We start from the raw sequence: 57,671 nt of genomic DNA, 5'->3' as shown, positions 1-57,671 counted from the left end.
CCTTTCAATGATAACGGCCCTGCTGCTGCTGTTTGTGGTGGTATGGTCCGATCCGTTCGTGCGCATCTTCCCGCCTGCCATTGAAGGGCGCGACCTTAACCCGATGCTGCAACATCTCGGGTTAATCCTCCATCCACCTCTGCTGTATCTGGGTTACGGTGGTTTGATGGTGGCGGCAGGTGTGGCGCTGGCCTCGCTGCTACGTGGTGACTTTAATGCGCAGAGCGCCTGGGTGTGCTGGCGCTGGGCGCTGCCCGGCTGGTGCGCGCTGACGCTGGGGATTATCCTCGGCTCCTGGTGGGCCTATTGTGAGCTGGGCTGGGGCGGCTGGTGGTTCTGGGACCCGGTTGAAAATGCCTCCTTATTGCCCTGGCTTTCCGCCAGCGCGCTGCAGCATAGCCTGTATATCACGCGCCAGCGCGGAATCTTCCGCCACTGGTCGCTGCTACTGGCGATCGTCACGCTGATTTTATCGCTGCTTGGGACGCTGATTGTACGTTCCGGCATTCTCGTTTCGGTACATGCTTTCGCGTTGGATAACGTCCGCGCCGCGCCCCTGTTTGTGCTGTTTACCGTGTTGAGTCTGGCGTCGCTCGGGCTGTACGCCTGGCGGGGCCAGCAAGTCCGGCAGAATGCGCGTTTTGGCGGTTGGTCACGCGAGATGCTGATTCTGGTTGCGCTGCTGCTCTTTAGTGCGGTGCTGCTGATTGTGTTGATTGGCACGCTCTACCCGATGATTTACGGGCTGTTCGGCTGGGGACGGCTCTCCGTAGGCGCACCATACTTTAACCGTGCTACGCTGCCCTTTGGCCTGCTGATGCTGCTGGTTATCGTGCTGGCAACGGTCAGAAGCCGCAACGTGTCTTTCCGCATCCAGCTTCCGGCACTGCTGGCGCATGCCGGGGTGCTGGTGTTTGCGGCGGGGATCGTCTTTTCCAGCGGTAGCCGTCAGGAGATAAGCCTGAACCTGAGCCCTGGGCAGCAGGTTGAACTGGCGGGTTACATTTTCCGTTTTGAGCGTCTCGACCTGGAAGCCAAAGGTAACTACACCAGTGAAAAAGCGCAGATCACGCTGTGGCACAATGAGAAACGTATTGGCAGCCTGCAACCTGAAAGGCGCTTCTATGCCGCGCGCCGTCAACAGATGATGGAGCCGGGGATCCGCTGGAATCTGATGCATGACTGGTACGCGGTAATGGGTGAAAAAACCGGACCTGACCGCTATGCCATGCGTTTGTACGTGCAGACCGGCGTGCGCTGGATTTGGGGTGGGGGACTATTAATGGTCTTTGGCGCGCTGCTGAGCGCATGGCGAGGAAGGAAGCATCCAGAGTTATTGCCTGATGGTGCTGCGCTTATCAGGCCTACGAGTGAAAAGCATGGTAGGCCGGATAAGGCGTTCACGCCGCCATCCGGCAAAACGATGTTACTTGTGGCTTTACTGATTTTTCTACCTTTTACCACCCATGCCCAGGTTGTGGATACCTGGCGCTTTGAAAATCCGCAACAGCAGGAACAAGCGCTGTCCATTGCCAGCCAGCTTCGCTGCCCGCAGTGTCAGAACCAAAACCTACTGGAATCCAATGCGCCGGTAGCGGTCAGTATGCGCCATCAGGTTTATAGCATGGTGGCGGAAGGGAAAAGCGAAGCCGAGATCACGACATGGATGACCGAGCGTTACGGTGACTTCGTTCGTTATAATCCGCCGCTGAATGAGCAAACGCTGCTGCTGTGGGCGTTACCGTGCCTGTTGTTATTGCTGGTTGGTGTGGTGGTCTGGCGAGTGAGAAGACGTCAGCATACGGAGGAAGGTGAACAATGAACCAGTCCGAACCGCTGTTACGCCCAATGCCTGTGAAGCGGCTGACCGCTGCGGCGGTGCTGATGGTTGTGGCCTGCATTGGAGGCTACTTGTTGACGCAAAAATGGCAGGCGGTTCGTCAGGAGCAGACGAGACTGGCGGACCCTTTACATGCTTTCTCCGATGAGAATGTTCAGGAAAAACAGTTGCTTTTGCTGCAATCGCAGATTCGCGCTAATCCCCAGGACGGCGTGAAATGGGCGCAACTCGGGGAGTACTATCTTTGGCAAAACGCGTATCATAATGCGCTGCTGGCCTACGAACAGGCGCTGCGTGTCGGCGGTGAAAATGCTGAGATCTATTCAGCGATGGCAACGGTATTGTATTACCAGGCCGGACAACATATGACGCCGCCCACTCGCGAGATGATTGATAAGGCTCTGGCGCTGGACCCGGCAGAGGTCACCGCGCTGATGCTGTTAGCCTCAGATGCGTTTATGCAGGCAGACTACGCCCAGGCTATTTCAGTGTGGCAAAAGGTTATGGATTTAAACTCGCCTAGGGTGAACCGGGCACAGCTCGTTGACTCTATTAATATGGCGAAGTTATTGCAGAATCGGCAAAAATAAATTTATTTTTTTTGTGATTTGTATCATTTGGCCTGTTTAAAAAACAGGCAAACGAACAAATGGGCGAAAAAAACTCACACCATGACTTCTTCATTTTTGAACATATTAAAATTCTTTTATAACAAAAAGTTATTCATCAATACCGCGATAAAATTGCATTTTTATGCATAAAATCAGCCAAAAGCCCTGTTCTTAGAGGGTTGCGCGGAATGCCATGCAGATGATAATGATAATAAGCGTTAAAAAACTCCATAAACGAACGCAACACAATTCATACCCTTTCAGTATGTACTATTCCCACACACCGCATGTGGAATAGCGCTCCATCGAGGAAGTCCGTTGTTATGAAAAATTTGAAAGTCAGCCTGGCATGGCAGATTCTAATCGCCATGGTGCTGGGCATTCTGCTAGGGAGTTACCTGCATTACCATAGTGACAGCCGTGAATGGCTGGTTGTAAACCTGCTGTCACCGGCGGGCGATATCTTTATCCATCTGATCAAAATGATCGTTGTGCCCATTGTCATCTCTACGCTGGTTGTCGGTATTGCCGGAGTCGGTGATGCAAAACAGCTGGGCCGCATTGGCGCCAAAACTATTCTCTATTTCGAAGTGATCACCACCGTGGCGATTATCCTTGGGATCACGCTGGCTAATGTGTTCCAGCCGGGTTCCGGGATTGATATGTCGCAACTGGCGACCGTGGATATTTCGAAATATCAAAGCACGACTGCAGAAGTACAGAGCCACGCGCATGGTTTGATGGGGACAATTTTGTCACTGGTGCCGACCAATATCGTCGCCTCGATGGCAAAGGGCGATATGCTGCCGATTATCTTCTTCTCGGTGCTGTTCGGTTTAGGTTTGTCTTCCCTGCCGGCCACTCACCGCGAACCGCTGGTTACCGTGTTCCGCTCTATTTCCGAAACCATGTTTAAAGTGACCCACATGGTTATGCGCTATGCGCCAGTCGGCGTTTTCGCGCTGATTGCCGTTACCGTCGCAAACTTCGGTTTTGCCTCCCTGTGGCCGCTGGCGAAGCTGGTGCTGTTGGTGCACTTTGCCATCCTGTTCTTCGCGCTGGTGGTGCTGGGGATTGTCGCGCGTATCTGCGGTTTGAGCATCTGGATCCTGATCCGCATTCTGAAAGACGAGTTGATTCTGGCTTACTCTACCGCCAGCTCCGAGAGCGTACTGCCGCGTATTATCGAGAAGATGGAAGCCTATGGCGCACCGGCTTCAATCACCAGCTTTGTGGTGCCGACCGGCTACTCATTCAACCTTGATGGTTCAACGCTGTACCAGAGTATTGCCGCGATCTTTATTGCGCAGCTGTATGGTATCGACCTGTCGCTGTGGCAGGAAATCGTGCTGGTGTTGACGTTGATGGTGACCTCGAAAGGGATTGCGGGCGTGCCGGGCGTATCATTCGTGGTGCTGCTGGCAACGCTGGGCAGCGTGGGGATCCCGCTGGAAGGCCTGGCGTTTATTGCCGGTGTTGACCGTATCCTCGACATGGCGCGTACCGCGCTGAACGTGGTGGGTAACGCACTGGCGGTGCTGGTTATCTCCAAGTGGGAACACAAATTTGACCGCAAAAAAGCGCTGGCCTATGAGCGCGAAGTATTAGGTAAGTTTGATAAGACCGCCTTGTAGGCCAGATAAGGCAACGCCGCCATCCGGCAACCTGCTCCGGGTTGCCTGATGGCGCTACGCTTATCAGGCCTACAACGACTACCCGTTGGTTAACTTATCAAACTCTTCGCAGCCGGTATCGAATCCTTCCGTACAGCTCAGATTCAGCCAGTGCAGTGCCTTCTGTTTATTCTTCACGATAAAACCCTGCTCACCGTTTAAGAACATCATCCCGGCCCAGTATTCGGAATAGCCGGTGCGGGAAATGGCAGAGCTACGTTTGAAATACCACGTCGCTTTCTCATCGTCTGCGGGAATACCCACGCCGTTGGCGTAAATCAGCCCAAGCAGCATTTGCGCGTCGACGGCGGAGTCGTTTTCCAGGTCCTCGGAGGCGTTTTGCAGCAAGGTAATGGCTTTGGGGTAATCGGTGTGTCCAGCCTGAGTATTGACCAGAATACGCGCCAGCGTAATTTCCCCGGTTTTACTGCCTGCCTGGGTCGCTTTTTCCGCCAGCGTTTTGGCCTGAGGGTAATCCAGACTGACCGGATTGGTAATCTTAATCTGTGCCAGCAATGCGTAAGCATCGGCATCACCATTGTCGGCGGCTTTTTGCGCCCAATATTCCGCTTTACCCAAATCGCCTGAGCTAAACCAGGTATCAGCGAGGAAATATTGTGCACGTCGGTCTCCGGACTCGGCGGCTTTCAAAAACTGACTACCGGGCTCTTCGGCATGGACAAAGCATGTCATTAACACCATCAAGGCGAAAAGTCGTTTCATCTTATATTTAGATTTAGTGTAGGGAATGAACAGTATAGAGAGATTATATGCATAAAAAAACGGCCTCCGAATGGAGGCCGTCAGGGGAAGCTTAACCCATCGCGCTTTCGCGCAGGCTGGCTTTCAGCTTGGTGTACTCATCAATGACATACTGCTCGGCAGCGCGCTGATCGGCAATGCGTTCAACGTTTACAGCACAGTACTTGTACTCCGGCGTTTTGGTAATCGGACTTAAGTTCTCGGTTACCAGTTCATTACATGCGCCAATCCACCACTGGTAGGTCATGTAAATCGCGCCTTTGTTTGGACGATCGCTGACTGCCGCACGGGTAATGACCCGGCCTTTACGCGAGTTCACCCACACCAGCTCTTCATCCTGGATGCCCAGGCGTTCTGCGTCGGCGGTGTTGATCTGGGCATAGCCCGGTTCATCCGCCAGCGCGGCCAACGCCGCACAGTTACCGGTCATCGAACGGCAAGAGTAGTGGCCGACTTCACGCACTGTAGACAGTACCATCGGGTACTCCTCAGTGAGTTTGTCGATTGGCGCTACCCAGTCGCAGGTGAAGAACTGCGCCAGGCCGTTCGGGGTGTCGAACTTCTCTTTGAAGAGATAAGACGTACCCTGGTCGGCTTCTGAGGTGTCGCGGCAAGGCCACTGGATATAACCCAGTTCGCCCATTTTCTCGTAAGTGGCACCGTAGAAATCCGGGCACAGATGACGCAACTCGTCCCAGATTTCCTGGGTGTTGTTGTAGTGCATCGGATAGCCCATACGGGTGGCGATTTCACTGATAATCTGCCAGTCCGTTTTCAGATCCCACTTCGGCTCAACGGCTTTAAAGAAGCGCTGGAAGCCACGGTCAGCTGCGGAGAATACGCCTTCATGCTCACCCCATGACGTAGACGGTAAAATAACGTCTGCGGCAGCGGCAGTTTTGGTCATGAAGATATCCTGCACGATGACCAGTTCCAGATCCTCAAAGCCTTTGCGCACTGCGGAGAGTTCAGCATCGGTTTGTAATGGATCTTCACCCATGATGTACGCCGCGCGTACTTCGCCATGCGCTGCACGGTGCGGCAGTTCGCTGATGCGATAGCCGGTATGAGCAGGCAGACTTTCCACGCCCCAGGCTTTAGCGAACTTCTCGCGGTTAGCCGGATCTTTCACATACTGATAGCCCGGATAAGTATCCGGCAGCGCGCCCATGTCACATGCGCCCTGAACGTTGTTCTGCCCACGAACCGGGTTAACGCCCACGCTCGGCTTACCGAGGTTGCCGGTCAGCATTGCGAGGCTGGTCAGTGAACGCACGGTTTCCACGCCCTGATAGAACTGGGTAACACCCATGCCCCACAGGATTGCCGCGCTTTTCGCCGTGGCATACATACGTGCAGCCTGACGAATATCCTGCGCGCTAACGCCAGTGATATCTTCGACGGACTCCGGCGTGTAGCCTTCGACGATCTTGCTGTACTCTTCGAATCCTTCCGTACGGGAGGCGACGAACGCCTGGTCGTACAGTTTTTCTTCGATGATGACATGACCCATAGCATTGAGCAGCGCGATGTTCGAGCCGTTTTTCAACGCGATGTGCATGTCGGCAATACGCGCGGTTTCAATTTTGCGCGGATCGCAGACGATGATTTTCGCCCCGTTACGTTTAGCATTAATCACGTGATTCGCCACGATCGGGTGGGAATCCGCCGGGTTGTACCCGAAGATGAATACTAAATCTGTGTTATCAATTTCATTGATAGCATTACTCATTGCGCCGTTACCGACCGATTGGTGCAGACCTGCAACCGATGGGCCGTGTCAGACGCGAGCGCAGCAGTCAACGTTATTGGTACCAATAACGGCGCGCGCGAATTTTTGCATTACATAGTTGGTTTCGTTACCTGTACCGCGAGATGAACCGGTCGTCTGAATAGCGTCCGGGCCGTACTTCGCTTTGATGGCGCTCAGACGACTGGCGACGTAATTCAGCGCTTCATCCCAGGAAACAGATTCCAGTTTGCCGCCACGCTGGCGACGGATCATAGGGGTTTTCAGACGAGGGGTCAGGATCTGGGTATCATTGATAAAATCCCAGCCATAGTAGCCCTTCAGACACAGGGTACCCTGGTTGGTTTTCCCCTGCGCCGCTTCAGCCCGGACGATTTTGCCGTTATCGACCACCAGGTTGATTTTGCAACCTGATGCGCAATATGGGCAAACCGTGACGACTTTTTTCATCGGTCTCGCTCCAGTTAATCAAATCGCGCATACGCGCTTGTCGTTTTTGTTATGCATCTTTTATGCCATGTTTTTATCAGGGGCATTAGTCGATATTACGGGCGAATTTTGCGCAAAACCCTGACGAAAAACAGGCTGTCGTCATATTTGACGTGACGAATCTCCAATACGTGACGCCCCGGCAGTGTGACCGAGGTTATGTTTCCCGCACATCCTTGTACCTTATCGCTGTCACTCTGTGCAGAATCAATCACACTCATTTAAGTTGGCCAGAAATGGGGAAAAACAATGAAGCCAGCCATACTGGTTGTGGATGATGACATCGCTGTCTGCACGCTTTTACAGGATGTGCTGAGCGAACACGTCTTTACGGTGACCGCCTGTCACACCGGGCAGGAGGCGCTGCGCTGCATTGAGACTCAGCCGGATATCGCTCTGGTATTGCTGGACATGATGTTGCCCGATATCAACGGTCTGATGGTGTTGCAGCAGGTGCAAAAGATGAGACCCGGATTACCGGTAGTCATGCTGACGGGCTTAGGCAGCGAGTCGGATGTGGTGGTCGGACTGGAAATGGGGGCTGACGACTATATCGGTAAGCCGTTCAATGCGCGGGTGCTGGTGGCGCGGGTAAAGGCGGTGCTCAGACGCGTTGGCGTGTTAACGGCAGAAAGCGGCGGCCCACAGACCACGGGGCTTTCTTTTAATGGCTGGCATCTCGATACCGCCGGTTGCCAGCTGCATAATCCCCAGCAGTTGAAGGTGGAGTTGACGCAAGGGGAATACAGCCTGCTGTTGGCGCTGGCCCAAAATGCCCGGCGGGTGCTGAGCCGAGAACAACTGCTGGAGCTGACGCGCAGCGACAGCGTTGAGGTGTTTGACCGCACTATTGACGTGTTAATCATGCGGCTGCGGCGAAAAATAGAGAACAACCCGCACCAGCCAATGTTGATCAAAACCCTGCGCGGGCTGGGTTATGTGTTTGCCGCCGACGTGCAACATCACGATAAGGCGGCGTGAACGTGTGCAGTTGCCGGATGCGGCGTAAACGCCTTATCCGGCCTACAAAAGCGATAACAACTCCGTAGGCCTGATAAGCGTAGCGCATCAGGCGTCAGCCATTTCTGCTTTCAACTCTGCCAGCGTCTTCGCGCCATCTATCGCATTCGCGCACAGCAAGCTTGCCCGCGCACAGGCGTGTGCCAACCTGACGCTGTCCGTCAGCGACCAGCGCTCATGACAGCCATACAAAAATCCAGCGCAAAACGCATCTCCCGCCCCGACGCTGCCAACAATCTCCTCCTGCGCCAGGTACTGCGACGGGATCCAGACGCCCGGCAGATCCGGCGCTTCACCCCAGGCACCTTCCGGACAGTGGATCACCACCCGCTGGCGTACACCTGCATCCAATAATTCGCGTGCGGCGGTGGCGATGTGCGCAATATGCAGTTCGCCGTTGGGCTGGCGGATCTCCAGCCCGCTGAACTCCCCGGCTTCCAGCTCGTTAATCACCAGATAGTCGAGATGGCGCAGGGCTGGCATCACCAGCGGTTGATAGCGCGGGTCGCCCTTGCGTGAGACCAGATCCAGCGACGTTTCAAAGCCGGTGTCGCGCATTTGCGCCAGCAGCCGTGCGCTACGCGTCCCGTACTCCTCATCCGGCATGTCCAGACTGTCGAGCAGCAGCAGATATCCCAGATGGAAGATTTTCATCGAGGTATCCAGTTGCTCAAACGCAGGCAGATCGAGTAGCCGATTGGCACCGGGCGAGTGGAAAAAGGTGCGCTGACCGCTGGGATCGGTCATCACCTGCGACATCGACGTGGGGGCGAATGTGGTGCGCTGCACGTGTTGGCGATTAACGTGATACTGCTCCAGCATCGCCATGATGTAGTCGCCGTCGCTGTCCTGACCGATTAACCCCACCGCCTGCAACGGCAGCCCAGTGTGCATTTTTGCCAGCGTCAGCAGCACATTAAGCGGCGCACCGCCCGTGGCGCGTTCGCTACGGGTGATTTCCGCCAGCCAGCCACGTTCCGGCCACTGCACAATTTGATGCACGTGATCGACCAGCATGTTGCCTGCGGCGATAACGCCTTTGCGTTCCATCAGACCCGTCCCGCGCTGCCAAAAATGCGCATCTGTTCCGAAACGGTATCGGTAATGGCCTCTTCAATGCCGAGCAGCAGTTCGGCGAATTCGTCGTACAGCGGCTGGCGATTCGCCATCCGTGTTTCTACCGCCGACAGCGCCGCCTGCGACATGCCGGTATAGAAGTTGATTTTGTGAATGCCGAGTTCAATCGCGCGCTTGAAATCGTCGTCGCTGATACCGGAGCCGCCATGCAGTACCAGCGGGATTGCCGCCTGCTGGCGAATGGCGTCCAGACGCGGGAAGTCGAGCAGCGGTTCGCCTTTGTATTTGCCGTGGGCATTGCCAATGGCGACCGCCAGCGCGTCAATCCCGGTTCTGTCGACGAAATCACGCGCCATCATTGGGTCGGTAAACAGCGACTCGTCGGCATGACCGTACAGCGCGCCGCCCTCATCGCCGCCGACTGCACCCAGTTCGGCTTCCACCGACACGCCGACGGCATGGCACATTTTCACCACTTCGCGGGTCTGGCGGATATTTTCTTCATACTCCAGCGTGGAGCCATCGAACATCACTGAACTGAACCCTAAGCGTAGTGCCCGCACTACCGACTCAAAGTGCAGGCCGTGGTCAAGGTTTAGCACCACCGGAATGTCATGCCGCGCGGCTTCGAACTTGACCGCTTCGACCAGAGAATCCAGCGAGATATATTTAAAATGTACTTCGGCGATATTGATGATAAACGGCGAACGTTCCTGCTTTGCCGCGGCAAACAGCGCGCGCAGGAAGTGTGAATCCAGAACATTAAATGCCCCTAAGGCATAGTGATGCTCACGGGCATGTGCAAGACCATCAGCGAGAGATATCAACGGCATAATGCGCTCCTTGGTTAGCGGAACAGGCGATATTCGTTACACAGCACCAGCTGCGCCGGCTCGTCTTCTTCAATGTCGTTATAGCGGGCGATCGGTTGCAAAAAGTGGTTATCGTGGTCGTCGTCATTAACAGAAGAAACCTCGCCGACCAGCACGTCGCCAAAACCTTCTTCCGCCCAGAAGCTGTGATACAGGCCCAGCGGCAGGCAGATGCTTTCACCCGGCGTCAGGCGTAACTGACTGCCCGCTGCATGGGTTTGCCGACAGCCGTCAATCACTACGCTCACGTCGGTCTCCTCCGTTTGTTCCCGGATCCCCGCATTCCACAGTTCCACAATTAAATTGCCGCCGCCGCGATTGATAATGTCTTCGCGTTTGCGCCAGTGAAAATGCATCGGCGTGACCTGCGCATCGCGAACATGCATTATTTTCTCGGCGTAGCATTTCTCGTAAGGCATGCCTTTCGGCGAGCCATTACGCAGAGTGAACAGCGTTAACCCTTGCGCGGCGAAATTGTTGCCGCCAAATGCGGTGACATCCCAACCGAGCTTAAGGTCGAACACTTCGCTCCAGGCTGCAGCATCAAGCTTGCGCCATTGGGTCGGGGGGAAGCTGGCAAAAGGGGGGAGATGCACGTCGTGCTGAGAGAAAAACTGGCGCGTGTGGCCAAGGATCTCGTTTATTGCGGAGCGTTTCATCGGCTGAATCCTCCTTAATATAATGCCGGATGGCACCGCGCTTATCCGGCCTACAAATTCATAGCGATCTTGTAGGCCGGATAGGGCATTTTTGCCGCCATCCGGCGTTGTTGTGGCGGGCTATTTTACCGTCCAACCCTTATAACTGCCGACGTTGTTTTTATCGATCATCGTCACCGGGATCAGCACGGGTTCTTTCGGGGCGGGTTTCCCCTGCAATATGTCATAGCCGATTTCGACCGCTTTGGCAGCCATCACCTGCGGATCTTGTGCCGGAGTCGCCACAAATAGTGAGTTTTCGCGCTTCAGCGCTTCTTCACCGTCCGGGGATCCATCTACGCCGACAATAAAGAATTCGCTACGCTGCGCCTGTTTTGCCGCCAGATCGGCACCGATCGCCGTCGGATCGTTAATGGCGAATACGCCGTCGATCTTCGGATTCGCCGCCAGCAGCGCGGTCATGATCTCCAGCCCGCCTTCACGACTGCCTTTGGCGTTTTGGTTATGCGACAGCACCTTGATGTCAGGGTGGCGTTTAAACTCAGTCTGGCAGCCTTCCACGCGGTTCTGGACGGCGGAAACCGGCGGCCCGTTGATGATGACGACGTTGCCTTTGCCTTTCAGGCGGTCGGTAATGTATTTACAGGCCATTTCACCTGCCTGGGTGTTATCGGAGGTAATGGTCGCGTCTGCGCCTTCCGCTGCCACGTCAACGGCAACCACCACGATCCCGGCGTCTTTCGCGCGTTTTACCGCCGGGCCGATGCCTTTGGAGTCGGCAGCGTTAAGGATAATCATGTCGACTTTGGCGGCAATAAAGTTGTCGATCTGCGACACCTGTTGACCCAGATCGTAGCCGCTGGAAACCAGCGTTACTTTAACGCTATCACCTGCCAGCTTGCGTGCTTCCAGCTCCGCGCCTTTGGTGATCTGCACGAAGAACGGGTTGGCCAGATCGCCCACCGTAACGCCGATCGATTTCAGTTCTTTTGCCTGCACAAACGGAGCTGCAGCAAGCAGGGCGCCAGCACAGAGCGCGGTTACTAATGGCTTCAAACGCATACTCGTTTCCTCACGTAGGGTATTGTTGTTATACGCCTGATGGCGCTGCGCTTATCAGGCCTACGAATGAGTAGGCCAGTAAGCTTGTCTATGCACTTTGATGGTGTCGGGTACGGTATTTGTCGATCAGCACCGCTATGATGATCACCGCCCCTTTGATCACCAGTTGCCAGAAATAGGAGACGCCCATCAGCGTCATGCCGTTATTGAGCGTGGCGATTATCAACGCCCCCACCAGCGTGCCGGTGATGGTGCCGATCCCGCCAACAAAGCTGGTGCCGCCGAGGATCACCGCCGCGATGGCGTCCAGCTCGTAACCCATGCCTAAGTTGCCGTTGGCGCTATACAGCCGCGAGGCGCTCATCACCCCGCCAAGACCTGAGAGCAAACCGCTCATGCCGTAGACGAACAGCAGCACCAGCCACACTTTGATGCCGGTTAAACGTGCGGCCTGCATATTGCCGCCGACCGCGTAGATATGAACGCCGAGCGTGGTGCGGCGCAGAATGAACCAGCACACCACCACCACCGCCAGCGCAATGACCACCAGCCACGGAACCGGGCCGAGATAGTTGTTACCGATCCACTCAAAGCTGATATTGGAGTTAATCACCGTTGTACCGTCGGCCAGCAGATAGGCCGCACCGCGCAGCGCCGTATAGGTTCCAAGCGTGACGATAAACGGCGGTAGTCCGGCAAAAGCGACCAGCGCGCCGTTAAACAATCCCAGCACCAGACCGAGCATCAGCGCCGCCGGAATCGACAGCATGGCAAGCTCAGGAATAAGAGAAACGACCATGGCTGCGACAGCGGTGGTACCGAGAATCGAGCCAACCGAGAGGTCGATCCCGCCGGTCAAAATAATGAAGGTCATGCCAGCCGCCAGCACGATGTTGATCGAGGCCTGACGGGTAATATTCAGCAGGTTACTTTCGGTAAAAAAGTTAGGCGCGATAAAGCCAAATACCGCCACAATCAGGATGAGAATCGGTAAGATGCCGACCGTTTGCATCAGATCGCTCATCAGCATTTTTTTTGCGGAGGCGGATTTTGCCACCTGCTGGGGAGTGGTTGGATTATTCATGGGGTACCGCCTGATGGTGGGAGTCGTTCACGCCGGTTGCCAGCGTCATAATATTTTCCTGGGTAATACTTTGTCCGTTCAGCTCGCCGGCAATACTGCCTTCCCGCATGACGTACACGCGATCGCTCATACCGACGACTTCCGGCAGCTCGCTGGAGATCATCAGGATCGCCACGCCTTTGCGCGCCATATCGTTCATGATCCGGTAGATCTCGCTTTTGGCACCGACGTCCACGCCGCGCGTGGGTTCATCGAGGATCAAAATACGTGGGCCGATCGCGACCCAGCGTGAAATCAGCAGTTTTTGCTGATTTCCGCCGGACAGCCCGCCCGCGCGTACCTGTGCGTGCGGCACGCGGATGTTGAGCAGCTTGATGGCGTCATCGGAAATAGCCTGCGCCTTTTTGCGATCGAGCATGCCCCAGTTGGCGTCACGCTCCAGCGTTGCCATGGTGATGTTTTCTGCCGCTGCCAGCTCTAAAAATAATCCCTGTTCTTTGCGGTTTTCCGTCAGAAAGCCAATGCCGTGGTCAATCGCTTCGCGCGGGGAGTGGATCACTACCGGTTCACCGTCTACTTCAATCATGCCGCCGATGGCTTTACGCACGCCAAAAATAAGCTGAGCCAGTTCAGAACGCCCGGCACCGACTAGCCCGGCTAGGCCGACGATCTCCCCGGAGCGTACCAGCAAGCTGCATGGCTGGACTTTATGGCCATCGGTCAGGTGATGAACATTGAGGCGTACTTTACCTAAGGGAATGTCGCGCTCTTTGTTGAACAGATCGCTTAACGGACGGCCCACCATCATGCGTACCAGCTCCGAGGCGTTGAGCTTGTCGCGGGTCAGGCTGCCAACATATTGCCCATCGCGCAGGACGCTGACGCGGTCCGAGAGTTCGTACACTTCCGCCATGCGGTGGCTGATGTAGATAATCGCCATCCCCTCATCGCGCAGGCGCATGATCAGTTCAAACAGGCGGTGAGTTTCACGTGAGGAGAGGGCGGCGGTGGGTTCATCCATTACCAGAATGCGGCTGTTACGGTGCAGGGCGCGGGCAATTTCCACCTGCTGCTGTTCGGCGATGGTCAACGTCATCACACGGTCGCTGGCCTTAAACTGGGCGCCGAGTCGGTCGATGACTTTCTGCGACTGCATGACCATCTCTTTACGCTGGACCAGCCCGCCGCGCGACAGCTCGCTGCCAAGAAAGATATTTTCCGCTACCGTCAGGTTCGGCGCGAGCTGCATCTCCTGATAAATCAGCGTGATGCCTGCGCTAAGTGCATCTTTGGGACCGCGAATGTGAAACGGCTGACCGTCAATCAGGATCTCACCGCTGGTGGCGGTATAGGCGCCTGCGAGGATCTTCATCAGGGTGCTCTTCCCCGCGCCATTCTCGCCCATCAGGGCATGAATCTCGCCCGGCCAGACCGTTAAATCGACCCCTTTCAGCGCGTAAAATTTGCCAAACGCTTTAGCAATGTTGCGCATCTCCAGAACCGGTGTCCTGCTCATGGCGGATCTCCTGTGGGGTGGCCGATATCAGCAGTCCATCACAGGAATGTAAATGCAAAATGTCAGAAGCCGTTCATATTTGTCATATTGCGATTTTTCTTCACGGAGCGTGATATGCCGCAACCGGGACGTCACTTTCTCGCCAGTGCGCGCGGACGATTGCTGTTCTTCAATCTGCTGGTGGTGGCTGTCACGCTGATGGTGAGCGGCGTGGCGGTGCTGGGTTTTCAGCATGCCAGTCAGATTCAGGAGCAGGTGCAGCAGCAAACCGTTGACGACATGACCGGCAGCATGAACCTGGCGCGGGATACGGCGAACGTGGCGACGGCGGCAGTGCGGTTGTCGCAGGTGGTCGGGGCGCTGGAATACAAAGGGGAAGCGGAGCGGCTGCAGGAGACGCAAAGGGCGCTGAAGCAGTCGCTGGAACAACTGGCTACCGCGCCGCTGGCACAGCAAGAGCCGGTGCTGGTCGAGCGTATTATCCAGCGCAGTAATGAACTACAAAGCAGCGTAGAAGGGATGTTGCAGCGCGGGCAGCGGCGACACCTGGAGCGTAACGCGTTGCTCAGTTCGCTGTATCAAAATCAAAGCTATTTACGTCATCTGCAAAAGTTGACCGGCGCGCAGGATGATGTGCTGCTGGGGCAGATGGACCGCTTAATTGTTGCCGCCATCGACACGCCCACGCCGCGTTCGGTGGTGAAACAACTGGATGCGGTGATGCCTGCGCTTCCCTTGCGCCATGCTAGTCCGCTGATTAGCGGTATCCTCAACGACTTCAACCAGGAACTGCATAAGCTGGAGCCGCTCTCTTCCGCGCTGGAGCAGAGCGATTTGGCCATCAACTGGTATATGTTTCATATCAAAGCGCTGGTGGCGATCCTCAACAGCGATATCAATCAGTATGCCTCGCAGGTGGCGCTGATCTCAGAGCAGCGGGTGGCGCAAAGCCATCAGGAACTGCAATCCGGCGCGTTGTTTATTTTAGTGTTTGCGCTGCTGGCGGTGGTGATCACCGGTTTTGCCGGGTGGTATATCTACCGTAATCTCGGTTCCAACCTGACGGCCATTTCACGGGCGATGACCCGGCTGGCGCACGGTGAATCAGACGTCAGCGTCCCGGCCCTGCAGCGTCGCGATGAGCTGGGCGAGCTGGCCCGCGCTTTTAGCGTCTTTGCCCGTAACACCGCGTCGCTGGAGCACACCACCCGACTGCTAAAAGAAAAAACCAGCCAGATGGAAATCGATCGCACCGAACGTCAGGGGCTGGAAGAAGCGCTGTTGCACAGCCAAAAGCTGAAGGCGGTGGGGCAACTGACGGGTGGATTAGCACATGATTTCAATAACCTGCTGGCAGTTATTATTGGCAGTCTGGATCTGGTGAATCCGGAGTCGCCCGATGCGCCACGGGTCAATCGGGCGCTAAAAGCCGCCGAGCGTGGGGCGTTGCTTACCCAGCGACTGCTGGCCTTTTCGCGCAAACAGTCGTTGCACCCTCATGCGGTGGAGCTGAAAACGCTGCTGGAAAATCTGGGCGAACTGATGCGCCACTCTCTTCCGGCCACGTTGACGCTGGAGATTGAAGCCCAGTCTCCCGCCTGGCCCGCGTGGATTGACGTCAGCCAACTGGAAAACGCTATTATCAATCTGGTGATGAACGCCCGTGACGCCATGGACGGGCAGGCGGGCACGATTAAAATCCGTACCTGGAATCAGCGGGTCACGCGCAGCGATGGGCGCAAGCAGGATATGGTGATGCTGGAGGTTGCCGACCAGGGAAGCGGGATGTCACAGGAGGTGAAAGCCCAGGTCTTCGAGCCGTTTTTCACCACCAAACAGACCGGTAGCGGCAGCGGACTGGGGCTGTCGATGGTTTACGGTTTTGTACGCCAGTCCGGTGGTCGGGTAGAGATTGAAAGCGCTCCCGGGCAGGGAACGACGGTCAGGCTACAACTGCCTCGCGCCGTTGTGCCGGTGCAGGCTCAGGCAGAACCGGTGGCGGTACATGCGGCGAACAGCGGTGAAAAACTGGTGTTGGTGCTTGAAGATGAAGCCGATGTACGCCAGACGTTGTGCGAGCAGTTACACCTGCTGGGCTACCTGACGTTAGAGGCCGCAAACGGGGAACAGGCGATGCATATGCTGGCGGCTTCATCCGAGATTGATATTTTTATCAGCGACTTAATGCTGCCAGGAGGGTTGAGCGGCGTGGATGTGGTGAATCATGCGCTGGCACATTATCCGCAGTTGTCCATCCTGCTGATTAGCGGTCAGGATTTACGTCCGGCGCATAACCCAGCGTTGCCCGATGTGGCGCTATTGCGTAAGCCTTTTACTCGGGGAGAGCTGGCGCAGGCGCTGCGGCATTCGCGTAATTGAGATTCCTCCGCTACCCGCGCAAATACGCTTTGATTACCGTGGGGCGAGTTTCTTGATGAGGCTGGTTTTATGCAACGCTCTGCGACATTCCTTCTTTTTAGTTTGCTAATGCTGACCACCGTATCGGCACAGGCGGATATTATCGATGACGCCATTGGTAATATTCAGCAGGCGATTAACGACGCATACAAACCGGACAACGGGCGGGATTATGATGACTCCCGTGATGAAAGCTGGCAGCGCCAGATGAGTGACGACCGGCGCAGGCAATATGACAATCGCCGCCGCCAGTTTGAAGATCGACGTCGCCAACTGGATGACCGTCAGCGCCAGCTCGATCAAGAACGGCGTCAGTTAGAAGACGAAGAACGCAGAATGGAAGAAGATTACGATCGTTAGCGGTAACGATTAAATTTATGGGTATTTTATCTTTCTGGCAGGGATTTACCTGCTCGCCCAACAGCTCACCATTTTATGTTAATGAATGCACTTGAGCACAGTGCATGTATGCACTACAATCTCTCTATGCTTATGGAAAAGGTGCTGGCAATGGAATGTCTAAATCATTAAATATCAGAAATTTTCGGGATACATGGCTTGAAGATTTTTTTGAACGGGCGACATCGCACAGAAAAATACCTGCGGATATTCACACTGCATTAGCCAGAAAGCTGGATATCATTAATGCGGCTGTTTCGCATCGGGATTTGCGCTCGCCACCCGGTAACAGATATGAAGAGTTAACCGGAAAATTACAGGAATATTCTTCAATCAGAGTAAACAAGCAGTACCGATTAATATTTAAGGTAAGGCCGAAGATGTGTACTTAGATCCACACATCTATTAGAGAAAACGTAAGGTAACGATATGAAACAGGCATCCAGAAAACCAACGACTGTGGGTGATATCCTGCAATATGAATACCTGGAACCGCTTGATCTGAAAATCAACGATCTGGCTGAAATTCTGCATGTTCACCGCAATACAGTGAGCGCACTGGTCAACAATAATCGCAAATTAACAACGGATATGGCGTTTCGTTTGGCAAAAGCGTTCGATACCTCCGTTGATTTCTGGCGTAACCTACAGGCGGCGGTTGACCTGTGGGAAGTTGAAAATGACATGCGGGCGCAAGAAGAACTGAACCGGATTGTTTCAGTTAAAGATTTTATTGCGCAGCGAGATGTCGGCGCAAAAAAAGTCGCTTAATCATCTGTTTGTAGGCCGGATAAGATGTTTTCATCGCATCCGGCAAATTTCCTTACTCCAGCACAATCTCCATTCCGTCATATCCTGCCTCAAACCCTACTGGTAGCGGATGTTCCATCATCCACAGATCAAACTGATGGCTGATATGCGTCAGGATCACCCGTGGGCAGCGGATGAAGTCGTTCAATGCGATAACGGTGTTTAAATCACAATGATTGCGCGGTGGCTCGGCGCGCGGGGCATGGCTGCAGTCAATGATAATCACCTGAGGCTGGTTATTGTGGAGAAACTTCAACGTCTTGTCGGGAAGTCTGGCGGTATCGGAGAGCCACGCCACGCGGCTATGTGCGGTCTCCAGCAGATAACCAAACGTCAGCTTTGAATGGTTGAGCGGTAGCGGCGTTACCTGCAATCCTTGCAGGTCGAACACCACGAATGGTGCCACGGTATGGCTAAAATCGAGGATGCCGGGATGCTTAAACAGATCGTCGCAACCCTGTTCATCCGGCGGACCGTACACCGGGATGGTCGCCTCGACACCCCAGCGCAACGGAAACAGCCCTTGCACATGATCCATATGATAATGAGTCAGCAGAAACTGCTGGAAGCTGCCCGCCGGCCAGTCGTCCATCAGATGCGGGATCCCCGCGTCCAGCAGCGTCACCGCATTATTGAACCTGACCACCCCGCTACAAGGGCGTCGACGGTATTGCGCCTGTAAGCGTGCTCGTTGGCAGGCCGCACAGTCGCAGCCAAATGTCGGCACCAGCTGCGCGCCGCCCGTTCCCGTCAGTGTAATGGTCAGACTCATGGCTCCCCCCTACAACGGTTTAGTGAAGCGAAAATGGCTCTGGGTATAGCCTTCGCGCTGATAAAAACGGTGAGCGTTAAGGCGTTGAGTGCTGGTGGAAAGCTCGGTCATCTCTGCACCCGCTTCGCGCGCGGTGGCTTCGGCCCAGGCCAGTAACTGACTGCCTACCGTTAATCCTCGCGCCTGCGGCATCACCACCAGTTCCTGTATTTCACCAATCCAGTTAGCGTGGTGCAGATGAAACTGCAGGTGCAGACCGATCAAGCCGACGACCTGTCCGTCGAGCTGCGCCAGTTGGTAGTGCATATTGGGATCTTGCAGATTTGCGGCGTATCCGGCACTAAAGGCCTGCAGGTCGAATTGACCCTGTTTCAACTCACAGATGAGCGCATAAACCGCATCGGTATCGTATAGCGTAGCGCGGCGTAATTCACAGACAGACATGTTTCTTCTCCTTGCGTCCCATCAGTGTGAGTAGTGTATCGACAGACTGTAGCAAACTTCCATCGTTGTTCAGGACGTGGCAGTCATACGGGGCGTAGCGGGCTGCGCGCTCAAGACGGGCGGCGATTTCCGTTTCGCTCTCCCGTCCACGAGCCTGCAAGCGCTGGCGTAAAATCGCCGGAGAAACCTGTAAGCAAATGGGGAGTAAAGATGTGCCGTAACGGGCCTGCGCCTGGGGCAGATGCGCCCGTGAGCCGTTGACCACCACATCAAAACCGGCGTGTAGCCAGAGGTCAATCTCCACGCCAACGCCGTAGTAGAAGCCATTGGCGTGCCAGCTCAGCGCCAGCAGGTTCTGCCCGGCGCGGGTAAAAAATTCTTGTTCGCTCAGCGCAATATGATTTTCATTCCCGGCGTTGGCGGCGCGGGTGATGTAACGGTGCGCCACCAGCAGTTGCGCCGGTTCCTGCTGGCGGAGTTCGGCCAGCAGACTGTCCTTACCGGAGCCGGATGGCCCCATCAGCCAGATCAGTTTACCCATAGTCAGAATACCCTTTTGCCCTGACGCCAGACGTGGTCGATATGGATGTTGCCGCCTTTGCGGTGTGCCAGCACCAGATCCGCGCGTTTGCCTTCGGCAACAACGCCACGATCGTCGAGATTTAATGCCCGCGCCGGATTGCGGGTCACCAGACGAATGGCCTGTGGCAGCGTAAAGCGGTTGGCGTCGTCGTCCGCTACGCGAAACGCCGCATCGAGCAGGCTGGCGGGGTAGTAGTCGGAAGAAAGAATATCCAAAAGCCCCAGCTCAGCCAGCTTATGCGCGGCCACGTTGCCGGAGTGAGAACCGCCACGCACGATGTTGGGCGCCCCCATCAGTACGTTCATACCATGCTGGCGCGAGGCTTCAGCCGCTTCGAAGGTAGTGGGGAATTCGGCGATCACGCTGCCAAGCTGGTGCGATTCCAGCACATGATCATGGGTGGCATCATCATGGCTCGCCAGCGCAATCTGGCGCTCACGACACATCTGGGCAATCGCCGTGCGATTGGGCTGTGACCAACGCGCCGCCAGCGCTAACTGTTCTTCTTCATAGCGGGCCATCTGCTCGTCGGTGAGCGAATACTTGCCTTGATAATACTCGCGGTACTTCTCGCGATTGGCGAACTGACGCTGGCCTGGCGAGTGATCCATCAGTGACACCAGCGTTACCGGCTCGCGGCCGACCAGCTTTTCAAACAGCGGCAGGGTAGTGTGATGCGGCAGCTCACAGCGCAGGTGCAGGCGATGCTCGGCGCGATTGACCCCGCGCTTTTGCGTCTCTTCGACCGCATTGATCATCTTCTCCAGATTTTCCAGACGGTCGCCGCCGTCGCGCACATCGCCAATTGCCACCGCGTCCAGCACGGTGGTAATGCCGCTGGCGACCATTAGCGCGTCGTGGCTGCTCATCGCCGAGTGGGCAGGCCAGTCTACCTTCGGGCGCGGGGTGAAAAATTTGTCGAGATTATCGGTATGCAGCTCGATAAGCCCTGGTAACAGCCAGCCGCCTTCGCCGTCCAGCGCCTCAGGTAGGCTGCTCGGAATTTCTGCAAAGGTGCGAATGACCCCGCCCTCGATTTCCAGCGATCCTTGCACCACTTCATCTTCCAGTACCAGCTTTACATTATTGATAATCATGCTGTTGTTCCCATCAGATGCAGACGATCCGCTACGCGGTCGCGCACGGTTTGATCGTGAAAAATGCCGACAATTGCTGCGCCGCGGGCTTTCGCTTCTTCAATCAATGCAACGACGGCGGCGCTGTTTTTGGCGTCCAGCGAGGCGGTAGGCTCATCGAGCAGCAGAATTGGGTAATCGACGATAAACCCACGGGCGATGTTGACGCGCTGCTGTTCGCCGCCGGAAAAGGTCGACGGCGCCAGGTGCCACAACCGCTCCGGCACGTTCAGGCGGGTAAGCAGGTTAGCTGCTTTGGCTGCACACTCCTCACGGGAGACCCCCAGATCCAGCAGCGGTTGCATCACCACGTCCAGCGCGGAAATCCTCGGGATCACGCGCAGGAACTGGCTCACCCAGCCGATGGTTGAACGGCGAACCTCCAGTACTTTGCGCGCCGGGGCCTGCACCAGATCGACCCATTCATCGCTGTGGCGGATGTGGATGTGTCCTTCATCCGGCAGGTAGTTGGCGTACAGCGAACGCAGCAATGTGGATTTGCCGCTGCCCGAGTGACCGTGCAGCACCACGCATTCGCCGCTTTTAACGTCCAGAGTGGCGTTTTGCAGCACCGGCAGACGCACGCCGTTTTGCTGATGCAGGACAAAGGTTTTACTGACATTTTCAACGCGGATCGCGTTCATTTTTAGCCTCTTTAGACATTTTTGCGTTCGATTGCCTGATGGCGCTTCGCTTATCAGGCCTACAACCAATGCCGCTCCGTAGGCCGGATAAGGCGTAGCCGACATCCGGCACAAGCGATACCACTCCGTAGGCCGGATAAGGCGTAGCCGCCATCCGGCACAAGCGATGCCGCTCCGTAGGCCGGATAAGGCGTAGCCGACATCCGGCACAAGCGATACCACTCCGTAGGCCGGATAAGGCGTAGCCGCCATCCGGCACAAGCGATGCCGCTCCGTAGGCCGGATAAGGCGTAGCCGCCATCCGGCACAAGCGATACCGCTCCGTAGGCCAGATAAGGCGTAGCCGACATCCGGCACAACAAAAAATCAGTTCTGCAACACCGACGACACCAGCAGCTGGGTATACGGATGATGCGGATCGTCGAGCACGCGGTCAGTTAACCCACTTTCCACCACCTGACCCTGCTTCATCACCAGCAAACGGTCGGCCAGCAGGCGCGCGACGCCCAAATCGTGGGTGACAATCACTACCGCCAGATCCAGTTCCACCACCAGGCCGCGCAGCAGGTCCAGCAGTTTGGCCTGTACGGAAACGTCCAGCCCGCCGGTAGGTTCGTCCATAAACACCAGTTTGGGATGGGTGACGAGGTTGCGGGCAATCTGCAGGCGTTGCTGCATGCCGCCAGAAAAGGTGGTGGGCAGATCGTCGATACGCGAGGCAGGGATCTCTACCTCCTCCAGCCAGCGCTGCGCGGTGGCGCGGATGTCGCCGTAGTGACGCGCGCCGGTGGCCATCAGGCGTTCGCCGATATTGCCACCTGCGGAGACCTGACGGCGCAGGCCATCCAGCGGATGCTGGTGCACCACGCCCCATTCGGTGCGCAGCAGACGGCGACGGTCGGCCTCGTTCATGCCGTACAGCGAACGGTTCTGATACAAAATCTCCCCGCTCTGCGGCGTCAGCCGTGATGAGATCGATTTCAGTAACGTGGTTTTGCCGGAACCGGACTCGCCGACGATACCCAGCACTTCGCCTGGCCACAGGTCAAAAGAGACATCGCTGAAGCCCTTGCCCGGCGCGTAGAGATGGGTCAGGTTGTTGACTGAAAGCAGCGGTTGCGTCATTTGCTGAGGGCCTCGCTCTGTTGGCGGCAGTAGTCGGTGTCGGAGCAGACAAACATGCGTTTGCCGGTGTCATCGAGCACCACTTCATCGAGATAGCTGTGGGTTGAGCCGCAGATGGCGCAAGGCTCATCCCAGCTCTGCACGGTAAACGGGTGATCGTCGAAATCGAGGCTTTCCACGCGGGTGTAAGGTGGAACGGCATAGATACGCTTTTCGCGGCCAGCGCCAAACAGTTGCAGGGCTGGCATCATGTCCATCTTTGGATTGTCGAATTTCGGGATGGGCGACGGGTCCATGACGTAGCGGTCATTGACCTTCACCGGATAGGCGTAAGTGGTGGCGATATGGCCGAAGCGGGCGATATCTTCATACAGTTTCACCTGCATGATGCCGTACTCTTCCAGCGCGTGCATGGTGCGAGTTTCCGTTTCACGCGGTTCGATAAAGCGCAGCGGCTCAGGGATCGGTACCTGGAAGATGATTATCTGATCTTCCACCAGCGGCGTTTCCGGGATGCGGTGGCGGGTCTGGATCAGCGTCGCATCTTCCGTACGCTCAGTGGTATTCACCCCGGTCACACGCTTGAAGAAATTACGAATCGACACGGCGTTGGTGGTGTCATCCGCGCCCTGGTCAATCACCTTCAATACGTCCGGCTCGCCAATCACGCTGGCGGTGAGCTGGATGCCGCCGGTTCCCCAGCCGTAGGGCATCGGCATTTCACGTCCGCCAAACGGGACCTGGTAACCCGGGATTGCCACCGCTTTCAGAATGGCGCGGCGGATCATGCGTTTGGTCTGCTCATCAAGATAGGCAAAGTTGTAGCCGGAGAGGTTAGTGGTCACGGGTGGCCTCCTGTTGCAGGCGTTTGAGCAGTTCCAGTTCGGCCTGGAAATCGACGTAATGGGGAAGTTTGAGGTGCGAAACAAAACCCGCCGCCTCGACGTTATCCGCATGCGCCAGCACGAACTCTTCGTCCTGCGCCGGTCCTGTGACCGTTTCATCGTATTCGGCTGCCTGTAGGGCGCGGTCCACCAGCGCCATCGCCATCGCTTTACGTTCGCTCATACCGAACACCAGCCCGTAGCCGCGGGTAAAATGGGGGGATTCGTTTTCTGGTGTGACAAACCCGTTCACCATTTCACATTCGGTCATCAGCAGTTCGCCGACGTTAACCGCAAATCCCAGCTCTTCCGGCACCGTTTCCAGTGCCACATAGCCGCTGCGGATTTCGGCGGCAAACGGGTGATTGCGCCCGTAGCCGCGCTGGGTGGAGTAGGCCAGCGCCAGCAGATAGCCTTCGTCGCCGCGCATCAGCTGTTGCAGGCGTGAAGCACGTGAACAGGGATAAACCGGCGGTGTGCGGGTGATGTCGTCGGGTGTCGCGCCATCATCCTCTTCACGCTTTGCCAGTCCCTGGTTGGCCAGCAGGGAAAAGACGTGCGGGGAGGCATCCTGCGCGCCGTCTGCGCTGCGCAGAGGCGGCGTTTCGCCATTGGCCAGCAGGGTAAAATCCAGCAGGCGATGGGTGTAGTCATAGGTTGGACCCAACAGTTGCCCGCCGGGAATATCCTTGTAGACCGCCGAGATTCGGCGCTCAAGGCGCATTTCTGCGCTGTTAACCGGTTCACTGACCGCCACTTTTGCCAGCGTAGTGCGGTAGGCGCGGAGCAAAAAGATGGCTTCGACGTTATCGCCGCTGGCCTGCTTCAGCGCCAGTGCCGCCAGTTCGCGGTCGGCAATACCGCCTTCGGTCATCACCCGGTCAACGGCCAGGTTCATCTGCTGTTCGATTTGCGCCACGCTCAGTTCAGCAATGGTTTCATCGCCCCGGCGTCGGTTTTCCTGCAGGGCGTGGGCGTTGGCTATCGCCTTTTCGCCCCCTTTGACGGCGACGTACATCAGCACACCTCCACATGGGTGGTTCGCGGAATAGCCAGCAGGCGTTCGCCGCAGGTGAGGATCAGATCGACCCCCAGTGGGAACGGGTGCGGGCGTTCGGTGAGTTCGTGAATCAGACATTCCGGCAGCTGTGGCGCGATCATGCGCTCTTCGGCGATGCCCGCGCCGGTCAGACGCAGCATGCGTCCGCCGCTTAAGCCAGAGACCTGCACAATCAGCGTGGCGCTGGTCTCTGGCGCGACGGCTGAACCGGCGGAGAGGGCGTTAAGCTGTTCGCTGCTGATGCGCTCGTCGGCGACGGCAAAGGCCGCCAGCTGCGGCTGATCCACCAGCGGCGCGTTGGTATGAAAACGCAGGTTCTGGCGGGCAATATCGTTATCCATCGACGGCGCCAGCCAGACCGGCGTGTCGCCATCGACCAGGGTCAGCAGCACGCTGGTGGTTGCCAGACCCAGCGGCTGCCAGCCGTGTTTCAGTTGATGCAGGGCGACGATTACGCCCGGTTCGCTCATGGCTTTCAGCAGGCGACGAAAGCTCTGCTGAGCATCCTGAACGGGTAAATTAAAAGCGGTCAGAAGTGCTGTAGATCGTGTCATGCGTTATCTCCGCGTACCAGCGTGAAGAAGTCGACCCGGCTGGCGTTGACTTCGGCACGGCGTGCGTTAATCAGCGCATCGCGTTCCGCTTCCAGCGGGGCAATTAAGGTTTCCATTAGGTTCTGGAAATGCGTTTGTTCCTGCAGCAGTGCGTCAATCACCGCGCACTGCTCGGCATGTTGTTTATTGCGTCCCAGCAGGTAGCTGTAACCCAGCGTGCCGCTCTTCAGGCGTACCACTGCGCGAGTTAGCGTGGTGTCACCGGCAAAGAAGCGGTTGCCGGTACCGCCCATACGGGCCTGGATCTGCATCAGTCCGCTTTCCGGGGCGCGGATAAGTTCATAGTCCGGCGCCAGTTTGAGCGCGGTGATGCGGGCGTTCAGGGCATCGGCATTGCTGTAAGCCAGCGCGCGCATCCAGCGCTGGCGAGTGGCGGTATCGAAATGCATTCAGTGCTCCATAGTGAATTCGATCATGTCGGCGCGGGTCAGGCTGACGGAGTATTCCGCCGCGTGTTCTTCGCCTTCACGGTGGTTCAGGGTGCGCACGCACAGCAGCGGCGCCATATTGGGGATTTCCAGCACCTTGCTCTCTTTGGCCTGCGCACGGCGGGCGCTGATGCGCGTTTGCGTGCGTAGCAGCGTCAGACCGGACTGTTCGCGCAGGTAGTCATGCAGCGAACCGCTGTTGAAGCCTTGCAGCAGCGGCCACAGCGAGAGGTCGGAAAAATAGTGGTCGATCTGGCACAGTGCGATGCCGTTAACCCGGCGCAGGGTGCGCAGGTGAATCACGTTATCGCCCTCGTTTATGCTGAGCGCATCGGCAATGTGGCTGGAGGCCGGACGCAGCACCGCCAGCAGTTTTTCGCTGGTGGGATGGCTGCCCTGGTCCAGCAGATTCTGACTAAAGCGCGCCTGGGCATTAAGCGGGTAATCGAACGGGCGCATCAGCACCAGCACGCCGACGCCCTGACGACGCTGAACCCAACCGCGTTCAACCAACTGGTCAATGGCGCGGCGCAGGGTGTGGCGGTTTACCTCGTAGCGCGCGGCAAGCTGATGCTCGGCGGGCAGATAGTCACCGCAGCGATAATGTTGACGTAGCTCCTGCTCAAGTCTCGCGGCAATTTCCTGATAACGCGTTGGATAACTGGTCGGATGTGTAGACAAGTGCATAGCAATCAATGCCTCGCTAATCAGATAAAGTGCTTACGCAAACGCTGGGAAAGGAAATCCAACAGGCTGACGGTGACGATGATTAACACCATCAAGGCGCAGGTTTGCTGGAACTGAAAGCCGCGAATCGCTTCCCATAAGGTCACGCCAATACCGCCTGCACCCACCATTCCGACCACCGTGGCCGAGCGAACGTTGGATTCAAAGCGATACAGCGAGTAGGAGATAAGCAGCGGCATGACCTGTGGCAGAACGCCGTACAGAATCTCTTCAATTTTGTTGGCACCGGTGGCGCGAATGCCTTCTACCGGACCTGGCTCAATAGCTTCTACCGCTTCGGAAAGCAGTTTGGAGAGCACCCCGGTAGTGTGGATAAACAGCGCCATCACCCCGGCGAATGGGCCTAACCCGACGGCGACCACGAACAGCATGGCGAAGACCATTTCATTGATGGCGCGGCAGGCGTCCATCAGGCGACGCATCGGCTGGTAAATCCACCACGGCACGAGGTTATCGGCGCACATCAGGCCGAAGGGAATCGACAGCACAACGGCGAGGGCAGTCCCCCAGACGGCAATTTGCAGGGTGACGGCCATTTCACCGAGATAGTCCTGCCACTGGCTGAAGTCCGGCGGGAAGAAGTCGGCGGCGAAGGTCGCCATATTGCCGGAATCCTGGATCAGCGTGAGCGGGGCCATTTCGGCACCTTTCCACGAGACCACCAGCACGGCGAGAAGAATGGCCCAGCTCAGCAGCGAGAACCAGCTACGTTTGGGCGGGGCGACGGTGATGGTTTGCATGTTTAGCTCCTGGGTGTCGATGTTTCGGGTCTGTTGTAGGCCGGATAAGGTGCTGGCACCGCCATCCGGCATGGAATCCCTTGCATTGCCTGATGGCGCTGCGCTTATCAGGCCTACAATTTGGTCACCAGGTTTACTGCACCGCTTTGGTGACGCTGGTCATAGCGCCCAGTGCGGCGGTCAGACGGTCAAGGTCATCGAGCTGCGCTTTCAATGCCGAGGTTTTGCTGGTTTTCTCTTCCTCGTTCAGCCCTTTGTTGTCCTTCACACCCTGCATCTCTTTAAACAGTGCCAACTGGCGAATCGGCACCAGTTGCAGATCGCTGGAGGCGCGGAACGGTGCCCATCCCAGGCGTTCCAGTACGGTTTTCTGTTCCGGCGTTTTGCCGTAATTCATAAAGAAGTCGTACACCTTGTCCTTGGTGGTTTCGGAGAGGTTTTTACGCCAGACGATCGGATCGCCCGGGATCAGCGGTGACTTCCAGATCACCTTCAGCTCTTTCAGTTTTTCCGGTGCGGAAGTTTTCAGCTTGTCGAGGTTTTCGGTGTTGTTGGTGGCGACATCGACCTGCTTGTTGGCGACGGCCAGCGCGTTGGTTTCGTGTCCGGCGTTAACGGTGCGTTTGAAGTCGCTGGCGGAGATGTTGTTTTTGGCGAAGACGTAGTAGCCGGGGACGAGGAAGCCTGACGTTGAGTTGGGATCGCCGTTGCCGAAGGTCAGATCCTTACGTTTGGCGATCAGATCGTTCAGGTTATTGATTGGACTGTCTTTGTTAACGATCAACACGCTCCAGTAACCTGGGGATCCGTCGGCGGCGACGGTCTGGGCAAACACTTGCCCGTTAGCGCGATCCACCGCTTCCATTGCCGAGAGGTTGCCGTACCAGGCGATATCAACTTTGTTAAAGCGCATTCCCTGGATGATCCCGGCGTAGTCCGGGGCGAAGAAGGCGTTCACTTTCACGCCCAGTGATTTTTCCATGTCCTTCAGGAACGGTTCCCACTGCGGTTTCAGATTTTGCTGTGATTCGGTCGAAATAATGCCAAAGTTCAGCGCTTTTTCTTGCTCTTCGGCATGGGCCGGGGTGAGCAGTGTGCTGAGACTAAACATGCTGGTGAAGGCCAGCGCGGCAACGGTCTTATAGCTCATTTCCATTCCTCATTGTGGGGATGTCAGGCAGCCTGCGCGTTCTGTTCGACGCGGTTCATGCTGCGGTAGAGATGGTCAAAACGATCGTTATCAAAATGCTGGCTGCTGCCATCAAAGAAGACGTTGCCCTGGCGCAGCGCGACGATGCGTTCGCAGTAGCGCAGGGCGTAATCCACCTGATGCAGCGTGACGACCACGGTGATACCGTCGGTCTGGTTTATGTCGCGTAGGGTGTCCATCACGATGCGTGCGGATTCCGGGTCCAGCGAAGCAATCGGCTCATCGGCGAGGATCACTTTGGCCTGCTGCATCAGCGCGCGGGCGATTGCGACACGCTGCTGCTGACCGCCCGAAAGCGTGGAAACGCGCTGGTATGCAAAGTGCGCCATGCCCACGCGGGTCAGCGCCTGTAATGCACGCTGTTTTTGTTCCTGGCTAAACCAGCTAAAACAGGTACGCCAGAACGGCGTGCTGCCGAGCGCGCCAATCAGGACGTTCTCCAGCACTGTCAGGCGGTTCACCAGATTGAACTGCTGGAAGATGTAGCCGGTGTGGGCGCGGCTTTTGCGGATATCGCGCGCCAGGCGGCCTTCATGTTGAACGGTGCGGCCCAGCAGCTCGACGCGGCTGCCGGGGGATTTATCACCGGTGATCAAACCGCTTAAATGACGTAAAAGGGTGGATTTGCCGGAGCCAGACGGCCCAAGCAGAGCCACCATCTCACCGGAACAGATGTTCAGATCAACCGCATTGAGCGCCTGATGTTGATTGAAGGACTTGGAGAGTTTCTCGACGCGAATAATCGTTTGCATGATGCGGCCTCCCTAAAAAAGTGGCCCCATCGTGGCGGATCAATGTGACGTTTTCGTTAAGGGATGGTTACTCGACGATGAAGAGTTGAGCGCTATTTGATGACAGTACGGGAGGGCTGGCCTCCCGTTGGATTACTCTGTAGGGGGTTGCTGTTGTTTGACAACGTTGATCATCCACGGCACGCCATACTGGTCGCTCACTTTACCGAAACCGTGGGCCCAGAAGGTTTCCTGCCAGTCCATTTCGATTTTTCCGTTTGCTGCCAGATTATCAAACCAGCGTTTGCCTTCATCGACGTTTTGCGTGTCGAGCACCAGCGTGAAGCCAGAGTAGTGAGCATTTCCGTCCGGGGCGCTATCGCTCATCATGATGTCACTGCCCGCAACGCGCAGGTTGGCGTGGGCGATGGCAGTGTCGGGGAATTTCAAGCCTGAAGGGCAACCATCTTCGCTATCCTGCGCCGATTTGGGCATTTCACCGAAGTTGATTTTGTAGAGTAGCTCAGCGCCTAACGTTTTTTGATAGTAGGCGATAGCGTCAGCGCAGTTGCCTGCAAAGGAGATATAGGGACTTAACGGCATAATCTTTACCTCAGGTAAAAGAAGCCAATTAAGTGTAGTTAGCGTCTGCAAAAATAAACCAGGCGGGAAGTATGAGCTTCCCGCCTGGCAGATGAGCTGGTGTTGACCTGATTAGCGTCGCGCTATCAGGCAATTTGCATCAGTTCTTTTTCACAAACTCAGATTTCAGCTTCATTGGGCCAAAGCCATCGATTTTGCAATCGATGTTGTGGTCACCTTCAACCAAACGAATGTTTTTCACTTTGGTACCAATCTTCAGCATGGAAGAGCTACCTTTTACCTTCAGGTCTTTCACGACGGTAACGCTGTCGCCGTCAGCCAGCAGGTTGCCGTTGGCATCTTTAACGATCAGTTCGTCGCTGTCCTGCGCCGGTTCAGCATCGTTCCATTCGTGAGCGCATTCCGGGCAGATGAACATGCCGTTATCTTCGTAAGTGTATTCGGAGTTGCATTGCGGGCAGTGTGGTAATGACATGTGGATTTCCTCAAAAGTCAGCAGGGGCAAATGCGCCCAAAAAATGGCAGATTGCCGAAAAAGGCCGCAATTATACATAAAATCCCTGCATTTGTCGGGACTACTGCGCGATTACGCAAAATGATCTGCTGTAAAGACCCTCTGCTTTCACCTCAATGAAAGTATGGCGGAATATTTTTTAAGGGAAATTGCTACGCTTAGATATTTAAGATAAGGTGAGGCGAAATATCTGATATTCATAGGTAACATTGCTTAGAAATGCCTAAGTCATTGTGATTGAATATCATTGAACCCCTTAAATTTAGTAGGGGGATTCCGCTGGCATTTTTTAAAACTGAACTACGCTGTCTATCTTTCTTACTTATTTTCATAAGTGAGAGGCATCAGGCCAGCGGTTATACACCAAATTTATTTTAATAATATCAATTGGTTGTTTTGATTTTAATTATTTCTATACGTAATTATAAAAGCCAAAAAATCTATAAATAAAACGATTGGGCTAAATAAAAGCAATGCCATTTGCGTTAAGGAAAAATTTTCCATGCACACACAGACAATATATGAATTAAGTCAGGAAGCGGAACGCTTGCTGATGCTCTCGCTTGAACATCTCAGGCAATTGCAAAAATTGCCTATGACGTCGTTGGATGATGTCGCGCTAAAACAAGGAGAGCATAGCAGTCAGGTTGTTCAGCCCCTGCATTTCAGCGCGCGTGGCATGGATGTCCAGCAAGCAACGCTCAATAATGAGCTGCGCAAGATTACGCGTCTGGAAATGGTGCTGGCGATTGTTGGCACGATGAAAGCGGGAAAATCGACGACGATTAACGCGATTGTGGGGACAGAGGTGTTACCTAATCGTAATCGCCCCATGACGGCGTTACCAACGCTAATACGCCATACGCCGGGGCAGAAAGAGCCGGTGCTGCATTTTTCACATGTCGCGCCGATCGATGCCTTAATGAAGGTTTTGCAGCAGCGCGTGCGCGAGTGCGATCGCCTGCGTCTTACGCAGACCCTGGAAATTGACAAGGATATGAATGTCCTGCTGCAACATATTGAAAATGGTGTGGCATTTGAACGGTATTATCTTGGCGCACAGCCTATTTTCCATTGCCTTAAAAGCCTGAACGACCTGGTGCGCCTGTCAAAAGCATTGGACGTTGATTTTCCTTTTGCCGCCTATGCCGCGATTGAGCATATTCCGGTTATTGAAGTTGAGTTTGTCCATTTGGCCGGACAGGCAAGCTACCCAGGGCAATTAACGCTGCTGGATACGCCGGGGCCGAACGAGGCAGGACAACCGCACTTACAAAAAATGCTCAATGAACAGCTGGTGCGGGCCTCTGCGGTGCTGGCGGTGTTGGATTACACCCAACTGAAATCGATTTCCGATGAGGAAGTGCGTCAGGCGATTATGGCGGTCGGCAAGTCAGTGCCGTTATATGCGCTGGTCAATAAATTCGATCAGAAAGACCGCAACAGTGACGATGAAGAACAGGTGCGGGCGTTGATTTCCGGCACGTTGATGCAAGGCGGAATTGCCCCTGAAAGAATTTATCCGGTCTCCTCAATGTGGGGCTATCTGGCGAACAGGGCGCGTCATGAGCTGACGACGCGCGGGCGACTGCCGGATCATCAGGAGCAACGTTGGGTGCAGGATTTTGCCGAAGCGGCGCTTGGCAGACGCTGGCGCACCACCGATCTTGACGATACAGAACACATCCGCCATGCCGCCGACCTGTTGTGGGAAGACTCGCTGTTTGAACAGCCCATCCAGAAAGTGATCCACGCCGCTTATGCTAATGCTTCGCTGTATGCGCTTCGCTCAGCGTCACATAAGTTATTGAACTATGCACAAAGCGTGCACGAATATCTGGAATTTCGCGCCCACGGGTTAACGGTCGCCTATGACAAACTGCGGCTGAACATCACGCATATTGAAGAGGATATGCAGCAGTTAGAAGTGAGCCAGGGGCGGGTGAGCGATGAAGTCAGCCATGAAGTAGAACTGGCGCTGGAGGCTGCCGCTGCCTATCTCAGTGAGCAACAGACTGAGATTCTTTGCGGTATCAACACGTTCTTTGTCAAAGAAAACGTCCTGATGATGTCACAACACGGTCTGGGGAATGCTGTGAATACGGCAGAAATGGCCGGAGAGATGTTGGTGCTGCATGATGAAGGGCAGGCAAAAATTGTGTTAGATAAAATTCGCTCGTCCTGTGAGGGGGTATTGCTGGCGGCGCAGGAAAGCATCAGCCGGGACTTAGCCCTGCGTTTTGAACAGCTTGAGTCGACGCTCTCCCGGGCGCTAAATGACGCGATGCGGCCAATTGAGCAAAGGGTGAAAGAGGAGCTAAACCACGCCGGTTTTCGTGCGCGGATCCGTTTTCCAGCGTTCCATACGGCGATGTTTAATTTCAATACCCGCCAATTGTTTAACGAGGCCATTGAGCAGGATATTCCGGCAGAAAATGTGCCGTCTACTGGCGGTGTGGTGCGTGACACTTTCTCTCGTTGGCTAAATCAACCCAACTGGGGATGGAATGATTACGTCGAAACAAAAACGCGTTATCTCATTGATATGGGCGCATTGCATAAAAACCTTGTGCAGTACGTCTCCCAGTTTTGCCAACAAATTCGTAAAGCTTTAGCTGCTCAGGTCGATATCTCCGTTACGGCTGGCATGGCCACATTTTTTGCTGATTTCTCTCTGTGCCTGGCGCAATTGCAGGCGAGTCTGAGTGAGAGTCTGACGCTACGCCAACAAAATGAATCCGCGGTGAATGCAATGAATGAGCAATTGCAGCAGCGCATTACGATTGCGGCATGGCTTTATGAAGATTCCCGATTGCTGCGTGACGATATCAATACCCTTTTTGCAACCGAGCACACATGACTAACGTTTTACTGGAAGGCCCCGGGAGGACGCTGGAGTGTGTCTACCCGAAGTTTATGGTCGATCTGGTTCAGGGAGATGAAACCAAACGTTCCGGCGGTTTTCTGCAACAGCAGCAGCGGCTGCGTGCACGTCTGACGCAGGAAGTGTTATCCCAGACGCAACTGCGTGCGTGGGTGATGGCGGGAGTGTCCAGCGAGCATCTGGTGATGCGCCTTAAGCTGGTGGAGAAGCTGGCAGGCATGATTGACCCGGGTCATCTGGCTCTGGTACGGATCTCCGAAGGGCTGATGTTTTTGCAACAAACAGAACACCCGCGTGGGCTTTCAACCCCCGGTCTTTTACAGCAAATAAATTCACTGACTGACTGGTTTACCCAACGCGAGGCGTATAAAGAGAAGGCGCTGACCCAGCGCGGCCTCACGGTTCAGGCGGGCGAGCATAGCGAACAAATTTTTACCCGCTGGCGGGCTGGCGCGTATGACGGCTGGTCGTTACCAGGACGCTGTTTTGTCGCGCTGGAGGAGCTACGTTGGGGGGCTTTTGGTGATGCCTGCCGGTTAGCGAATGCCGATGTGGTGTTAATGCTAAAAGACAACCTGCGAACCATGGCGGCTCAGGCGTTGGCGGATAGCGTGAATGCAGCGCCTGCTACGCGTCATTACTATCATCATTGGCTCAGCACGCCAGCTGTCGGCGGATCGGGCGAGTATAACGATATGCTGAGCTGGCTGGGGAGCTGGTGCGATGCGCAACGCCATCCTGTGAGCTGGTCGGTGACGCAGCGTTGGCAAAATGTGGCGCTGGGAATGCCGCGATTGTGTTCGGCAAAGCGGCTGGTCGATGCGATGGTTGAGGAGATTTTTGCACCGACCCTGCTCGTCAATTGAGCAGGGCTGGTGAGTAGGATAATGGCAGGTTTAGTGGTGTAGAGAGTCTGCCGGGGTGGCCACCGCTTCGTTGGCGACTAGGTTTTTATTAAAACGTTTGGCGTACAGCGCGGTGATAATCGGCACCAGAATGGCGGTGACAATTACGCTGGCGGCAACCAGCGCCGTAGCGGATGCGGCAACCGGTTCGAACGCCGGGTTAATCTGAGCGATAATCACCGGGTTTGCTACCGCAGCGCCTGCTGCTGAAGAGGCTGCGACGCCTGCCGTACCGTTCCCGCCACCAATAACACGGTCAGCAATAATCAGCGGGATACCGGTGATGACGATAACCGCGACACCCAGCAGGATACCCAGCAGACCGGTATCAACGATCACGCTCAGGTTAATAGTGTTACCCAACGCGAAGCCGAAGAACGGGATCAGCACCGGTGTGGCTTTGCTGAAGAAAGAACGCAGGTCGTGATCCAGGTTGCCCAACGTAAAGCCAATCAGGAACGGTAATACCGCGCCGATGAAATGGTGTGGCTCGAAGGAGGCCAGACCCGCAGAGCCGAGGATCACCATGGTCATTAACGGACCGGATTCCAGAGACATCAACACAAATGCGCCGGACTCTTCTTTGGTGCCGTACTGGTTCATCAGGCTGGCGTACAAACCACCGTTGGTCATGTCCATTGCGGAGACAATTGCCAAAACTGAGAGGCCTGCAAAGAACCCGGTTTGAATACCGGTATCAGGAATAAATGAAGCAGCAATCATTGCCACTACCCACGCCACGGCTATTTTGGTTATTACCAGCGTACCGGACTTGCGTAATACCGTACCGGTTGCCCGCAAATCAATAGATGCGCCGATACAAAAAAACCACACTGCCAGAATCGGTACCGTTCCGCTGATCATTCCTTTGGTAAACGAACCGAAATACGCACCGGTATCCGGAGCTAACGTATTTAACACTGCGCCTAATAACAGAGGAATCAACATCATTCCGCCGGGGATGCGTTCAATCGTGGCTTTAATTTTCATAAACGTCCTCATGTCTTGTCGCTGCTGAAACTCGCGCAAGAGGGTAAAAATTAATAAATTCAAATGGTTACTGGTGTTTCTTAACAAAGAAAATCGCTATCTCTTTGTTTTATAAAATCTAACGCGGCATACGTTGAGCGTGTTGCTGCTCCCAGGGATATTGCGTCTGGAATTAGTTTGCATTCATGGGAACATTGATTCAATCAAAATAAAACGATGTTTTAGTTATCTTCATCACATATTCCGAGCAAAAATTCCAGGTTGCTCTGATTATTAAAAAAGCTGTGATCTTTTTGTGAAGGGATTAGGTGGTTTTTTTGCTAGCAGAATAATAGTGACTGCTGTGATTGTTGGCGCAATAAAGCGATTTATTCTTGTATTTAATTGTCAGTAAATCGCAAGCATGACATGTAAAAAAGCTGACTAAGAATGACCTAATTTACGCATGTTGACGAAATGAAAAACTATATGTGAAGTTGATCACAAATTTAAACGCTGTTAGGGTAAAGAGGTCATTAACCGCCCAATCAGGCGTCAACAGGTTCGGTTGTACTGTGCGTTTCTCGTCAGTGTAAGTAAACCTGCTACGCTTGTTACAGGGAATGCGCCTGTGCATTCCCCGCTCGATGATGACCCTGACGCATGGGCGTTAGGGGACTCGAACTGGAGCGTGACAGGGCTAAGTCTATGAGGACGAGTATGCTAAAAAGGAAAAAAATAAAACCGATAACGCTGCGCGACGTTACCATCATTGATGACGGTAAATTGCGAAAAGCTATTACCGCAGCGTCGTTAGGTAATGCGATGGAGTGGTTCGATTTTGGTGTTTATGGATTTGTTGCTTACGCATTAGGTAAAGTGTTCTTCCCGGGGGCTGACCCCAGCGTGCAGATGGTTGCTGCACTCGCCACCTTCTCTGTTCCCTTTCTGATTCGACCGCTTGGCGGATTGTTCTTCGGTATGCTCGGCGATAAATACGGTCGTCAGAAGATACTCGCTATCACCATCGTGATTATGTCGATCAGTACCTTCTGTATCGGTCTTATTCCCTCGTATGCCTCAATTGGTATCTGGGCACCGATTCTGCTGTTGCTATGTAAGATGGCGCAGGGGTTCTCGGTCGGCGGAGAGTATACCGGGGCATCGATTTTTGTCGCAGAGTACTCGCCAGACCGTAAGCGCGGATTTATGGGCAGTTGGCTGGACTTCGGCTCGATTGCCGGGTTTGTGCTGGGCGCGGGCGTGGTGGTCCTGATCTCAACTATCGTCGGCGAGGATAACTTCCTTGAGTGGGGCTGGCGTATTCCGTTCTTCCTGGCTCTACCGTTAGGCCTGATTGGTCTGTACCTGCGCCATGCGCTGGAAGAGACGCCGGCGTTCCAGCAGCACGTGGATAAACTGGAGCAGGGCGATCGTCAGGGTCTGCAGGAAGGTCCTAAGGTCTCGTTTAAAGAGATTGCGACTAAGCACTGGCGCAGCCTGTTGGCATGTGTTGGTCTGGTGATTGCCACCAACGTCACCTACTACATGCTGCTCACCTATATGCCGAGCTATCTGTCGCATAACCTGCATTACTCTGAAGACCACGGCGTGTTGATTATTATCGCCATCATGATTGGTATGCTGTTTGTGCAGCCGATTATGGGTTTGCTCAGCGACCGTTTCGGGCGTCGTCCGTTTGTGATCATGGGCAGTATTGCGCTGTTTGTGCTGGCGATTCCGGCATTTATTCTGATTAACAGTAATGTTATCGGCCTGATTTTCGCCGGGTTGCTGATGTTGGCGGTGATCCTCAACTGCTTTACCGGGGTGATGGCGTCAACGTTACCGGCGATGTTCCCGACGCATATTCGCTACAGTGCGCTGGCCGCCGCGTTTAATATCTCGGTATTAATCGCCGGTCTGACTCCGACATTGGCCGCATGGCTGGTGGAAAGCTCGCAGAATCTGATGATGCCTGCTTATTATCTGATGGTGATTGCGGTAGTAGGTTTGATTACCGGCGTGACCATGAAAGAAACGGCTAATCAGCCGCTGAAAGGCGCGACACCTGCTGCTTCGGATATTCAGGAAGCGAAAGAGATCCTCGGCGAACACTACGATAACATTGAACAGAAAATCGAAGATATCGATCAGGAAATTGCTGAGCTACAGGTTAAGCGCACGCGTCTGGTGCAGCAGCATCCGCGTATTGAAGAGTAACGGTGTTATTGCCTGATGGCACTACGTTTATCAGGCCTACGGGCAGCATTGTACTCAGTAGGCCGGATAAGGTGTCTTATGATATCAACTTAAGGTTGGCTTAATCTGTGTCAGGCAAACTCTCCTCCATAGTTTCGGAGGAGAGTGTCATGAAAACCCGTATTTATGAAAGTTTGACCACCGTGTGCAGCGTGCTGATCGTCAGCAGCTTTTTGTATGTGTGGGTGAGCTCTTACTGATTTTTCGCCAATTCCACCCATGCGCGAGTGCCGCTGGCTCCCTGGCGATTTTGCAGATAGAAATGACCCTGATGTAACTGGGTGATACGACTGACAATACTCAGCCCCAGCCCAATCCCACCAAAACGGCTGTCCATTCGGACGAATGCTTTACTTAACTCCCCGCATTTACTTTCATCAATGCCCGGCCCTTCATCTTCGACGGCCAGGACGGCATCATGCTCAGTGTTCAGGCTAATCGTAATATGGGTGCCTTCCGGGCTATAACGATGCGCGTTTTCCACCAGATTTCGTAGCAGCATCCGCAACAGCGTAGCATCGCCACGCACGACAACGTCCGCCGCGCTTTGTGGCAGGAGCAGCGTCTGTTTACGTTGGTCCAGCATGGTGCTGAGTTCATCGTAGGAGGGCAGAATAACGTCCTCCAGCAGTTTGACATGCTGGTAGTTCCCGGCCGAAAACGACTGTCCGACGCGGGCGAGTTGCAGCAGCTGCGATACGCTGTCCATCATTTGGTCAAGGCGGGCAATCAACGGCGTAACGTCGACCTTATGGGTTTTGGATAATAATTCCAGATGCAGGCGAACGCCTGACAGCGGTGTGCGCAGTTCGTGGGCGACATCGGCGGTAAATAAACGTTCGTTTTCAATAGTGCTGGTCAGCCGCGTTACCAGGTCATTGAGCGCTGAGACAACGGCCTGGATCTCAACGGTTGAGCTGTGAATTTCAATCGGGGCCAGGTTATCAGCTGCTCGCGCTTCTAACTCTTTTTGCAGATCGGCAAGGGGACGGGTAATACGTCGCACCGCCTGGTAGCAAATTAGCAGCGTCAGGCTGACCATAAAGATGCCGGGGACGATCAGGCTGGCGATAGCCTCGCGGATCTCATGCATGATGTGGCGATCGTTGTTACGGTTATCGCGCAGCGCCTGTTCGAATAACTGTATTTGTTCGGTACTTTCGTGCCACAACCAGAAGGTGCTAATCAACTGAAAGACCAGCAGAATTAGACCGATCGTCAGTATTAACCGTTGGCGAAGAGGGAGAGGTCGTTTTAGATATTGCAGCAGCTTCACTTAGCTTTCCTCAGTGGCGACCAGCATATAGCCAAATCCCCTGACCGTGCGGATACGTGATTTCCCCACTTTATCGCGCAGATTGTGAATGTGCACTTCCAGCGTGTTGGTAGACGGTTCGTTATCCCAGCTGTAGATGTCGTTATACAAAATTTCCCGGTGTACCGGGCTGCCCGCTTTGAGCATCAGGCGTGACAGGAGCGCGTATTCTTTCGGCGTTAAGATAACCTCTTGTCCGTCCATCCACACCTGGCGACGACCGATATTCAGCGTCAGATTGCTGACAATTAATTCACTTTCACCCTGATTGTTGTGGCGACGCAGAAGTGCCCGGATGCGGGCGTGCAGTTCTTCCAGTGCGAACGGTTTGACCAGATAGTCATCGGCACCCACGTCCAGCCCGCTGACCCGGTCTTTGAGCGTGTCACGGGCGGTGAGGATCAGCACGGGGAGAGAGTATTTCTTCTGTCTGATGCGGGTCAGGAAGTGCAAACCGTCTTCATCCGGCAAGCCCAGGTCCAGAACAACCAGACTGTAATGTCCGGTCTCCAGACACTGCTCGGCTGCACGGGCGGTTGACACGCCATCACAGGCGTAGCCTTCTGTTTGTGCAGCGAGTATCAGTCCCTGTAGTAACAACGTGTCGTCTTCAACAATCAGAATTTTCATTCGTTTAGCCTCCCCGGCAGGGTTGCAGAATATCATCTGCCGCCTGATATTTCTGTGTTTGCACGCCCGTTAATCCCAGCAGAGTTGAGAAGAGATTATCCTGCGAGAAGTCTTCTGAGCTTGCCCGTTTTTGCAAACATGTCTGAGAGACCTGATAGCGTTGCTGATAATCCTCGGAGAGCCACAGCAGCATCGGCACATGTTTTTGCGTATCTGGTGCAATCGAATACGGCAGGCCGTGCAAATAGACGCCATTTTCCCCTAAGGATTCGCCGTGATCGGAAAGATAGACCAGGCTGGTGGTGAAATTATCCTGGTGTTCTTTCAGTATATTGATCGCTTTATCAACAATATAGTCAACGTAAAGAATGGTGTTGTCGTAAGTATTGACCAACTGTTGCTGCGAACAGGTCTGGATTTCGTTGGTATCGCAGGTTGGCGTAAATTTCTTAAACTGCGCAGGATAGCGGTTGTAATAGGTCGGACCGTGGCTGCCGATGGTGTGCAGCACAATCACCCCGTCGCCTTGCAGGTTATTAATGTACTCTTCCAGCCCGTGGAACAGGACTTCATCGTAGCATTCACCGTCAATACACTGCCCTGGCAGGTTCAGCTTAGTCATATTCTGGTGTGGAACCCGGTCGCAAGCCCCTTTGCAGCCGCCGTCGTTATCGTTCCACAGAACGTTAATTCCCGCCCGCTGAATGATGTCGAGTACGCCTTCCTGATGCTGTGCCAGTTCTTCGTCGTAGTGCGCGCGTGGCATATCCGAGAACATGCAGGGTACTGATACTGCCGTTGCCGTTCCGCAGGATGTGGTGCGGGGGAAATAGACCACATCATCTTTTTCCAGCAGCGGGTTGGTCTGGCGCGAGTAGCCTGACAGCGAGAAGTTATCGCCGCGCGAGGTCTCGCCGAGAACCACAATCGTCAGGTTCTTACGCTTTTCTTTCACCATCAACGGATTGCGATGTGCATCCTCGCCAATGCGCACCAGCGGCAGGTGGGCCAGTCGCTGGTGTGAATACCAAGATGACGTCGCCACAATGCTGTTGGATGGACTGAGGGATTTCACCAGTTCTTTGTTGTTGCGAAACAGTGAGGCGTAATCTTTATAGAAGAACGCAGCGACCAGCACGATCAGCAGGGCGGAGATCAGAATGTTCGCGCCACGAAACAGTACGCTGCGCATAACTGGCGTGATCGGTTTAATTTTTACCCAGCAGGCAATGAGCGCTGCCAGAATGCCGCTCACCCCGAGTGTGATGAGCATTTGCGGCGTCAGCAAAGCAAAGGTTTCGGCGGGCGTAGTGTCCATCATATTGGCGATCATCGAGCGGTCGATGATGATGCCGTAGGTCATGATGAAATATTGGGCCGATGCACCAACCAGAATGAAAATGCACGCCACCAGGCGATTAAGCCACAGGAATGAGGCCAGCGTCAGCACGATGTTCATGACGCTGAACGCGACGACTGGCATTGATAAAAACACCAGCACGTTACGCACAGAGTCCAGAGGCAGGTCTTGCAGCACTTGTTTATAGAACGCAATGTTCAGGAAAGTCGCAAGATAAAATGAGATCAGCAGAAGCCAGCTGATTAGCCCGAGAGTGGGCCTTTTAAACAAGAGCTTTAACATTAAGGGGGTTCCATCGACTATGTGGCGCAAATCCTCTCAAAGTAAAATTAAGCCAACCTTAAGTTCTTAATGTTGATTTTTCGAATATCAGCGAGGCAGCGGAGGCCCGATGAACTGACGCCATCGGGCAATGACGATTGCTTAAGTTAGTTATTGTTTACCGGGGCATCCAGTGGATACGGGTTTTTATGGATCCGGTTGTAGTTCAGTGCGTACAGCGCAGTGATGATCATCAGCGTGACGAACGACCACATCACTTCTTTGGCGCCGGAACCGACAACCGCCCAGATGCAGTAGACAAAGGCGATAAAGGTCACCAGTAAGTACATCGGGCGTGCTTTACCAAAGTGGCCATGGCCGAGCAGCAGCAGCGCGGCGCAGGTGTACAGATACGGCACCAGGGTGAAGATAACGGAAACCGAAGAGACCAGACCAAACTCTTTTGCTGCGTTCGGCGACATGCTGCTGAACTGGAAGATGGTCATCAGGATGCCGACGATAATTAACCCGGCCACTGGCGTACCGGCTTTGTTCACGCGGGCAAAAATCGGTGGGAACAGGCCGTCATCGGCTGCGGCTTTGGCGGTTTGCCCGGCAAGCAGCGTCCAGCCGCCCAGAGAACCAAGACACCCGGCAGCAGCACAGAAGGAAACTATCGCCCCAGCGGTGTCACCCAGCGCCATACGTGCGGCATCACCGAACGGGGAGGCTGATACACGCAGCGCCGCGTTAGGGATCATACCCATGATTGCGGTGGTGGAGAGCACGTAGCAAACAGCGGCAATCAGCACGCCGCCCATGGTAGCGATAGGTACGTTACGTTTGGGATTTTTAACCACGCCAGCCGCAACGGAGGCGCTTTCCACCCCGATAAATGACCACAAGGTGACGTTCAGAGTGCTTTGAATCGCGCCGAAGGTGTTCATCCCGCTGACGTTCCAGGCTGCCATATAGGTTTCACCGCGGAACCAGAACCAGCCGAAGACGGCAATCCCGACAATTGGCACCAGTGCCAGTACCGTTGCGACGGCCTGCACGCGGGTGATCATTTTCGGTCCGACAATGTTCAGTAATACGAAGATCCACAGCACTACGACGCAGGTCAGCGTCAGGACCAGCGGATCTTTTAAGATGGGGAAGAAGTAGCTCAGGTAACCGACGCCAATGACCACCATGGCGATGTTACCAATCCAGCAGGCCAGCCAGTACAGCACGTTGGTCTGGTAGCCCAAAAAAGGACCGAAGCAGCGGCGGGCGTAAGCATAAGAACCACCGGGACTGGAGTCTAAGGACGACATTTTGGCGTACACCATCGACAGTGCCAGAGCACCGATAATCGTGACCAACCATCCGTAGATTGCAATCCCGCCAGTTGACGCAAGGTTTGCGGGTAGCAGGAATACACCGGAACCCATAATATTCCCCGACACCATAAGGGTGACGGGGATTAAGCCCACTTTGTGAGCATCAGCATCCGTCGACATATTTTTTAACTCCTGATAAGGATAAATGACGCCTTATCATACCTCGTCAAAAGTCTATTTAATGATGACGGAGCTGGGGTATCGCTAATGCTGATATTATTATGGCTTATCGCTAACTGATTAAAAATCAGGCGGCGGATGGCTCCCTATGTTGACTCACATAATGCAGAGGCGTCATCCCATAGAACTCTTTGAATACGGAGATAAAGTATGAGGTACTGTTATATCCACACAGTTGAGAGACCTGAGAAATGTTTTTGCCGTCCATCAGTAATTGATTGACGGCATATCGCATGCGACATGTGGTAATTATTTGGCTGTAACTTGTATTTTCACTTTTGAGCTTTTTCTTTAACAAACTGGGACTCAGGCATAAGCAACTGGCAACCATGCTTAAATTCCAGTCTTTATGTATATCGCTCTCAATAATGTGATAAACGCTATCGCTGATACAGTTGCGCAGCATATACATGAGCAAAGAAATAAACTTTTTGCTGTCGAGAAAGCGTGATAACACCGTGAACAGTAGCGAGCGCGTACGCTCTCTTTCAGCTTCGTTCACTGTGTCCATTACGCTGTGTTGGGCTGCCACCCTGAAGACATCCGGCGTCAGACACGCGGCGGTCATCACTGGGCTGGCACTGCGTTGCCAGAGTGGGATCTGTGAAAGGTCTTTATTTAAAAAGCGCAGATAATCTTTAATGATATCGCGGCTGATATGTACGACCAATGCGTTATTAAGTGATGAGAAATCGATAATATTATTATCGCATGCCACCAGCGCCATATGATTAGCTTTTAAACTGATGGCTTCTTTACCGTTAATCCTTAACCAAACATCCTTCTCCGTTAATACAACAACACAAGCTTCTTTGCTGCAAAGCCTCATACCCAACTCCAGGAATATGAACATAAAACACCGTAGCTCAACATCAGATGAGCCAAATCGGCTAAATTGAAATTGTATGATGAAACCAGGACTGCAATAAAATAACGTGTCTGAAATTAATTACAATGTTTGGCGGGATTTTTCTTATGTACACATTTTTGTACGCAAGTGGAAAGGCGCTATTTGCGTATAAAAAAAGCGCGGGGTGGTCCCGCGCAAAAAGGTATGACAATGTTATTGTTTTGCAGCAATACTCAGGAATTACTCAAGCATGACATGTCTACCTTAAACATCGGACTATCTATAAAACGACATTATGCTTTCACGCACATAACGTGGTACACACCGTCAATAATTTCCGTTCCTTCGGTTTCATGTTCAAATCCAGGGAAGTGGTGGTCCCAGGACTGCAACGAACGTAGATAACTAATCTGCGGGCTATTGGCGTCGCCAAAGTTTTCCCCGGACAGCAGCATCGGAATTCCTGGTGGGTAAGGAATAACGGAATTCGCGGCTATACGACCCGGCAGATTTTCAATGGCCACCATCTCAACGTTATCGCTGACTATCGCGTTATAGGCTTCACGCGGGGTGATTTCAGCAACAGGCAGGCCGGAGTAGGCCGCGTTAAGACGTGCGCCAGGGTTGTTCTCTTTCAGCCAGGCGAACATGGTGTCGCCCAGATCGTGAATGCCCATGTTGGCGTAAGTGTCTGGATGTTCCTCAACCAGTTCTGGCATCACCTGTGCCAGCGGGGTATTGGCATCGTAATGGTGTTTGAAAGAGCACAACGTGTTGATCAGTGTGCCCCATTTCCCGCGGGTAATCCCCATGGAGAACAGGAACATAATCTGGAAATCGGTGGTACGGGTCGGCACGATGCCGTGGCGGCCAAGCCAGGCGGTGACCAGTGCAGCCGGTACGCCGTTCTCTTCCAGTTCACCATCGTCGCCCATCCCCGGAGCCAGAATGCTGACTTTGATCGGGTCCAGCATGCTCCAGTTATCCGGCAGGTCTTTAAATCCGTGCCAGGATTCACCCGGGCGCATTACCCAGCAGTTCTGGTCGGTGGTCAGGAGTTGAGTTGGCGCATCGGCAAAGTCATAGGTTTTGCCGGTCTGCGGATCGGTCACAATCTCTTTGTTCCACGGTTTGAAGAACCAGTCGCCTTCGGCGGTGAATTCTTTGTACAACCGCGCCATGGCCTGACGGAAATCGACCGCTTCGTCGATCACTTCCTGGGTGAGCGACAGGCCGCTGTTACCGTCCATCATGGAGACCGCCACGTCGTTTGAGGCGCAGATGGCATACAGCGGAGAGGTAGTGGCGTGCATCATGTACGCCTGGTTAAAGCGGGAAAAGTTCACGGCCCCACGACCTTCACGAACGTGAATGTAAGATGCCTGAGAAAGCGCATTCAGCAGTTTGTGGGTCGAGTGGGTGGCAAAAACGGTAGGACCGTTATGATCGCCCGGCGCGCCACGCATGGCGTAGTGATCGGCGTAAATTGGGTTGAAGCGAGCATAGCCGTACCAGGCCTCATCGAAGTGGATGCGATCGCTGGTTTGCGCGAGCAGGTCCTGGGCCTCTTTGGCGTTGTAGCAAACACCGTCGTAGGTACAGTTGGTCACAACGCTGTAAGACGGTTTTTGCCCGGCTTTACCTTTGGTCAGCGGGCTTTCGCTGATCTTTTTCTGCAATGTTTCAGGCTGCATTTCCTGCGGGTAGATAGGCCCGATAATGCCGTACCGGTTGCGGCTTGGCACCATGTACACCGGTTTTGCCCCGGTGAGGATAAGCCCCTGCTCGATGGATTTATGGCAGTTACGATCCAGCACCACGACGTCGTTGTCGGTCATACAAGCCTGCATGATGGTGCGGTTAGAGCCGGAAGTCCCGACCACCACGGACCAGGAGCGGTCAGCGCCAAACACGCGGGCGGCATATTTTTCGCTCTCGCCAAACGCGCCGGTATGATCCAGCAGCGAGCCGAGCGATGCACGTTCAATACCCATATCGCTACGGAATAAGTTTTCACCGTAGTAATCATGATAGAAACGACCGGCTGGCGTTTTGGTGAATCCGACGCCGCCCTGGTGACCCGGTGCTGCCCAGGAGTATTCATGGATGTCGCCGTACTTCATCAGCGCGCTGAACAGCGGTGGCAGAAGTTGTTGGCGGTAGCGGGTCATCGCCGCAACGGCGCGACCGGCGATAAAGTCTGCGGTATCTTCCAGAATCCAGGCGAATTCATCGACAAGCTCCAGCAGGTCGCGATCCAGCGATGCGGTGGCTTTTTCGCGATCGCCCAGCAGGAAAACAGGTACGTTTTGCTGGCGCTCGTGGAGCTTGCCGATCAATTGCCTGACGTTGAGGTGCTCGTCTTGTTGTTCCATTTGATAGCTGAACATCAGACAATCAATGGCTTCATTGGCGGCGAGGATTGCGTAACCATCGTCGAATGAGGTGGACTTAATGACGGTAACATTTTGGCGGCTTAATGCGTCAGCCAGACGTTCGACAGCGCTACCGACCCAGGTGTCCTGATGCAGAAACTCACTTTCAACAATTAATACTTTCATCATCTTTTACCCGGTTGTGGAAAGGTTGCAATCTATGAATTGCAGACACACCGTATGAATGTGACGCAGGCAAGTATTATCCTGTCAAAATGGGCTGTAAAGCGGGTGAAAAATAGTCTGATTTGTGTTTAATTTGTTTTTAAACAGTAGGTTATGTTTGCTTGTTGGCGGTTTTTCACCGCCGTTTATCGACAGGGGGAATATTTTTTTGGCTGATACTGATATTGCCGAATGATATCAACCAGCGATTGTTTGCCGATGCTGCTGGCTTAGTTTGCGGTACTGCTGCGGCGACATGCCGACAAACTTGCTGAAGGTGTCATAAAAACGGCTGCTGGATCGGAATCCGGCAGTCAACGCAACGTCGAGAATGGTTTTATCGGTATCGCTAAGCAATGCGCGGACGTGATTGATCCGCATTGCCGTGATGTACTGCTTCAGGGTGAGTTGCATTACGCGTTGGAATATCCCCATCGCGTAGTTGGCGTTGAGCTTCACGTGTTCCGCGACGTCGTTGATGGTGAGCGCCTGATCGTAGTTGTCGGCAATAAAGCTCAGCATTTGGCTGACGTAAAATTGGGCGTGCCGCGACACGCTGTTTTTGTGGGTCCGCGAGGTTTTATTGACCAGGATAGGCTGCCAGCCGGAAAGGCTAAACCGCTTGAGCATCAGACCAATTTCATCAATGGCGAGCTGGCGAATTTGTTCGTTCGGGTTGCTCAGTTCCTGTTGCCAGCGCTGAACCTCAAAGGTGCTCAACTGCTGCGACGCCAGCGATTTGATGACCATTCCATGGGTAACATGGTTGATCAGCTCGCGATCCAGCGGCCAGGAGAGGAAAAGGTGCATCGGTAAATTGAAGATAGCCATACTTTGGCAGCTGCCCGGACGCGTGAGCTGATGCGGTGTACAGGCCCAGAATAGCGTGATGTGTCCCTGTTTTATCTGCACGACTTCGTTGTTGATAAGGTACTCGACGTCACCATCAAACGGAACATTGATCTCCACCTGCCCATGCCAGTGGCTGGCAGGCATAGCATGCGGTGAGCGCAACTCTATATCCATCCGTTGATATTCTGAGTACAGCGATAGCGGGCTGCGGGTTTGTTCTTCATCGCTACTGCACATGTGCGGATCGGGAGGGAGAGGCGATGTCGGTAATGTACTCATGGTTGCTCCATTTCCTGAATTATCAGAATCATGTCATTTAACACGTATTAAGGCTGAGAATCAGGACACAAATTGGACCGTTACCATTGAGCATAGCGACATTTTGCGGCCGCATACTCTGCTTTTTGGGTAATTTTGTCCCATAAACTCAGATCCAATAGGGCGCAGAGTGATGATCTGAGTTTATGGGAATGCTCAGCAGGGAAGTCGGAGGTTTTCATCTATGCGCTGTGCCACCATGACTGTGTTCACTAATGTTCTGGAGAGTCATGATGTCTGCACCCAAAATTACCTTTATCGGCGCCGGTTCCACGATTTTCGTCAAAAATATTCTTGGGGACGTCTTTCACCGCGATGCGCTTAAATCTGCGCATATCGCCTTGATGGATCTCGATCCTACGCGTCTGGAAGAATCACACGTTGTTGTGCGCAAGTTGATGGATTCTGCGGGCGCGTCTGGACGAATCACCTGCTATACCGATCAAAAAGCAGCATTACAGGATGCTGATTTTGTGGTGGTCGCTTTCCAGATCGGCGGCTATGAACCTTGTACCGTCACCGATTTTACGGTGTGTAAACGCCATGGCCTGGAGCAGACGATTGCCGACACGCTGGGGCCGGGCGGCATCATGCGCGCGCTGCGCACCATCCCGCATTTATGGCAGATTTGTGAGGATATGACCGAAGTCTGTCCGCAGGCCACAATGCTTAACTACGTTAACCCGATGGCAATGAACACCTGGGCAATGTATGCACGTTATCCGCATATTAAGCAGGTTGGGTTGTGTCATTCGGTGCAGGGGACGGCGGAGGAGTTGGCCCGCGATCTGAACATCGACCCTGCTTCTTTGCGCTATCGCAGTGCCGGGATCAACCATATGGCGTTTTATCTGGAGCTGGAGCGCAAAACGGCGGACGGTGCCTATGTGAATCTCTACCCGGAGCTGCTGGCGGCCTATGAATCCGGTCAGGCGCCGAAACCGAATATTCACGGAAATACCCGTTGCCAGAACATTGTGCGCTATGAAATGTTCAAAAAACTGGGGTATTTCGTCACCGAATCGTCGGAGCACTTCGCCGAATATACGCCGTGGTTTATCAAACCGGGGCGTGAAGATCTGATTGAGCGCTATAAGGTGCCATTGGATGAATATCCGAAACGTTGTGTGGAACAGTTGGCGAACTGGAAAAAAGAGCTGGAAGAGTACAAAACGGCTGAGCGGATCGACATTAAACCGTCGCGCGAATATGCCAGCACTATCATGAACGCTATCTGGACCGGTGAACCGAGCGTCGTGTATGGCAACGTTCGCAATGACAATCTGATCGATAACCTGCCGCAAGGCTGCTGCGTTGAAGTCGCTTGTCTGGTCGATGCAAATGGTATTCAGCCAACGAAAGTCGGGACTCTCCCGTCACATTTGGCGGCCATGATGCAAACCAATATCAATGTTCAGACCCTGCTAACGGAAGCCATCCTGACGGAGAATCGCGATCGCGTTTATCACGCGGCGATGATGGATCCGCATACCGCCGCGGTACTGGGGATTGAAGAGATTTATGCGCTGGTGGACGACCTGATCGCGTCTCACGGCGACTGGCTGCCGGCCTGGCTGCACCGTTAATACACAATCACGCCGGGCATTGTATCCGGCGTTTAACCTCTGACGTTTCCTCTTACAGAAGGCGGGCGCTGGTAACAGCGACCCGATACCCTATGAGCATATCTCTGACAACAAAACTCAGTTATGGATTTGGAGCGTTTGGTAAGGATTTCGCCATCGGTATTGTGTACATGTACCTGATGTATTACTACACCGACGTGGTGGGATTATCGGTGGGGCTGGTCGGAACGTTGTTCCTGGCGGCAAGGATTTGGGATGCGGTAAACGATCCCATCATGGGCTGGATTGTGAACGCCACCCGATCGCGCTGGGGAAAATTTAAACCCTGGATCTTACTCGGTACGCTGGCGAACTCATTGGTGCTGTTTTTGCTTTTTAGCGCACATCTTTTTGAGGGTACTGCGCAGGTCGTATTTGTTTGCGTGACGTATATATTATGGGGAATGACCTACACCATTATGGATATTCCATTCTGGTCACTGGTGCCAACCATTACGCTGGATAAACGCGAGCGTGAACAACTGGTGCCGTACCCCCGTTTCTTCGCCAGCCTTTCTGGGTTTGTTACCGCAGGCGTGACGCTGCCTTTTGTGAGCTATGTTGGCGGAGCCGATCGTGGTTTTGGTTTTCAGATGTTTACGCTAATTCTCATCGCGTTCTTTATCGTTTCCACCGTTGTGACGCTACGGAATGTGCATGAGGTTTATTCGTCAGACAGTGAGGCCACGGCAGACAGCAGTCGTCTTGGATTGAAAGCGATCGTTGGGCTCATCTATAAAAATGACCAGCTATCCTGCCTGTTAGGTATGGCACTGGCTTACAATATTGCATCTAATATCATTGCTGGCTTTGCCATTTACTATTTTACCTACGTGATTGGCGATGCAAGTCTCTTCCCGTACTACATGTCTTACGCAGGTGCGGCAAACCTGTTGACGCTGATTTTCTTTCCTCGGCTGGTAAACGCGTTGTCACGACGGATCTTGTGGGCTGGGGCATCGGTGTTGCCGGTGCTTAGCTGTAGCGTACTACTGGTGATGGCGCTGGCAGATTTCCATAATATCTTACTGATTGTTATAGCGGGTGTTTTACTGAATATTGGTTCTGCGCTTTTCTGGGTGTTGCAGGTCATTATGGTGGCGGATACCGTTGATTACGGCGAATACAAACTTAATGTTCGTTGTGAAAGTATCGCTTATTCGGTGCAGACAATGGTGGTAAAAGGTGGGTCAGCATTTGCCGCTTTCTTTATCGCGTTGATACTCGGAGTGATTAATTACGCGCCAAATGTCGCGCAGTCTGCCGAAACCATCGTTGGCATGCAGTTTATTATGATAGCGCTACCCGCACTCTTTTTTGTGGTGACCTTAGTCCTGTATTTCCGCTTTTATCGACTGAATGGCGACACCCTGCGCAGGATCCAGATCCATTTACTGGATAAGTATCGCAAGGTGCCGCAGCACCATGAGCAACCGGATATCCCGGCTATTGCGGTAGTGGCTCCAGGCGATGTGAAGGCATAGCGATGGAATGGCATTCGTTGATTGGGTATTTGGCGGCCAGCCTGACGACACTCTCTTTCTTACCGCAAGCCATTAAGGTTATTACCACTCGCAACACGCAAGGCATCTCCGGTTTGATGTATGTGATGTTTGTGTGCGGGCTGGTTTTGTGGCTGATTTACGGATTATTGATTGAAGATACTGCCGTCAGCATGGCGAACTTTCTGACACTGTTGTTCGCCTTGCCGATTCTGGTTATCAAGTATCGCAGTAGGTAATGTAGATTGCCGGAGAAGCGTTAGCGCTCTCCGGCCGTTTTCAACTGCCGATTGTGCCAGCCCGCCAGTGCGAGGACCGTTGTTAACGCACCGAGCAGGGCGCAGAACATGTCCGACTGGGTATCCCACGGGTCACCCTGCGTGCCAAGGAAGTCATCCGCACCTTGTCCCATTGCCAGCGCCGCCCACCATTCGATGAGTTCATACATTGCGCTAATCGCCAGTGCTACGCAGCAGACCAAAAATGCCAGCATCTTACGACCACGGACAATATTGCCGCGCACTAAAATCTCTCTTGCCGTCAGGGCTGGTACCAGCCCCTGGAAGAAGTGGCCCAGCTTGTCATAGGGGTTTCGACTGAGATCCAGCCATTCCTGAACCTGAAAACCGACGGGGACTTTGGCGTAGGTATACATCCCGCCTACCATCAGAATGATGGCGTGCAAGAAAATCAACGTATAAAGCAGCGGCGTCAATGGGTACTGCTTCATGGTTGCCAGTAACAGCGGGACGACAATAATGACTGGCGTGACTTCCATCAGCCAGGTGATTTTCTCCGAGGCAGAGATACCGGTGTAGATAAGAATCAGCGCCAGGATCAATGCGCCGGTGCGCAAGATTGTGGGGTTCAGAGTGCGGAGCATTGCGAATTCACACGTAATGGAAAAGGTCACTATTCCCTGTGAACGGCAAAAATTCAATACCAGTAAATGGGGGGATAAAGTTGGCCCGGGGGGATCGCTGGACTGACGCCAAAAATTTAGTGCCAGTCCAGTGCCGGGCCGAATGGGTTACTTCGCGCAGTTAGCGCATTGTTTGCTGACGATTTGCTGGAAGAAATCGTTGCCTTTGTCATCGACCAGAATGAAAGCCGGGAAATCTTCTACTTCGATTTTCCAGATAGCTTCCATACCCAGCTCCGGGTATTCCACGCATTCCAGATGCTTAATGCTCTGCTGCGCCAGTACCGCTGCCGGTCCACCGATGCTGCCTAAGTAGAAGCCGCCGTGTTTGTGGCAGGCGTCAGTCACCTGCTGGCTACGGTTACCTTTTGCCAGCATGATCATGCTGCCGCCGTGAGACTGCAACAGGTCAACGTAGGAGTCCATACGACCCGCGGTGGTTGGACCTAATGAACCGGACGGGTAGCCTGCAGGTGTTTTGGCCGGACCCGCGTAGTAGATCGGATGATCTTTCACGTACTGCGGCAGACCTTCGCCGGACTCAATACGTTCTTTTAACTTCGCGTGGGCAATGTCACGACCAACAATGATAGTACCGCTCAGTGACAGACGAGTAGAAACCGGGTACTGAGAGAGCTGGGCGAGGATCTCTTTCATTGGGCGGTTAAGGTCAACTTTAACCACTTCGCCTTCGCCCGCCTGGCGCAGAGATTCCGGAATGTACTGACCTGGGTTATGTTCCAGTTTTTCAATCCAGATCCCTTCGCGGTTGATCTTGGCCTTGATGTTACGGTCTGCGGAGCAAGAAACGCCCATACCAACCGGGCAGGATGCGCCGTGGCGAGGCAGGCGGATCACGCGGATATCATGTGCGAAGTATTTCCCGCCGAACTGAGCACCAAGGCCGAGTTTTTGCGCTTCTTCCAGCAGTTCTTGTTCCAGTTGCAGATCGCGGAACGCCTGGCCGTGAGCATTACCTTCAGTCGGCAGCGCGTCATAGTAGTGTGTGCTGGCCAGCTTCACCGTTTTGAGGGTGCTTTCCGCTGACGTACCGCCAATAACGAATGCGATGTGATACGGCGGGCAAGCTGCTGTACCCAGCGTGCGCATTTTCTCAACCAGGAAGTTTTTCAATTTGCCGGGAGTCAGCAGCGCTTTGGTTTCCTGATACAGATAGGTTTTGTTGGCTGAGCCGCCGCCTTTGGCCACGCACAGGAATTTGTATTCGTCACCGTCCACGCTGTACAGATCGATCTGTGCGGGCAGGTTGGTGCCGGTATTTACTTCTTTGTACATATCCAGCGCCGCGTTTTGCGAGTAGCGCAGGTTATCTTCGATATAGGTATTAAATACGCCTTTGGAGAGCGCCGCCTCATCGCCGCCGCCGGTCCAAACACGCTGACCTTTTTTACCCATGATGATTGCCGTACCGGTGTCCTGGCAGGTTGGCAACACGCCTTTGGCGGCGATTTCGGAGTTTCTCAGGAACTGCAGCGCCACGTACTTATCGTTTTCGCTGGCTTCGGGATCATGGAGAATTGAGGCGACTTGCTGTTGGTGTTCTGGGCGGAGCATGAAGGAGGCATCGTGGAAGGCTTGCTGGGCCAGTAGCGTAAGTGCTTCAGGGGCTACTTTCAGGATTGTTTCGCCTTCAAACTCGCCGACGCTGACGTGTTCGGATGTCAGCAGGTAGTACTCAGTTTTGTCTTCCCCCAGTGGGAAAGCCGCCTGGTAAGTGAATTCAACTTTTGACATTTGCTTCCAGCCTTTTCATTTTTCTCAGGAATTTTAAAATTCTCTGTGTCTTCATGGTGGCGTGCCGTACCAACGTGGACGGCACGCGAACTGTGATTACAGGAAACCGTACATTGCGGCGAAGATCCAACCAAAGACACAGGATACGCTTACGCCGATCAAGCCAGGCAGAATGAAGCTGTGGTTGATAACGAAGCGGCCGATGTGGGTGGTGCCGGAACGGTCAAACTGGATAGCAGCCAGATCGCTCGGGTAGGTCGGCAGAATGTAGTAACCGTAACATGCCGGAGCAGAAGCCACGATGTACGCGGGATCAACCCCGATTGCCAGAGCGACCGGAACAATCGCTGCCAGCGCCGCTGCCTGGGAGTTTACAAATTTGGATACCAGCAGCAGAACAATTGCGTAGGCCCACGGATACTCTTTCACCATATTGCCCAGCACACCTTCGATTTCTGTCATGTGCGCGCCGAACATTGTTTCGGCCATCCAGGCAATACCGTACACCGCCACAATCGCGATCATACCGGAACGGAAGACTTCGTTTTTAGATATTGAAGCGGGATTGGTCTTCGTCAGGATAATAATCAGCGCACCGGTCAGCAGCATGAACATCTGGATAACCAGCACCATTGACAGCGGTTTGCCGCTAAAGGTAGGACGCAGCTCAGAGAACGCGCCAAGCACGGCAACAACGGCGATAGCGGCCAGGAAGATCCACATGGCCAGCCAGTTGCTTTTCGGCAGCTTTTTGTCTAACAGCGTGGCGGTATCGCCATACACATAGTTATGGTTTTCAGGTACGGAAATGAACTTCTGGAACTCTTCATCTTTATCCAGATCCTTACCACGGAACCAGCTGAAGATACCGATCGCCAGGATACCCAACAGGGTAGACGGGATGGTGATGCTGAGCAGGTCGAGGAATTCGAGATGCTTGCCTTCAAACGTTACGTTACCCAGCATTGCCACCAGTGACACAACGGCTACAGAAACCGGGCTGGCGATAATCCCCATCTGTGCACCGATAGAACTCGCCGCCATCGGACGTTCCGGGCGAATATTGTTCTTAATGGCAACGTCATAAATGATTGGCAGGATGGTGTATACCACGTGCCCTGTACCGCAGAGAATCGTCAGGGTGCAGGTAACGAAAGGTGCGACGATGGAAACGTATTTTGGGTTACGGCGCAGCAGCTTTTCAGCGATTTGCAGCATAACGTCAAGGCCGCCGGAGGCTTGCAAGGTTGCCGATGCGGCCACCACGGCAATAATAACCAGCATGACATCTACAGGTGGTTTACCCGGCTGGAGATGGAAAACGAAAACCAGAATGACCAGGCCGATACCGCCTAATAAACCCAGCGCGATACCGCCCTTTCTGGCACCATAAAACAAACATATTAATATTATGAGAAGTTGTATACTAAATAACATTTTATTTACCCTCGCGAAAAACCCAGTCAATTTTTGAAAAAATGGATCGGTGCCACATTCTTTTTTGCCGAAATAGGCATCAAAAAATGGTCAGTATTCGATATATCCGTATTTGTGATTAATGTTCAAATTTCTGGCTAGAATGTTTTTTCAAATTTATGGAAATATTTAGCTTTTTTCTGTGGCTTTGATCAGAGGAGAAAATCCTCAGGCGATGGGAAGCAGAGCTGGGCATGGAAAGCTGCGGTTGACGCTGTAATTTATCTGTTTTGCGTTTTCCGCTATTACGTGAACCACCGACAGAATGGGTGAGTAGATTATTTATGTGATCACGGTCACGCCATCTCATAATGTGATGAGGTCGGCGTGCGGATACTTTTATTTGCTCACAAAAATGTACGGTGTCCATGGTACGTAGCATGGTCTCCATTGCTACCAGTCTAGATTTTGTATGTCTGGTTAATTTCAGACTAATCCTTTATGGGTAAAAATACACACTCTGCGAGTTAGATAATACTTAATTAACTTTTGTTAGCGATTTTGAAATTAAAAACAGTGTGATGGTTGTCAATATTAAAATAATACATTTAACATGTCGGATACAAATATATTTGATCTAACGCAAATTTATAATTTTACAGTGCCAGCTGGTGAAATTGGGATTTTTCATTATTTTAATAATTGTTACTTTCAAATAACAAATAATCCCAAGTGTATTTATTGGCAATATTGTTTAAGCAATGAGTAGTGTTCAGCCTGCACGCGATAACGATAAACAGGTCTGCCGGTCACGCCATAATGGATGCTGGTAAATAAGATGTGACAATTGACGAGCCAGATAAGGTATTTACGGCAAGAGACGCGCGAGATATTGACCTCGTTGGCCAGCTCATCCGTGGAGAACTCCTGATCCTGGTGCTCATCAATCCACTGACACAGCGTGCGTAACGTTTGTGGCGTTAACCCTTTAGGTAAGCGCCGTGCTTCCTGTTCATTGGAAGAGCTGCCGTGAATCAGCTGGTCAAGCTCAGACTGTTCATAATATTGATGCTTGTCCATCTCATTTTTCTTGTGCAGCCAGCCGGTGAGCGCCTCTTCAAACCGGGAAGCCTGGAAAGGTTTGATCAGGTAGTCAACAACACCGTAGTGAAGTGAATCTTTGATGGTGGTGGCATCAGCGGCGGAAGAGATGACGATGACATCACACTTGCAACCTTCGCTGTGCAGAACCGGTAGCAGGTCCAGACCGTTTTCTTTTTGCATATAAATATCTAGCAAAATCAGATCGATATGATGACCGCTATGAAAGATTATCTCTTTTGCTTTCTCCAGCGTGGAGGCTGTGCCGCAGCAGTGAAAACCGGAGAGTTGCGCGACATAACGGCGGTTTAATTCCGCTACCATTGCATCGTCATCGACAATTAAGACATTGATCATCTGCTGGCCCTCTCACCATTCCACGGTAACTGTACAAAAAATTGGGTGAAGATCCCAGGTTCAGACTCGACGGAAATATTACCGCCAACGTTTTCAACCTGTTGTTTAACAAGCGCTAAACCAACGCCCCGTTCGGTTCCTTTTGACGAAACGCCCTTCTCAAAGATGTGCTCAATGTTTTCGGGGGCAATCCCCGGACCATCGTCATTCACTTCGCAATGCAACCAGCCGTGTCGATAATGCAAGGATACGCTGATCTCACCACCAGGTTCTTGACCTAGCGCCTCCAGGGCGTTTTCAATCAGATTCCCCAGAACGGTAATCAGTACCGCCACCTGATCTTCGTTGCTATTTTCCGGTAACTGGCTTTCATTGCTAATGACCAGACTATGGCCTAAATCAGATGTGCGATTAATCTTACTGAGTAAAAATCCTGCGATCACCGGTGATTTTATTTTTCCTAACAGTGAGCCAATTTCTTCCTGATAATTGTTTGCGGTCTTCAGGATGTAATTTTCAAGCTGCTTATAACTTTTCAGATGCAATAATCCCAGAATCACGTGCAATTTATTCATGAATTCGTGGGATCGTTCACGAAGTGCGTCGGCATAGTTGACCATACCATCCAGACGTTGCATTAGTTTTCGGACTTCAGTCTTATCTCTGAAGGTTGAAATGGCACCGATGATTTTACCGTTGCTGAGTACCGGGACCGTGTTAATTAAGAGTAGCCGATCCTTCACCATGATCTCTTCATCGCGGCGCGGCGTACCGTCATGTAGTACCTGTGAAAAATCGACCACCTGTGACCACGCATGGCTGAGTGTGGAGAGCTGGGCATCATCTTGTGATTTGTGATAATCCAGCAGCTCCTGCGCCGCCTGGTTAATCAGCGTCACTTCACCGCACTCGTCAACGGCAATAACACCTTCCTTTATAGAGTGCAGCATCGCCTGGCGTTGTTCGAACAGATTGGAGATTTCATAAGGCTCCAGGCCAAACAGAATGCGCTTGAGGACTTTGACTAATACCCATGTGCCGAGTAGCCCAACCAGCACGCCAAATAAGATTGACCAGATGATGCTGCCGCGGCTGTTATTGATCTGCTCAGTCACTCGGCTTAGCTCAAGGCCGATCGACACGACGCCAATCTGCCGGTGATGTTCGTCATAGATAGGAGTAAATACACGTAGAGCTTTAGCCAGGAATCCGCGATTAATGGCGACATTCTCTTTACCCTGCAGGGCCAGCAATATGTCATCACCTTTAAATGGCTGACCGATTCGCTGCGCTTCGGGATGGGAGTAACGAATGCTTTGCATATCAGTGACGACGATAAACAAAAAGTCGTTGCTCTTATTCACCGCCTGGGCAATCGCCTGAATGCCGCTTTCCTCGGGCTTTTTCATTAGTCCCTGGCGGATCTCCGGAGAGTTGGCTAGCGTTCGCGCGACCGCAAGCGCTTTACTCGCTAATGCATCGCGCGTCATGTTGCTGATCTGCGAGAAATAAATCAGATGAACGACAAGCAGCACGGAGAAGAGTACTGCACTAACCATGAGGATCACGGTGGTGCCAAGCTTCATCGGGCGTTTACGTATAGCAGTACGTTGCAGGGAGTATCTCATCACGGTCCTGAAATCACGGTTTGTGCGGGTATTATTGCCTGATGGGGTGCGTAATTCAAAGGTGGTAGGGATTATGGCGCTTAAGTTGTCAGTCCTTCTTCTTTATATAGCGTAGAGTGAATTTCTTTCTATATAGAGGTTTTCATACCGATTCTCTCCCTTTTTAGGGACGCTTACAGATAATTTCCTTACGATTGTGGATAACTCTGTGTGTAAATGGGTATAAGGCGGGGTTTTGCTGTGGAATGCAGCAGTCAGTCATTTTTCTGTCATTTAAGGGTTGCGGGCCGCAGGAAACTCCCTATAATGCGCCTCCA

General features: G+C 53.5%; 51 protein-coding genes and 1 pseudogene (1 of these 52 running past the window's edge). 15 read left to right on the top strand and 37 right to left on the bottom strand.

Annotated features, from left to right (window positions below):
• The 3 genes from nrfF to gltP all read left to right on the top strand — a co-directional run.
• Positions 1 to 1,822: the 3' portion of a heme lyase NrfEFG subunit NrfF gene (nrfF, locus tag OGY04_RS09655; RefSeq protein ID WP_234096744.1), read on the top strand. Its footprint begins 392 nt before the window's first position; the window shows 1,822 of its 2,214 coding nt (coding positions 393–2,214); its start codon lies off the left edge, out of view; the stop codon is at positions 1,820 to 1,822.
• Positions 1,819 to 2,430 carry a heme lyase NrfEFG subunit NrfG gene (nrfG, locus tag OGY04_RS09650; RefSeq protein WP_286585183.1) on the top strand — a complete coding sequence of 204 codons (612 nt, stop codon included), beginning with the start codon at positions 1,819 to 1,821 and terminating at the stop codon, positions 2,428 to 2,430. Before nrfF ends, nrfG begins: the two co-directional genes overlap by 4 nt.
• Before the next feature lie 344 nt (positions 2,431 to 2,774).
• Positions 2,775 to 4,085, top strand: coding sequence for a glutamate/aspartate:proton symporter GltP (gene gltP, locus OGY04_RS09645; protein ID WP_020996087.1), 1,311 nt, complete (start codon positions 2,775 to 2,777; stop codon positions 4,083 to 4,085).
• 78 nt (positions 4,086 to 4,163) lie between these two features.
• Here the strand turns inward: gltP and yjcO are convergent, their stop codons facing one another.
• Entirely contained in the window at positions 4,164 to 4,847 is a 684-nt protein-coding gene (gene yjcO, locus OGY04_RS09640; protein ID WP_032934129.1) for a Sel1 family TPR-like repeat protein YjcO, read from the bottom strand.
• Between the two features lie 91 nt (positions 4,848 to 4,938).
• Positions 4,939 to 7,086, bottom strand: coding sequence for a formate dehydrogenase subunit alpha (gene fdhF / locus OGY04_RS09635; RefSeq protein ID WP_126957355.1), 2,148 nt, complete (start codon positions 7,084 to 7,086; stop codon positions 4,939 to 4,941).
• Between the two features lie 288 nt (positions 7,087 to 7,374).
• Between fdhF and OGY04_RS09630 the strand changes: the two genes are divergently transcribed.
• Complete coding sequence (locus OGY04_RS09630) at positions 7,375 to 8,106, top strand: response regulator transcription factor (RefSeq protein WP_008786942.1); 732 nt, start codon at positions 7,375 to 7,377, stop codon at positions 8,104 to 8,106.
• An 87-nt stretch (positions 8,107 to 8,193) separates the two neighbouring features.
• Here the strand turns inward: OGY04_RS09630 and OGY04_RS09625 are convergent, their stop codons facing one another.
• From OGY04_RS09625 to OGY04_RS09600, 6 genes are all read right to left on the bottom strand, one after another.
• Positions 8,194 to 9,198 carry a carbohydrate kinase family protein gene (locus tag OGY04_RS09625; RefSeq protein WP_095533153.1) on the bottom strand — a complete coding sequence of 335 codons (1,005 nt, stop codon included), beginning with the start codon at positions 9,196 to 9,198 and terminating at the stop codon, positions 8,194 to 8,196.
• Positions 9,195 to 10,055: a ketose 1,6-bisphosphate aldolase gene (locus OGY04_RS09620; RefSeq protein WP_008786944.1), complete on the bottom strand. Its 861-nt coding sequence runs from the start codon at positions 10,053 to 10,055 to the stop codon at positions 9,195 to 9,197. Before OGY04_RS09620 ends, OGY04_RS09625 begins: the two co-directional genes overlap by 4 nt.
• 14 nt (positions 10,056 to 10,069) lie before the next feature.
• The gene (locus tag OGY04_RS09615) at positions 10,070 to 10,753 is read right to left on the bottom strand and encodes a D-lyxose/D-mannose isomerase (protein WP_286585182.1); all 684 of its coding nucleotides are present in this window, start codon (positions 10,751 to 10,753) and stop codon (positions 10,070 to 10,072) included.
• Between the two features lie 120 nt (positions 10,754 to 10,873).
• Positions 10,874 to 11,815, bottom strand: coding sequence for an ABC transporter substrate-binding protein (locus OGY04_RS09610; RefSeq protein WP_003826688.1), 942 nt, complete (start codon positions 11,813 to 11,815; stop codon positions 10,874 to 10,876).
• Between the two features lie 88 nt (positions 11,816 to 11,903).
• Positions 11,904 to 12,899 (bottom strand): ABC transporter permease subunit, encoded by a 996-nt coding sequence (locus OGY04_RS09605; RefSeq protein ID WP_008786947.1) that lies wholly within the window; start codon positions 12,897 to 12,899, stop codon positions 11,904 to 11,906.
• Complete coding sequence (locus OGY04_RS09600) at positions 12,892 to 14,415, bottom strand: sugar ABC transporter ATP-binding protein (protein ID WP_153686851.1); 1,524 nt, start codon at positions 14,413 to 14,415, stop codon at positions 12,892 to 12,894. Before OGY04_RS09600 ends, OGY04_RS09605 begins: the two co-directional genes overlap by 8 nt.
• A 114-nt stretch (positions 14,416 to 14,529) precedes the next feature.
• Here OGY04_RS09600 and OGY04_RS09595 point away from each other — a divergent pair, with 114 nt between their 5' ends.
• The 4 genes and pseudogenes from OGY04_RS09595 to OGY04_RS09580 all read left to right on the top strand — a co-directional run bounded on the left by OGY04_RS09595 (position 14,530) and on the right by OGY04_RS09580 (position 18,003).
• Complete coding sequence (locus tag OGY04_RS09595) at positions 14,530 to 16,794, top strand: hybrid sensor histidine kinase/response regulator (RefSeq protein ID WP_234096739.1); 2,265 nt, start codon at positions 14,530 to 14,532, stop codon at positions 16,792 to 16,794.
• A gap of 69 nt (positions 16,795 to 16,863) precedes the next feature.
• Positions 16,864 to 17,193 (top strand): DDRRRQL repeat protein YjdP, encoded by a 330-nt coding sequence (yjdP, locus tag OGY04_RS09590; protein WP_003031807.1) that lies wholly within the window; start codon positions 16,864 to 16,866, stop codon positions 17,191 to 17,193.
• Between the two features lie 155 nt (positions 17,194 to 17,348).
• Positions 17,349 to 17,641: pseudogene (locus tag OGY04_RS09585) on the top strand (type II toxin-antitoxin system RelE/ParE family toxin).
• A gap of 20 nt (positions 17,642 to 17,661) precedes the next feature.
• On the top strand, positions 17,662 to 18,003 hold the full coding sequence (locus tag OGY04_RS09580; protein WP_008786950.1) for a HigA family addiction module antitoxin: 342 nt from the start codon (positions 17,662 to 17,664) through the stop codon (positions 18,001 to 18,003).
• A 52-nt stretch (positions 18,004 to 18,055) separates the two neighbouring features.
• Here the strand turns inward: OGY04_RS09580 and phnP are convergent, their stop codons facing one another.
• The 16 genes from phnP to OGY04_RS09500 form a co-directional block, all read right to left on the bottom strand.
• Entirely contained in the window at positions 18,056 to 18,814 is a 759-nt protein-coding gene (phnP, locus tag OGY04_RS09575; protein WP_234096740.1) for a phosphonate metabolism protein PhnP, read from the bottom strand.
• 9 nt (positions 18,815 to 18,823) lie between these two features.
• Positions 18,824 to 19,258: an aminoalkylphosphonate N-acetyltransferase gene (gene phnO / locus OGY04_RS09570; protein WP_008786952.1), complete on the bottom strand. Its 435-nt coding sequence runs from the start codon at positions 19,256 to 19,258 to the stop codon at positions 18,824 to 18,826.
• On the bottom strand, positions 19,245 to 19,799 hold the full coding sequence (phnN, locus tag OGY04_RS09565; protein WP_008786953.1) for a ribose 1,5-bisphosphokinase: 555 nt from the start codon (positions 19,797 to 19,799) through the stop codon (positions 19,245 to 19,247). Before phnN ends, phnO begins: the two co-directional genes overlap by 14 nt.
• A gap of 2 nt (positions 19,800 to 19,801) precedes the next feature.
• Complete coding sequence (phnM, locus tag OGY04_RS09560; protein WP_174770806.1) at positions 19,802 to 20,938, bottom strand: alpha-D-ribose 1-methylphosphonate 5-triphosphate diphosphatase; 1,137 nt, start codon at positions 20,936 to 20,938, stop codon at positions 19,802 to 19,804.
• Positions 20,935 to 21,621 carry a phosphonate C-P lyase system protein PhnL gene (gene phnL / locus OGY04_RS09555; RefSeq protein WP_003826708.1) on the bottom strand — a complete coding sequence of 229 codons (687 nt, stop codon included), beginning with the start codon at positions 21,619 to 21,621 and terminating at the stop codon, positions 20,935 to 20,937. The genes phnM and phnL overlap by 4 nt, the downstream gene beginning before the upstream one ends.
• Positions 21,622 to 21,987: 366 nt before the next feature.
• Positions 21,988 to 22,746, bottom strand: coding sequence for a phosphonate C-P lyase system protein PhnK (gene phnK, locus OGY04_RS09550; protein ID WP_003844769.1), 759 nt, complete (start codon positions 22,744 to 22,746; stop codon positions 21,988 to 21,990).
• Positions 22,743 to 23,534 (bottom strand): alpha-D-ribose 1-methylphosphonate 5-phosphate C-P-lyase PhnJ, encoded by a 792-nt coding sequence (phnJ, locus tag OGY04_RS09545; protein WP_049259807.1) that lies wholly within the window; start codon positions 23,532 to 23,534, stop codon positions 22,743 to 22,745. Before phnJ ends, phnK begins: the two co-directional genes overlap by 4 nt.
• A 46-nt stretch (positions 23,535 to 23,580) precedes the next feature.
• A complete protein-coding gene (locus OGY04_RS09540) occupies positions 23,581 to 24,648 on the bottom strand; it encodes a carbon-phosphorus lyase complex subunit (protein ID WP_286585181.1) in 1,068 nt (355 codons plus the stop codon).
• Entirely contained in the window at positions 24,648 to 25,244 is a 597-nt protein-coding gene (gene phnH / locus OGY04_RS09535) for a phosphonate C-P lyase system protein PhnH (protein WP_008786957.1), read from the bottom strand. Before phnH ends, OGY04_RS09540 begins: the two co-directional genes overlap by 1 nt.
• Positions 25,241 to 25,693, bottom strand: a complete 453-nt coding sequence (gene phnG, locus OGY04_RS09530; protein WP_103285872.1) for a phosphonate C-P lyase system protein PhnG — start codon at positions 25,691 to 25,693, stop codon at positions 25,241 to 25,243. The genes phnH and phnG overlap by 4 nt, the downstream gene beginning before the upstream one ends.
• The gene (gene phnF, locus OGY04_RS09525) at positions 25,694 to 26,419 is read right to left on the bottom strand and encodes a phosphonate metabolism transcriptional regulator PhnF (RefSeq protein ID WP_020996086.1); all 726 of its coding nucleotides are present in this window, start codon (positions 26,417 to 26,419) and stop codon (positions 25,694 to 25,696) included. It lies immediately after the preceding gene.
• A gap of 20 nt (positions 26,420 to 26,439) precedes the next feature.
• A complete protein-coding gene (gene phnE, locus OGY04_RS09520) occupies positions 26,440 to 27,219 on the bottom strand; it encodes a phosphonate ABC transporter, permease protein PhnE (protein ID WP_016155398.1) in 780 nt (259 codons plus the stop codon).
• Between the two features lie 133 nt (positions 27,220 to 27,352).
• On the bottom strand, positions 27,353 to 28,369 hold the full coding sequence (gene phnD, locus OGY04_RS09515; RefSeq protein WP_008786961.1) for a phosphonate ABC transporter substrate-binding protein: 1,017 nt from the start codon (positions 28,367 to 28,369) through the stop codon (positions 27,353 to 27,355).
• Positions 28,370 to 28,392: 23 nt separating this feature from the next.
• Positions 28,393 to 29,181 carry a phosphonate ABC transporter ATP-binding protein gene (phnC, locus tag OGY04_RS09510; RefSeq protein ID WP_003826726.1) on the bottom strand — a complete coding sequence of 263 codons (789 nt, stop codon included), beginning with the start codon at positions 29,179 to 29,181 and terminating at the stop codon, positions 28,393 to 28,395.
• 132 nt (positions 29,182 to 29,313) lie between these two features.
• On the bottom strand, positions 29,314 to 29,763 hold the full coding sequence (yjdN, locus tag OGY04_RS09505; protein ID WP_032942129.1) for a VOC family metalloprotein YjdN: 450 nt from the start codon (positions 29,761 to 29,763) through the stop codon (positions 29,314 to 29,316).
• 139 nt (positions 29,764 to 29,902) lie between these two features.
• Positions 29,903 to 30,238, bottom strand: a complete 336-nt coding sequence (locus tag OGY04_RS09500; protein WP_003031835.1) for a zinc ribbon domain-containing protein YjdM — start codon at positions 30,236 to 30,238, stop codon at positions 29,903 to 29,905.
• Between the two features lie 541 nt (positions 30,239 to 30,779).
• Between OGY04_RS09500 and crfC the strand changes: the two genes are divergently transcribed.
• Together crfC and OGY04_RS09490 are read left to right on the top strand one after the other, a co-directional pair.
• A complete protein-coding gene (gene crfC / locus OGY04_RS09495) occupies positions 30,780 to 33,137 on the top strand; it encodes a clamp-binding protein CrfC (RefSeq protein ID WP_008786963.1) in 2,358 nt (785 codons plus the stop codon).
• On the top strand, positions 33,134 to 34,027 hold the full coding sequence (locus tag OGY04_RS09490) for a diguanylate cyclase regulator RdcB family protein (RefSeq protein ID WP_286585179.1): 894 nt from the start codon (positions 33,134 to 33,136) through the stop codon (positions 34,025 to 34,027). The genes crfC and OGY04_RS09490 overlap by 4 nt, the downstream gene beginning before the upstream one ends.
• Positions 34,028 to 34,057: 30 nt before the next feature.
• On the opposite strand, the gene kdgT is transcribed toward OGY04_RS09490, so the two are convergent.
• The gene (gene kdgT / locus OGY04_RS09485; RefSeq protein ID WP_003826735.1) at positions 34,058 to 35,056 is read right to left on the bottom strand and encodes a 2-keto-3-deoxygluconate transporter; all 999 of its coding nucleotides are present in this window, start codon (positions 35,054 to 35,056) and stop codon (positions 34,058 to 34,060) included.
• A 699-nt stretch (positions 35,057 to 35,755) separates the two neighbouring features.
• Here kdgT and proP point away from each other — a divergent pair.
• Complete coding sequence (gene proP, locus OGY04_RS09480) at positions 35,756 to 37,258, top strand: glycine betaine/L-proline transporter ProP (protein WP_003826737.1); 1,503 nt, start codon at positions 35,756 to 35,758, stop codon at positions 37,256 to 37,258.
• A 149-nt stretch (positions 37,259 to 37,407) separates the two neighbouring features.
• Positions 37,408 to 37,497 (top strand): LpxT activity modulator PmrR, encoded by a 90-nt coding sequence (pmrR, locus tag OGY04_RS09475; protein WP_003826741.1) that lies wholly within the window; start codon positions 37,408 to 37,410, stop codon positions 37,495 to 37,497.
• On the opposite strand, the gene pmrB is transcribed toward pmrR, so the two are convergent.
• From pmrB to melR, 7 genes are all read right to left on the bottom strand, one after another.
• Positions 37,491 to 38,573: a two-component system sensor histidine kinase PmrB gene (pmrB, locus tag OGY04_RS09470; protein ID WP_153753880.1), complete on the bottom strand. Its 1,083-nt coding sequence runs from the start codon at positions 38,571 to 38,573 to the stop codon at positions 37,491 to 37,493. The genes pmrR and pmrB overlap by 7 nt on opposite strands.
• Complete coding sequence (gene pmrA / locus OGY04_RS09465; RefSeq protein WP_008786966.1) at positions 38,574 to 39,242, bottom strand: two-component system response regulator PmrA; 669 nt, start codon at positions 39,240 to 39,242, stop codon at positions 38,574 to 38,576.
• Between the two features lie 4 nt (positions 39,243 to 39,246).
• Positions 39,247 to 40,884 carry a phosphoethanolamine transferase EptA gene (gene eptA, locus OGY04_RS09460; protein ID WP_048215101.1) on the bottom strand — a complete coding sequence of 546 codons (1,638 nt, stop codon included), beginning with the start codon at positions 40,882 to 40,884 and terminating at the stop codon, positions 39,247 to 39,249.
• 146 nt (positions 40,885 to 41,030) lie between these two features.
• The gene (gene adiC / locus OGY04_RS09455; RefSeq protein WP_003031853.1) at positions 41,031 to 42,368 is read right to left on the bottom strand and encodes an arginine/agmatine antiporter; all 1,338 of its coding nucleotides are present in this window, start codon (positions 42,366 to 42,368) and stop codon (positions 41,031 to 41,033) included.
• Positions 42,369 to 42,495: 127 nt separating this feature from the next.
• Positions 42,496 to 43,257 (bottom strand): AraC family transcriptional regulator, encoded by a 762-nt coding sequence (locus OGY04_RS09450; RefSeq protein ID WP_008786968.1) that lies wholly within the window; start codon positions 43,255 to 43,257, stop codon positions 42,496 to 42,498.
• Positions 43,258 to 43,571: 314 nt separating this feature from the next.
• Positions 43,572 to 45,839 (bottom strand): arginine decarboxylase, encoded by a 2,268-nt coding sequence (gene adiA / locus OGY04_RS09445; protein WP_003826754.1) that lies wholly within the window; start codon positions 45,837 to 45,839, stop codon positions 43,572 to 43,574.
• A 237-nt stretch (positions 45,840 to 46,076) separates the two neighbouring features.
• Positions 46,077 to 47,009 carry a transcriptional regulator MelR gene (melR, locus tag OGY04_RS09440; protein ID WP_003826756.1) on the bottom strand — a complete coding sequence of 311 codons (933 nt, stop codon included), beginning with the start codon at positions 47,007 to 47,009 and terminating at the stop codon, positions 46,077 to 46,079.
• A 269-nt stretch (positions 47,010 to 47,278) separates the two neighbouring features.
• Between melR and melA the strand changes: the two genes are divergently transcribed.
• The 3 genes from melA (at position 47,279) to OGY04_RS09425 (ending at position 50,414) form a co-directional block, all read left to right on the top strand.
• The gene (melA, locus tag OGY04_RS09435) at positions 47,279 to 48,634 is read left to right on the top strand and encodes an alpha-galactosidase (protein ID WP_008786970.1); all 1,356 of its coding nucleotides are present in this window, start codon (positions 47,279 to 47,281) and stop codon (positions 48,632 to 48,634) included.
• A gap of 92 nt (positions 48,635 to 48,726) precedes the next feature.
• Entirely contained in the window at positions 48,727 to 50,157 is a 1,431-nt protein-coding gene (melB, locus tag OGY04_RS09430) for a melibiose:sodium transporter MelB (protein ID WP_032942138.1), read from the top strand.
• A 2-nt stretch (positions 50,158 to 50,159) separates the two neighbouring features.
• Positions 50,160 to 50,414, top strand: coding sequence for a SemiSWEET transporter (locus tag OGY04_RS09425; RefSeq protein ID WP_032942140.1), 255 nt, complete (start codon positions 50,160 to 50,162; stop codon positions 50,412 to 50,414).
• A 20-nt stretch (positions 50,415 to 50,434) separates the two neighbouring features.
• On the opposite strand, the gene OGY04_RS09420 is transcribed toward OGY04_RS09425, so the two are convergent.
• The 5 genes from OGY04_RS09420 to OGY04_RS09400 all read right to left on the bottom strand — a co-directional run bounded on the left by OGY04_RS09420 (position 50,435) and on the right by OGY04_RS09400 (position 57,354).
• Positions 50,435 to 51,058 carry a DUF2238 domain-containing protein gene (locus OGY04_RS09420; RefSeq protein ID WP_032941584.1) on the bottom strand — a complete coding sequence of 208 codons (624 nt, stop codon included), beginning with the start codon at positions 51,056 to 51,058 and terminating at the stop codon, positions 50,435 to 50,437.
• A 147-nt stretch (positions 51,059 to 51,205) separates the two neighbouring features.
• Positions 51,206 to 52,852, bottom strand: coding sequence for a class I fumarate hydratase FumA (fumA, locus tag OGY04_RS09415; RefSeq protein WP_057068411.1), 1,647 nt, complete (start codon positions 52,850 to 52,852; stop codon positions 51,206 to 51,208).
• A gap of 96 nt (positions 52,853 to 52,948) precedes the next feature.
• A complete protein-coding gene (gene dcuB, locus OGY04_RS09410) occupies positions 52,949 to 54,289 on the bottom strand; it encodes an anaerobic C4-dicarboxylate transporter DcuB (RefSeq protein ID WP_003031873.1) in 1,341 nt (446 codons plus the stop codon).
• A gap of 717 nt (positions 54,290 to 55,006) precedes the next feature.
• Positions 55,007 to 55,726, bottom strand: a complete 720-nt coding sequence (dcuR, locus tag OGY04_RS09405) for a two-component system response regulator DcuR (protein WP_008786975.1) — start codon at positions 55,724 to 55,726, stop codon at positions 55,007 to 55,009.
• Positions 55,723 to 57,354, bottom strand: coding sequence for a sensor histidine kinase (locus OGY04_RS09400; protein WP_191226516.1), 1,632 nt, complete (start codon positions 57,352 to 57,354; stop codon positions 55,723 to 55,725). The genes dcuR and OGY04_RS09400 overlap by 4 nt, the downstream gene beginning before the upstream one ends.
• Positions 57,355 to 57,671 lie beyond the last annotated feature (317 nt).

This window comes from Citrobacter sp. Cpo091 (genome assembly GCF_030332645.1).
In the GTDB taxonomy this organism is placed as follows: domain Bacteria; phylum Pseudomonadota; class Gammaproteobacteria; order Enterobacterales; family Enterobacteriaceae; genus Citrobacter; species Citrobacter portucalensis.
The sequence above is the reverse complement of the archived record's forward strand: the minus strand, read 5'-3'. Positions and strand labels throughout refer to the sequence as shown.

Bases quoted from the DNA above. Each gene is read 5' to 3' on its own strand.
- nrfG (WP_286585183.1), top strand. From the start codon at position 1,819: ATGAACCAGTCCGAACCGCTGTTACGCCCAATGCCTGTGAAGCGGCTG.
- gltP (WP_020996087.1), top strand. From the start codon at position 2,775: ATGAAAAATTTGAAAGTCAGCCTGGCATGGCAGATTCTAATCGCCATG.
- yjcO (WP_032934129.1), bottom strand. From the start codon at position 4,847: ATGAAACGACTTTTCGCCTTGATGGTGTTAATGACATGCTTTGTCCAT.
- OGY04_RS09630 (WP_008786942.1), top strand. From the start codon at position 7,375: ATGAAGCCAGCCATACTGGTTGTGGATGATGACATCGCTGTCTGCACG.
- OGY04_RS09620 (WP_008786944.1), bottom strand. From the start codon at position 10,055: ATGCCGTTGATATCTCTCGCTGATGGTCTTGCACATGCCCGTGAGCAT.
- OGY04_RS09615 (WP_286585182.1), bottom strand. From the start codon at position 10,753: ATGAAACGCTCCGCAATAAACGAGATCCTTGGCCACACGCGCCAGTTT.
- OGY04_RS09610 (WP_003826688.1), bottom strand. From the start codon at position 11,815: ATGCGTTTGAAGCCATTAGTAACCGCGCTCTGTGCTGGCGCCCTGCTT.
- OGY04_RS09605 (WP_008786947.1), bottom strand. From the start codon at position 12,899: ATGAATAATCCAACCACTCCCCAGCAGGTGGCAAAATCCGCCTCCGCA.
- OGY04_RS09600 (WP_153686851.1), bottom strand. From the start codon at position 14,415: ATGAGCAGGACACCGGTTCTGGAGATGCGCAACATTGCTAAAGCGTTT.
- OGY04_RS09595 (WP_234096739.1), top strand. From the start codon at position 14,530: ATGCCGCAACCGGGACGTCACTTTCTCGCCAGTGCGCGCGGACGATTG.
- yjdP (WP_003031807.1), top strand. From the start codon at position 16,864: ATGCAACGCTCTGCGACATTCCTTCTTTTTAGTTTGCTAATGCTGACC.
- OGY04_RS09580 (WP_008786950.1), top strand. From the start codon at position 17,662: ATGAAACAGGCATCCAGAAAACCAACGACTGTGGGTGATATCCTGCAA.
- phnP (WP_234096740.1), bottom strand. From the start codon at position 18,814: ATGAGTCTGACCATTACACTGACGGGAACGGGCGGCGCGCAGCTGGTG.
- phnO (WP_008786952.1), bottom strand. From the start codon at position 19,258: ATGTCTGTCTGTGAATTACGCCGCGCTACGCTATACGATACCGATGCG.
- phnN (WP_008786953.1), bottom strand. From the start codon at position 19,799: ATGGGTAAACTGATCTGGCTGATGGGGCCATCCGGCTCCGGTAAGGAC.
- phnM (WP_174770806.1), bottom strand. From the start codon at position 20,938: ATGATTATCAATAATGTAAAGCTGGTACTGGAAGATGAAGTGGTGCAA.
- phnL (WP_003826708.1), bottom strand. From the start codon at position 21,621: ATGAACGCGATCCGCGTTGAAAATGTCAGTAAAACCTTTGTCCTGCAT.
- phnK (WP_003844769.1), bottom strand. From the start codon at position 22,746: ATGACGCAACCGCTGCTTTCAGTCAACAACCTGACCCATCTCTACGCG.
- phnJ (WP_049259807.1), bottom strand. From the start codon at position 23,534: ATGATCCGCCGCGCCATTCTGAAAGCGGTGGCAATCCCGGGTTACCAG.
- OGY04_RS09540 (WP_286585181.1), bottom strand. From the start codon at position 24,648: ATGTACGTCGCCGTCAAAGGGGGCGAAAAGGCGATAGCCAACGCCCAC.
- phnH (WP_008786957.1), bottom strand. From the start codon at position 25,244: ATGACACGATCTACAGCACTTCTGACCGCTTTTAATTTACCCGTTCAG.
- phnG (WP_103285872.1), bottom strand. From the start codon at position 25,693: ATGCATTTCGATACCGCCACTCGCCAGCGCTGGATGCGCGCGCTGGCT.
- phnF (WP_020996086.1), bottom strand. From the start codon at position 26,419: ATGCACTTGTCTACACATCCGACCAGTTATCCAACGCGTTATCAGGAA.
- phnE (WP_016155398.1), bottom strand. From the start codon at position 27,219: ATGCAAACCATCACCGTCGCCCCGCCCAAACGTAGCTGGTTCTCGCTG.
- phnD (WP_008786961.1), bottom strand. From the start codon at position 28,369: ATGAGCTATAAGACCGTTGCCGCGCTGGCCTTCACCAGCATGTTTAGT.
- phnC (WP_003826726.1), bottom strand. From the start codon at position 29,181: ATGCAAACGATTATTCGCGTCGAGAAACTCTCCAAGTCCTTCAATCAA.
- yjdN (WP_032942129.1), bottom strand. From the start codon at position 29,763: ATGCCGTTAAGTCCCTATATCTCCTTTGCAGGCAACTGCGCTGACGCT.
- OGY04_RS09500 (WP_003031835.1), bottom strand. From the start codon at position 30,238: ATGTCATTACCACACTGCCCGCAATGCAACTCCGAATACACTTACGAA.
- crfC (WP_008786963.1), top strand. From the start codon at position 30,780: ATGCACACACAGACAATATATGAATTAAGTCAGGAAGCGGAACGCTTG.
- OGY04_RS09490 (WP_286585179.1), top strand. From the start codon at position 33,134: ATGACTAACGTTTTACTGGAAGGCCCCGGGAGGACGCTGGAGTGTGTC.
- kdgT (WP_003826735.1), bottom strand. From the start codon at position 35,056: ATGAAAATTAAAGCCACGATTGAACGCATCCCCGGCGGAATGATGTTG.
- proP (WP_003826737.1), top strand. From the start codon at position 35,756: ATGCTAAAAAGGAAAAAAATAAAACCGATAACGCTGCGCGACGTTACC.
- pmrR (WP_003826741.1), top strand. From the start codon at position 37,408: ATGAAAACCCGTATTTATGAAAGTTTGACCACCGTGTGCAGCGTGCTG.
- pmrA (WP_008786966.1), bottom strand. From the start codon at position 39,242: ATGAAAATTCTGATTGTTGAAGACGACACGTTGTTACTACAGGGACTG.
- eptA (WP_048215101.1), bottom strand. From the start codon at position 40,884: ATGTTAAAGCTCTTGTTTAAAAGGCCCACTCTCGGGCTAATCAGCTGG.
- adiC (WP_003031853.1), bottom strand. From the start codon at position 42,368: ATGTCGACGGATGCTGATGCTCACAAAGTGGGCTTAATCCCCGTCACC.
- OGY04_RS09450 (WP_008786968.1), bottom strand. From the start codon at position 43,257: ATGAGGCTTTGCAGCAAAGAAGCTTGTGTTGTTGTATTAACGGAGAAG.
- adiA (WP_003826754.1), bottom strand. From the start codon at position 45,839: ATGAAAGTATTAATTGTTGAAAGTGAGTTTCTGCATCAGGACACCTGG.
- melR (WP_003826756.1), bottom strand. From the start codon at position 47,009: ATGAGTACATTACCGACATCGCCTCTCCCTCCCGATCCGCACATGTGC.
- melA (WP_008786970.1), top strand. From the start codon at position 47,279: ATGATGTCTGCACCCAAAATTACCTTTATCGGCGCCGGTTCCACGATT.
- melB (WP_032942138.1), top strand. From the start codon at position 48,727: ATGAGCATATCTCTGACAACAAAACTCAGTTATGGATTTGGAGCGTTT.
- OGY04_RS09425 (WP_032942140.1), top strand. From the start codon at position 50,160: ATGGAATGGCATTCGTTGATTGGGTATTTGGCGGCCAGCCTGACGACA.
- OGY04_RS09420 (WP_032941584.1), bottom strand. From the start codon at position 51,058: ATGCTCCGCACTCTGAACCCCACAATCTTGCGCACCGGCGCATTGATC.
- fumA (WP_057068411.1), bottom strand. From the start codon at position 52,852: ATGTCAAAAGTTGAATTCACTTACCAGGCGGCTTTCCCACTGGGGGAA.
- dcuB (WP_003031873.1), bottom strand. From the start codon at position 54,289: ATGTTATTTAGTATACAACTTCTCATAATATTAATATGTTTGTTTTAT.
- dcuR (WP_008786975.1), bottom strand. From the start codon at position 55,726: ATGATCAATGTCTTAATTGTCGATGACGATGCAATGGTAGCGGAATTA.
- OGY04_RS09400 (WP_191226516.1), bottom strand. From the start codon at position 57,354: ATGAGATACTCCCTGCAACGTACTGCTATACGTAAACGCCCGATGAAG.